Annotated in this window: 53 protein-coding genes (2 of these 53 running past the window's edge); 35 read left to right on the top strand and 18 right to left on the bottom strand. The window is 63.2% G+C overall.

Going from position 1 to position 56,874, the window contains the following annotated elements:
• The 4 genes in view from NKI69_RS19625 to NKI69_RS19610 are tightly spaced (at most 54 nt apart) and all read left to right on the top strand, a layout consistent with a single transcriptional unit that may run on beyond the window.
• A protein-coding gene (locus tag NKI69_RS19625; protein ID WP_352722392.1) for a type II secretion system F family protein crosses the window boundary here: on the top strand, positions 1–658 show its 3' portion. It extends 275 nt beyond the left edge of the window; only the last 658 of its 933 coding nucleotides appear in the window; the start codon falls outside the window, past its left edge; the stop codon is at positions 656–658.
• A gap of 19 nt (positions 659–677) precedes the next feature.
• Entirely contained in the window at positions 678–1,628 is a 951-nt protein-coding gene (locus tag NKI69_RS19620) for a type II secretion system F family protein (RefSeq protein WP_352722391.1), read from the top strand.
• 54 nt (positions 1,629–1,682) lie between these two features.
• Positions 1,683–2,225: a tetratricopeptide repeat protein gene (locus tag NKI69_RS19615; protein ID WP_352722390.1), complete on the top strand. Its 543-nt coding sequence runs from the start codon at positions 1,683–1,685 to the stop codon at positions 2,223–2,225.
• Position 2,226: 1 nt separating this feature from the next.
• Positions 2,227–2,766: a prepilin peptidase gene (locus NKI69_RS19610; RefSeq protein ID WP_352722389.1), complete on the top strand. Its 540-nt coding sequence runs from the start codon at positions 2,227–2,229 to the stop codon at positions 2,764–2,766.
• 178 nt (positions 2,767–2,944) lie between these two features.
• Here NKI69_RS19610 and NKI69_RS19605 read toward each other — a convergent pair whose 3' ends face one another.
• The 6 genes from NKI69_RS19605 to NKI69_RS19580 all read right to left on the bottom strand — a co-directional run bounded on the left by NKI69_RS19605 (position 2,945) and on the right by NKI69_RS19580 (position 9,595).
• Complete coding sequence (locus tag NKI69_RS19605) at positions 2,945–3,892, bottom strand: nucleoside hydrolase (RefSeq protein WP_352584258.1); 948 nt, start codon at positions 3,890–3,892, stop codon at positions 2,945–2,947.
• Positions 3,889–4,902 carry a nucleoside hydrolase gene (locus tag NKI69_RS19600; protein WP_352609974.1) on the bottom strand — a complete coding sequence of 338 codons (1,014 nt, stop codon included), beginning with the start codon at positions 4,900–4,902 and terminating at the stop codon, positions 3,889–3,891. Before NKI69_RS19600 ends, NKI69_RS19605 begins: the two co-directional genes overlap by 4 nt.
• An 11-nt stretch (positions 4,903–4,913) precedes the next feature.
• Positions 4,914–5,900, bottom strand: coding sequence for an ABC transporter permease (locus NKI69_RS19595; RefSeq protein ID WP_352722388.1), 987 nt, complete (start codon positions 5,898–5,900; stop codon positions 4,914–4,916).
• Positions 5,888–6,928, bottom strand: coding sequence for an ABC transporter permease (locus NKI69_RS19590; protein WP_352722387.1), 1,041 nt, complete (start codon positions 6,926–6,928; stop codon positions 5,888–5,890). The genes NKI69_RS19595 and NKI69_RS19590 overlap by 13 nt, the downstream gene beginning before the upstream one ends.
• Positions 6,925–8,454 (bottom strand): ABC transporter ATP-binding protein, encoded by a 1,530-nt coding sequence (locus tag NKI69_RS19585; RefSeq protein ID WP_502900185.1) that lies wholly within the window; start codon positions 8,452–8,454, stop codon positions 6,925–6,927. Before NKI69_RS19585 ends, NKI69_RS19590 begins: the two co-directional genes overlap by 4 nt.
• A gap of 136 nt (positions 8,455–8,590) precedes the next feature.
• Positions 8,591–9,595, bottom strand: coding sequence for a BMP family lipoprotein (locus NKI69_RS19580; RefSeq protein ID WP_013530296.1), 1,005 nt, complete (start codon positions 9,593–9,595; stop codon positions 8,591–8,593).
• Between the two features lie 254 nt (positions 9,596–9,849).
• On the opposite strand from NKI69_RS19580, the gene NKI69_RS19575 reads away from it, so the two are divergent.
• Both NKI69_RS19575 and NKI69_RS19570 read left to right on the top strand, forming a co-directional pair.
• Complete coding sequence (locus tag NKI69_RS19575) at positions 9,850–10,434, top strand: amino acid synthesis family protein (protein WP_352722385.1); 585 nt, start codon at positions 9,850–9,852, stop codon at positions 10,432–10,434.
• Positions 10,431–11,015: an amino acid synthesis family protein gene (locus tag NKI69_RS19570; RefSeq protein ID WP_023809102.1), complete on the top strand. Its 585-nt coding sequence runs from the start codon at positions 10,431–10,433 to the stop codon at positions 11,013–11,015. Before NKI69_RS19575 ends, NKI69_RS19570 begins: the two co-directional genes overlap by 4 nt.
• A 3-nt stretch (positions 11,016–11,018) precedes the next feature.
• Here NKI69_RS19570 and NKI69_RS19565 read toward each other — a convergent pair whose 3' ends face one another.
• From NKI69_RS19565 to NKI69_RS19555, 3 genes are read right to left on the bottom strand one after another with little or no spacing between them, the layout of a single operon-like run.
• Positions 11,019–12,212: an amidohydrolase family protein gene (locus NKI69_RS19565; protein WP_023809101.1), complete on the bottom strand. Its 1,194-nt coding sequence runs from the start codon at positions 12,210–12,212 to the stop codon at positions 11,019–11,021.
• Between the two features lie 44 nt (positions 12,213–12,256).
• The gene (locus tag NKI69_RS19560) at positions 12,257–12,808 is read right to left on the bottom strand and encodes a MarR family winged helix-turn-helix transcriptional regulator (protein ID WP_023809100.1); all 552 of its coding nucleotides are present in this window, start codon (positions 12,806–12,808) and stop codon (positions 12,257–12,259) included.
• 49 nt (positions 12,809–12,857) lie between these two features.
• Complete coding sequence (locus NKI69_RS19555; protein ID WP_128302615.1) at positions 12,858–13,502, bottom strand: cysteine hydrolase family protein; 645 nt, start codon at positions 13,500–13,502, stop codon at positions 12,858–12,860.
• 232 nt (positions 13,503–13,734) lie between these two features.
• Between NKI69_RS19555 and NKI69_RS19550 the strand changes: the two genes are divergently transcribed.
• Positions 13,735–14,589: an NAD-dependent epimerase/dehydratase family protein gene (locus NKI69_RS19550; protein WP_352722384.1), complete on the top strand. Its 855-nt coding sequence runs from the start codon at positions 13,735–13,737 to the stop codon at positions 14,587–14,589.
• Positions 14,586–15,392, top strand: coding sequence for an SDR family NAD(P)-dependent oxidoreductase (locus NKI69_RS19545; protein WP_023809097.1), 807 nt, complete (start codon positions 14,586–14,588; stop codon positions 15,390–15,392). Before NKI69_RS19550 ends, NKI69_RS19545 begins: the two co-directional genes overlap by 4 nt.
• On the opposite strand, the gene NKI69_RS19540 is transcribed toward NKI69_RS19545, so the two are convergent.
• The 6 genes from NKI69_RS19540 to NKI69_RS19515 form a co-directional block, all read right to left on the bottom strand.
• The gene (locus tag NKI69_RS19540) at positions 15,389–16,459 is read right to left on the bottom strand and encodes a Gfo/Idh/MocA family oxidoreductase (RefSeq protein WP_352722383.1); all 1,071 of its coding nucleotides are present in this window, start codon (positions 16,457–16,459) and stop codon (positions 15,389–15,391) included. The genes NKI69_RS19545 and NKI69_RS19540 overlap by 4 nt on opposite strands.
• A 1-nt stretch (position 16,460) precedes the next feature.
• On the bottom strand, positions 16,461–17,369 hold the full coding sequence (locus NKI69_RS19535) for a carbohydrate ABC transporter permease (RefSeq protein ID WP_352440741.1): 909 nt from the start codon (positions 17,367–17,369) through the stop codon (positions 16,461–16,463).
• Positions 17,369–18,304 (bottom strand): carbohydrate ABC transporter permease, encoded by a 936-nt coding sequence (locus NKI69_RS19530; protein WP_352440740.1) that lies wholly within the window; start codon positions 18,302–18,304, stop codon positions 17,369–17,371. Before NKI69_RS19530 ends, NKI69_RS19535 begins: the two co-directional genes overlap by 1 nt.
• Positions 18,301–19,239 (bottom strand): sugar phosphate isomerase/epimerase family protein, encoded by a 939-nt coding sequence (locus NKI69_RS19525; RefSeq protein WP_352440739.1) that lies wholly within the window; start codon positions 19,237–19,239, stop codon positions 18,301–18,303. Before NKI69_RS19525 ends, NKI69_RS19530 begins: the two co-directional genes overlap by 4 nt.
• Before the next feature lie 110 nt (positions 19,240–19,349).
• On the bottom strand, positions 19,350–20,702 hold the full coding sequence (locus NKI69_RS19520; RefSeq protein WP_352440738.1) for an ABC transporter substrate-binding protein: 1,353 nt from the start codon (positions 20,700–20,702) through the stop codon (positions 19,350–19,352).
• A gap of 260 nt (positions 20,703–20,962) precedes the next feature.
• Entirely contained in the window at positions 20,963–21,748 is a 786-nt protein-coding gene (locus tag NKI69_RS19515; RefSeq protein WP_128302613.1) for an SDR family NAD(P)-dependent oxidoreductase, read from the bottom strand.
• Between the two features lie 98 nt (positions 21,749–21,846).
• On the opposite strand from NKI69_RS19515, the gene uxuA reads away from it, so the two are divergent.
• From uxuA to NKI69_RS19405, 22 genes are all read left to right on the top strand, one after another.
• On the top strand, positions 21,847–23,031 hold the full coding sequence (gene uxuA, locus NKI69_RS19510; protein ID WP_352722382.1) for a mannonate dehydratase: 1,185 nt from the start codon (positions 21,847–21,849) through the stop codon (positions 23,029–23,031).
• Between the two features lie 341 nt (positions 23,032–23,372).
• On the top strand, positions 23,373–24,782 hold the full coding sequence (locus NKI69_RS19505; protein WP_128302611.1) for an LLM class flavin-dependent oxidoreductase: 1,410 nt from the start codon (positions 23,373–23,375) through the stop codon (positions 24,780–24,782).
• Positions 24,779–26,017 (top strand): acyl-CoA dehydrogenase family protein, encoded by a 1,239-nt coding sequence (locus tag NKI69_RS19500; RefSeq protein WP_352440736.1) that lies wholly within the window; start codon positions 24,779–24,781, stop codon positions 26,015–26,017. The genes NKI69_RS19505 and NKI69_RS19500 overlap by 4 nt, the downstream gene beginning before the upstream one ends.
• 8 nt (positions 26,018–26,025) lie before the next feature.
• Positions 26,026–27,450, top strand: coding sequence for an LLM class flavin-dependent oxidoreductase (locus tag NKI69_RS19495; RefSeq protein ID WP_352722381.1), 1,425 nt, complete (start codon positions 26,026–26,028; stop codon positions 27,448–27,450).
• Positions 27,447–28,592 (top strand): LLM class flavin-dependent oxidoreductase, encoded by a 1,146-nt coding sequence (locus NKI69_RS19490; RefSeq protein WP_352722380.1) that lies wholly within the window; start codon positions 27,447–27,449, stop codon positions 28,590–28,592. Before NKI69_RS19495 ends, NKI69_RS19490 begins: the two co-directional genes overlap by 4 nt.
• Before the next feature lie 50 nt (positions 28,593–28,642).
• The gene (locus NKI69_RS19485) at positions 28,643–29,905 is read left to right on the top strand and encodes an acyl-CoA dehydrogenase family protein (RefSeq protein WP_352722379.1); all 1,263 of its coding nucleotides are present in this window, start codon (positions 28,643–28,645) and stop codon (positions 29,903–29,905) included.
• The gene (locus NKI69_RS19480) at positions 29,902–31,119 is read left to right on the top strand and encodes a GNAT family N-acetyltransferase (protein ID WP_128302608.1); all 1,218 of its coding nucleotides are present in this window, start codon (positions 29,902–29,904) and stop codon (positions 31,117–31,119) included. Before NKI69_RS19485 ends, NKI69_RS19480 begins: the two co-directional genes overlap by 4 nt.
• Before the next feature lie 123 nt (positions 31,120–31,242).
• Positions 31,243–33,000: an ABC transporter substrate-binding protein gene (locus tag NKI69_RS19475; protein WP_352675918.1), complete on the top strand. Its 1,758-nt coding sequence runs from the start codon at positions 31,243–31,245 to the stop codon at positions 32,998–33,000.
• Between the two features lie 29 nt (positions 33,001–33,029).
• Positions 33,030–34,676 carry a dipeptide ABC transporter ATP-binding protein gene (locus NKI69_RS19470; RefSeq protein WP_352675920.1) on the top strand — a complete coding sequence of 549 codons (1,647 nt, stop codon included), beginning with the start codon at positions 33,030–33,032 and terminating at the stop codon, positions 34,674–34,676.
• The gene (locus NKI69_RS19465) at positions 34,669–35,634 is read left to right on the top strand and encodes an ABC transporter permease (RefSeq protein ID WP_352440730.1); all 966 of its coding nucleotides are present in this window, start codon (positions 34,669–34,671) and stop codon (positions 35,632–35,634) included. The genes NKI69_RS19470 and NKI69_RS19465 overlap by 8 nt, the downstream gene beginning before the upstream one ends.
• Before the next feature lie 4 nt (positions 35,635–35,638).
• The gene (locus tag NKI69_RS19460) at positions 35,639–36,631 is read left to right on the top strand and encodes an ABC transporter permease (RefSeq protein ID WP_023809084.1); all 993 of its coding nucleotides are present in this window, start codon (positions 35,639–35,641) and stop codon (positions 36,629–36,631) included.
• 237 nt (positions 36,632–36,868) lie between these two features.
• On the top strand, positions 36,869–38,446 hold the full coding sequence (locus NKI69_RS19455; protein ID WP_023809083.1) for an ABC transporter substrate-binding protein: 1,578 nt from the start codon (positions 36,869–36,871) through the stop codon (positions 38,444–38,446).
• Between the two features lie 18 nt (positions 38,447–38,464).
• Positions 38,465–39,442, top strand: a complete 978-nt coding sequence (locus NKI69_RS19450; protein ID WP_023809082.1) for an ABC transporter permease — start codon at positions 38,465–38,467, stop codon at positions 39,440–39,442.
• Between the two features lie 4 nt (positions 39,443–39,446).
• Positions 39,447–40,289 (top strand): ABC transporter permease, encoded by an 843-nt coding sequence (locus NKI69_RS19445; RefSeq protein ID WP_023809081.1) that lies wholly within the window; start codon positions 39,447–39,449, stop codon positions 40,287–40,289.
• Positions 40,286–41,923 (top strand): dipeptide ABC transporter ATP-binding protein, encoded by a 1,638-nt coding sequence (locus NKI69_RS19440; protein ID WP_023809080.1) that lies wholly within the window; start codon positions 40,286–40,288, stop codon positions 41,921–41,923. The genes NKI69_RS19445 and NKI69_RS19440 overlap by 4 nt, the downstream gene beginning before the upstream one ends.
• 175 nt (positions 41,924–42,098) lie before the next feature.
• Positions 42,099–43,151, top strand: a complete 1,053-nt coding sequence (locus NKI69_RS19435) for an isopenicillin N synthase family dioxygenase (protein WP_023809079.1) — start codon at positions 42,099–42,101, stop codon at positions 43,149–43,151.
• Between the two features lie 29 nt (positions 43,152–43,180).
• Entirely contained in the window at positions 43,181–44,506 is a 1,326-nt protein-coding gene (locus NKI69_RS19430) for an O-acetylhomoserine aminocarboxypropyltransferase/cysteine synthase family protein (protein ID WP_023809078.1), read from the top strand.
• 60 nt (positions 44,507–44,566) lie between these two features.
• The gene (locus NKI69_RS19425; RefSeq protein WP_023809077.1) at positions 44,567–45,601 is read left to right on the top strand and encodes an ABC transporter substrate-binding protein; all 1,035 of its coding nucleotides are present in this window, start codon (positions 44,567–44,569) and stop codon (positions 45,599–45,601) included.
• Between the two features lie 11 nt (positions 45,602–45,612).
• Complete coding sequence (locus NKI69_RS19420; protein ID WP_128302599.1) at positions 45,613–46,614, top strand: ABC transporter permease; 1,002 nt, start codon at positions 45,613–45,615, stop codon at positions 46,612–46,614.
• On the top strand, positions 46,608–47,399 hold the full coding sequence (locus NKI69_RS19415; RefSeq protein ID WP_352722378.1) for an ABC transporter ATP-binding protein: 792 nt from the start codon (positions 46,608–46,610) through the stop codon (positions 47,397–47,399). The genes NKI69_RS19420 and NKI69_RS19415 overlap by 7 nt, the downstream gene beginning before the upstream one ends.
• Entirely contained in the window at positions 47,396–47,734 is a 339-nt protein-coding gene (locus NKI69_RS19410) for a hypothetical protein (RefSeq protein ID WP_352722377.1), read from the top strand. Before NKI69_RS19415 ends, NKI69_RS19410 begins: the two co-directional genes overlap by 4 nt.
• Before the next feature lie 2 nt (positions 47,735–47,736).
• Positions 47,737–48,756: an isopenicillin N synthase family dioxygenase gene (locus NKI69_RS19405; protein ID WP_352722376.1), complete on the top strand. Its 1,020-nt coding sequence runs from the start codon at positions 47,737–47,739 to the stop codon at positions 48,754–48,756.
• Positions 48,757–48,758: 2 nt separating this feature from the next.
• Here the strand turns inward: NKI69_RS19405 and NKI69_RS19400 are convergent, their stop codons facing one another.
• Complete coding sequence (locus NKI69_RS19400; protein WP_352722375.1) at positions 48,759–49,031, bottom strand: hypothetical protein; 273 nt, start codon at positions 49,029–49,031, stop codon at positions 48,759–48,761.
• A gap of 157 nt (positions 49,032–49,188) precedes the next feature.
• On the opposite strand from NKI69_RS19400, the gene NKI69_RS19395 reads away from it, so the two are divergent.
• The 5 genes from NKI69_RS19395 to curA all read left to right on the top strand — a co-directional run bounded on the left by NKI69_RS19395 (position 49,189) and on the right by curA (position 55,042).
• Positions 49,189–50,223, top strand: a complete 1,035-nt coding sequence (locus NKI69_RS19395) for an amino acid ABC transporter substrate-binding protein (RefSeq protein ID WP_352722374.1) — start codon at positions 49,189–49,191, stop codon at positions 50,221–50,223.
• A gap of 58 nt (positions 50,224–50,281) precedes the next feature.
• On the top strand, positions 50,282–51,430 hold the full coding sequence (locus NKI69_RS19390) for an amino acid ABC transporter permease (RefSeq protein WP_352722373.1): 1,149 nt from the start codon (positions 50,282–50,284) through the stop codon (positions 51,428–51,430).
• Entirely contained in the window at positions 51,427–52,509 is a 1,083-nt protein-coding gene (locus tag NKI69_RS19385; protein WP_352675945.1) for an amino acid ABC transporter permease, read from the top strand. Before NKI69_RS19390 ends, NKI69_RS19385 begins: the two co-directional genes overlap by 4 nt.
• A 166-nt stretch (positions 52,510–52,675) precedes the next feature.
• Positions 52,676–53,998 (top strand): LLM class flavin-dependent oxidoreductase, encoded by a 1,323-nt coding sequence (locus NKI69_RS19380; protein ID WP_352722372.1) that lies wholly within the window; start codon positions 52,676–52,678, stop codon positions 53,996–53,998.
• A 24-nt stretch (positions 53,999–54,022) separates the two neighbouring features.
• Positions 54,023–55,042: an NADPH-dependent curcumin/dihydrocurcumin reductase gene (curA, locus tag NKI69_RS19375; RefSeq protein ID WP_352722371.1), complete on the top strand. Its 1,020-nt coding sequence runs from the start codon at positions 54,023–54,025 to the stop codon at positions 55,040–55,042.
• A 168-nt stretch (positions 55,043–55,210) separates the two neighbouring features.
• Here curA and NKI69_RS19370 read toward each other — a convergent pair whose 3' ends face one another.
• Positions 55,211–56,527, bottom strand: a complete 1,317-nt coding sequence (locus NKI69_RS19370; protein ID WP_352553648.1) for an aspartate aminotransferase family protein — start codon at positions 56,525–56,527, stop codon at positions 55,211–55,213.
• Positions 56,524–56,874, bottom strand: the final stretch of a protein-coding gene (locus NKI69_RS19365; RefSeq protein ID WP_352722370.1) for an N-formylglutamate amidohydrolase. It continues 417 nt past the right edge of the window; only the last 351 of its 768 coding nucleotides appear in the window; its start codon lies off the right edge, out of view — the gene reads right to left on this strand; the stop codon is at positions 56,524–56,526. The genes NKI69_RS19370 and NKI69_RS19365 overlap by 4 nt, the downstream gene beginning before the upstream one ends.

The following is a 56,874-nucleotide window of genomic DNA, read 5'->3' as shown; positions in this document are numbered from 1 at the left end:
GGCGATGGCGTTGCTGCTGGTATTCTTCAATTTTTCCGCCTTGGCGTCGCTGCTTATCTTTCTAGTCGTAGGGCTCGTCTTGCCGCTTCTCGTCCTCCGGCGCGCCCGCAACAAACGAATCCGGAAATTTGCCAAACAGCTGCCGGATGCGCTCGACATGATCGTTCGTTCGCTGCGCGCCGGACACCCGGCTTCGGTCGCCATCGGTCTGGTCGCGCGCGAAATGCCCGATCCGCTCGGCACCGAGTTCGGCATCGTCTCCGATGAGATCACCTTTGGCCTCAGCATCGAGCAGGCTGTGCGAAAGCTCTCGCAGCGTGTCGGCTTCGAGGGCCTTCAGCTGCTGTCGGTATCGCTGGCGATACAGGCCAAGACGGGCGGCAATTTGACCGAAATTCTGGCCAATCTTTCCTCGGTTCTGCGTGAACGCCAGAAATTGCGAATGAAGATCAGGGCGCTTTCGGCCGAAGGTCGTGTCTCCGCGTGGATCATCTCCCTGTTTCCTATTGTGATGTTCTTCACACTTCAAATTCTTGCCCCAGCCTATTACGGCGCCATCTGGGGCAACCCGCTCGTCTTCCCGGCATTCCTGCTTTTTGGGTTGTGGGCGCTGCTTGGCGACTTCATCATGTACCGGATGGTTACTTTCGATTTTTGACTGGGAGCAACGAAAGAAATTGTTTTCGAACATTCAGGACCTGGGCTTCTTAATGTCTATTGCCGTCTTTGTGGCGGCGGTGTCCTTCTTCCTGTTCGGTGCGCTTGTCTTCTTGCCGGCTCTGCAGACACGAAAGCTCGTCGCGCAGAGCCTGATGGGGAAAGGAATTACAGACCGCCGATCAATGCTCGGACAAGACCAGCTTGCCAAGCTTGCGGCGCAACGGCCGGTCGATGCCTACTTCAAGTCGATCGAGAAGGAGCGGGAAGAACCAAACGCCCTGGAGGCGAAGCTGTTTCGCGCCGGCTTTTATCAATCAAGCGCACCGCTGATTTATACGCTAAGTCGTCTGATCGCGGTCTGCGTCGGCTTTCTGGCAATGTATGCACTCTTGTCGCGCGCTCTGCCGCCGCACCTGCCAGGTTTTCTCACCCTTGCCGGTTCTGCCCTGTTCGGTCTCGCCTGCATGGTAATTCCTTCCATTCTGCTCGACCGTTTCGAGAGCAGCCAGAAACAGATCTATCGCCGGGCTTTCCCCGACTTCATGGACATGATGATCACCTGCGCCGATGCCGGCATGAGCCTGGAGGGGGCAGTCGAACGCGTCAGCCATGAAATGGCCGCCACCCACAAATGGCTGGGAATACAGCTGTCGATCATGAATTTGCAGTTGCGTGCCGGCAAGCCGTTGCGGGAAGCGCTACGCGAACTTTCAGAACGCATCGGACTTGACGAGGCGCGGGCATTGGCTGTCCTGTTCCGTCAATCGGAAGAACTCGGCACCAGCCTCACCGATGCCCTGCGTGTTTATAGCGCCGAGATGCGTGGGCAGAGAATTCTGAGCGCCGAGGAGCGCGCCAATTCTCTGCCGGTGAAGATGATGATTCCGTTGGGGCTTTGTATCTTCCCTGTGGTTATGATGGTTATCATGCTACCGGTGATCATCCGTATGAGGGGCATTATCTTCTGATTGCGTGTATGATGTGATTCTAATATGAGGTCCGAGACCCCTGGGGGAATCTGTATGAAGAGGGCTATCGCGGCGGCGTGCTGCCTGTTGACGGTTATGCTTGCCGGTTGCCAGACGGCGGACGTAACCGACGGTGTCGTTCGCACGAACGAGCCGTCGAAGGGCGATGTGACGTCTTTTGGCGATGCTTTCGATGGGCTGAAGACGGTCAGCGATGTCGAATACTATGCCTCGGACCAGGCTGTCGCCGAAGCCAAGAACCAGTTCCGCGCCGAGAATTATGGCAATGCCGGTGCGCTGTTCTTCAAGGCGACGCAGCTGGCGCCCAATGATGGTAACGCCTGGATGGGACTGGCCGCCTGCACCGACCGGATCCACCGCTTCGACCTGTCCGACAAGGCCTATGCCAGGGCGTTCAAGCTGGTCGGCGCGACGCCCGAATATTACAACAATGTCGGCTATTCCTACCTGCTGCGCGGCAAGCTGCAGGATGCGCGCTCGAACTTCCTCAAGGCTTACGAACTGGCGCCCAACGACCCGACCGTCGCCAACAATCTGAAGCTTTTGTCGTCAAGCGTGCAGAACGTCGAGCGCTAGCATGCTGCTGGTCGAGGCGCTGCTGCTGAAGGTGCTCGCCATCCCTCTGCTGGCAAGGATTGGCTGGCTCGATTTCACCACCCAGAAGATTTCCAATCGCGACGTGCTGCTGCTGCTCTGCCTGGGCGCCGGGGGCCTGCTGTTGCTGTCGCTCCAGTCCGGATCGTGGTGGGACATGGGGCTGAGCGCTCTCGCCGGACTTCTGCTGTTCGTCGCGCTCTTCCCCTTCTGGGCCTTGCGCAAGATCGGCGCAGGCGATGTCAAGCTGCTGGCAGTCGTGCCATTCCTGATCGGCGGCAGCGATCTCGCGGTGTTTTCAGTGCTGCTTCTGGTTTTCGCCCTGGCGACCGCGGCGATCGTGAAAAACCCGTTCATGCTGCCCGCGGGCGCTTTTCGGCTTGTCGTGCAGCATCTGGACCGCAAGGGCGTGGTGCCGTTCGGCGTGCCGATCGCGCTAGCCGCGATCTGTACACTGGCGTTCCTGATCTACAGGAGTTTGATGGTCGCGAGCAGCTCTGGAATCCTCAACCAGCTCAACTGACCCTGACATCTCACGCGGCTGAATTGTCAGGGAGATTTGACGGAGCAAACAAAAACCCGCCTGTGCGGCGGGTCATTGGCGTAAATCTGCACCATAGACAAAAATATACCATAGCTGAGGGCAGGGAGTCAAGAAAAAATTCCTATCGTGAAACGCTGCCGGCGCCGCGGCGCTCCGTTCAGTCCCGCAGCAGATCGAACATCAGCTTGAAGAAGCGGTCCGCATCGACCTCGTGGGCGATGCGGGCATTGTCCTTTTCACCGCGCTCGCCCCAGTAATCGGCGATGGTCGCGCCGAAGGCGTAGGTGCCGGACAGATCGACGCCGATATGGGCAGGGCGCGTGCGCACCAATGTCGGGTCGATGGCCAGCGCCAGCGCCAGCGGATCGTGCATGGCGCCGCCGACGCCCATCGAGTTGCGGTGCAGCTTCTCGTAGAACAGCAGCCAGTCGTTGACGAGCCGGCCGAGCGGCGTGTCGATGGTGGCGAGTTCGGCATATTGCGGCGCCTCGATCAGCACCTGCATGGTGACGTCGAGGCCGACCATCAGGATCGGCACGCCGCTGTCCAGGACGATCTTCAGCGCCTCGGGGTCGCAGAACGCGTTGAACTCGGTCGGCGTGATGATCTCGCTCTTGCGGTAGAACACGCCGCCCATCCAGATCAGCTCCTTGATCTTGGGCAGCACGTCGCGATGCTTGAGGATCATCAGGCCGATATTGCTGAGCGGGCCGGTGGCGACGACCAGGATCGGTTCGGGCGCGGCGCGCAGTCTGTCGGCCAGGAAATCGACGGCGTGCTGGTCAACCGGCTTGATCGTCGCCTGCGGCAGGTAGGGCGAGCCCTCGAGCCCGCTTGGTCCATCGGCGGTGCCGAGCACCAGCGGGCGCGCCAGCGGGCGGTGACAGCCCTGTGCGACAGGCACGTCGCCGGCGCCGATATATTCCAGGATGCGCAAGGCATTGGCGGTCGTCTTCTCGACTTCCGCATTGCCGCAGGTCGTGGTGACGCCGAGTAGCTCGATGGCCGGCGAGCGATGCGCCATGACCAGCGCGATGGCGTCGTCGTGGCCGGGGTCGCAGTCGAACAGGATAGGAGTTGGCTTGGTCATCATGTCGTCTTTCACGCCGCCCGCTCGTAGCGCGCTATGGTTTTCTTGAAGCCGTCGAGGAAACGCCGGCCGTCGAGGCCGGTACAGATGCGGGTGGTCTTGGGCCCGCCGCCGGGCAGCAATTGCCGGCCGCGATAGGCGACGGTCTGGCCGCGCGCCAGCCTGCCGTCGAGCACGACATCGGCGAACAGCGGCTCGGTCATCGTCGCCAGGCCGGGATCGAAAGCCAGCGCCACGGTGATCACGTCGTCCATCGGGAAGCCGACGAGGTCGAAGAATTCGCGCCAGATGTCGATGTAGATCGGAAAGCTGTCGGCGATCATCTCCAGGACGGGATTGTCCCTCGCCACGGCCTGCATGTCGGCGATGTCGTCGCGTGTCAGCATCGAATCGGCGACGCGGTTGTCCTCGCAGATGTCGAGCGGCACGAGGATCTTCTCGACATCGGCGTTGAGCACGATGCGCGAAGCCTCCGGATCGGCCCAGATGTTGTACTCCGACAGGGGCGTGATGTTGCCCGGTGTCTGGAAATTGCCGCCGAGCACGATCAGCCGCTTCAGTGCAGCGGTCAATCCCGGCTCCTGCAACAGCGCCATCGCCGCGTTGGTCAACGGGCCGGTCGTCACCAGCGTGATCTCGCCCGGATTGGCCATGACGGTGCCGATGATGAAATCGACCGCGTGTCCTGATGTGGCCTGCCGCACCGGCGTCGATGCCGGCGGGTTGAACTTCTTCAGGCGATCGCCGAAACGGGCAACGAGCCGTTTTTCGAAATGCACCGGCGCCTCCATGTCGGCCTTGGCGTTGCCGACGATCGGCCGCCACGCGCCGGCGTGAACCGGGATATCGTCACGCCCGGCGAGCGTCAGTGTGTTGAGGACGACGTTGGTGACCTGCTCGATCGGGCCGGCCGCACCGGTCACGGTGGTCACCCCCTCGAGCCGGAGCCTCGGATTGACCGCTGCAAACAGCACGGCGAGAATATCGTCGCCGGCCGAATCCACGTCGAGGATTATGCGTTCCATGGAGGCTTCCTTTACTGGGGATTTTTGCCGCCGGGCTCGGCGTTCTTGTCTACCGACAGCAGCTTCCGCATCGATTCCAGCGTCTCCGCGATAATCCTCGGGCGCGCCCGGTAGGACAGCGCGAACAATGCGATCAGCGCAACGACATAGGGGACGGTGAGAACCAGGTAGGACGGATAGCCGAACGTCTGCAGGCGCAACGAAAAAGCATCGGCGAAGCCGAACAGCAGGCAGCCGGCCAGCACCTTCAGCGGATCGCCGTTGGAAAAGATCAGGATCGCCACCGCCATGAAACCACGGCCCGACGACATGTTTTCGGTGAACATGGTGATGTAGCCGAGTGACAGATGAGCGCCGGCGAGGCCCGCCAGCAATCCGCACAGCAGGGACGCGATGTAGCGGACGCGGGTGATCGATATGCCAAGCGCCTCGGCGGCTTCCGGCTTTTCGCCGACGACACGGATATAGAGGCCGAGCCGCGTCCGGTTGTAGCAGACGACCAGCAGCGGCACGGCGATGAAGGCGACATAGACGAGCGGCGTGAAGCCGGAGATCAGCGGCGCCCACGAGCCGAGAAGGTCGCGGGCACCGGGCAGCTGGACTTTCGGCAGGCCGACAATGCCGTGACCGACGATCGAACCGCGCGTGCCGAAGATCGCTTTCATCAGCGAGATCGTCATGCCGCCGGCCAGGATGTTGAGCGCCAGCCCGACGACGACTTCATTGGCCTTGAAGCTCACCACCAGGACAGCAAAAACCAGGGCGAAGACGAGCGCCGCCGCAACGCCGCAGGCGACCCCCGCCAGTGCGGAACCGGTCCAGATCGAACCGAGGACGGCGAAGAAGGCGCCGACCAGCATCTGCCCCTCGAGGCCGATGTTGAAGATGCCGGCCTTGGTGGTGAACGAGCCGCCAAGCGCGACCAGGAGGATGGGCGCGGTGGTGCGAAGCGTCGCCGCGATCAGCGCGACGTTGATGAGCTTGTCTAGAATTTCCATCGCCGCTCCCCTGCCTGGCTGTCGCCACGCTTTCTCACCAGCACCTGGGCCGACACGCTGAGGATGATCAGCGCCTGGATCACGGTTATGATCTCGCGCGACGCGCTGGTATCGACCTCGAGCAGCAGCGATCCGTTGCGCAGGGCGCCGAAGAACAGTGCGGTGAAGACGGTGGCGACAGGCGAGCCATTGGCAAGCAGGGCGGCGATCAGCCCGTCGAAGCCGAAACCGGGGGCAAATCCTTCCATGAAGCGGTGATGGACGCCGAGCGTCTCGACGCCGCCGGCCAGCCCGCCGACGGCCCCCGAAAGCAGCAGGACCAGGAAACCCTGCCGTTTCACGTTGACGCCGCCATATTCGGCGAATTTCGGCGCCGAACCGACCATCGTGACGCCGTAACCCCATTTGGTGTAGCGGAAGACAAGGGCTGCGCCGACCGCCAGCACCAGGCCAATGACCAGGCCCCAGTTCAACCGCGAAAAGGTGAAGATCTCCGGCAGATAGGAAGTCGCCAGGATCGGCGGCGTCTCCGACCAGCCACCCGGCCGCTTGAACAGGAAGATGGTGAAGTAGGACGTGAGCAGCACCGCCACGTAGTTCGACAGGATCGTCGAGACGACCTCGTTGGTGTTGTAGCGGGCGCGGAAGTAGGCGGGGATGGCGACCCAGGCCGCGCCTGCCACGACCGCGAGCGCCAGCGCGGCCAGCGTGTGAATGCCCGCGGGCAGGGGCATGGCAAAGCCGACCCAGGCGGCGGCGAAGCCGCCGAGGAACAGCTGGCCCTCGATGCCGACGTTGAACATGCCGCCGCGCAGGCCGATGCAGGCGGCGACACCGCAGATCAGGATCGGCGTCGTCTGCAGCAGGGTCCCGGCGATCTTCTCCTGATCGCCGAAGGCGCCGCGCAACAGCGTCATGAACACACGCACCGGGCTTTCGCCGACCATGAGGATGATGATCGCGCCCATCAGCAGCGCCACGCCGATGGCGATCACCTGGCCGGAAACGGCACGCAAATGGTCTGTCATGATGCGGTCTCCGCGGCAAATTCCGGCGCGGCCACGCCTGCCATCATCATGCCGATGCGCTCCTCGTCGGCCTCGTCGCCGGCGACCTCGCCCATGATCCGCCCGTTGAACATCACCAGGATGCGGTCGGCAAGGGCGGCCAGTTCGTCGAGCTGCACGGAAATCAGCAGGATCGCGCGGCCGGCGGCCCGCTGGCGCATGATCTCGTCATGAATGGCCTCCTGGGCGCCGATATCGACGCCACGCGTCGGCTGATCGATCAGCAGGAAGTCGGCGCCGTTGGTGAATTCACGTGCCAGAACGACCTTCTGGATATTTCCGCCGGAAAGCCGCTTGACCGCATCGCCCGGTCCGCGCGCGCGAATATCGAAGCTCTTGATCAGTGTTTCGGCGTTTTGATTTATGGCATTCCAGTTGAGCATGCCGCCGCGGCTCCATGGTGCGCGATGCTGGCGGCCCATCAGGGTGTTGGCCGCTATCGAAGCGTTGCGATCGACCCCGCGCACCATGCGGTCGCCTGGAACATGGGCGAGGCCTGCCTGGCGGATCGCGGCGGGGGAGAGAGCGGTGAGATTCCGGCCCTTCAGCCACGCCCCGCCATGGCTTGCCGGTCGCAGGCCCGAAAGCACTTCCGCCAGCTCCGTCTGACCATTGCCGGCCACACCCGCGATCCCCACCACCTCGCCGGAGCGGACGGTGAAACTGGCGTTGCGAAGGGCCGGCAGCAGGCGATCGTCGCGCGCCCACAGATCCTTCACTTCGAGCACTACATCGCCGTGCAGCGACGCACGCGCCCGGCGGTCGAAGCTGACCTCGCGGCCGACCATCATGTGCACCAACTCGTCCTTGCTGAGCTCGGCCGTCGGCCGGGTCGCCACCTTCCTGCCATTGCGCAGCACCGTCACCGTGTCGGACACTTCCACCACCTCCTCCAGGTGGTGCGAAATGAAGATCACCGTCATGCCCTCGGCCACGAAGCTGCGCAGCGTCTGGAACAGCTCACGGCTCTCCTGCGGCGTCAGCACGGCGGTCGGTTCGTCGAGGATGATGGTGCGCGCGCCGCGCACCAGGACCTTCAGGATTTCGATGCGTTGCTCTATGCCGACCGAGAGCAGCCCGACGCGCTCGGTCGGATCGACCTGCAAGCCGAAGCGCTTCGACAGGTCGCGCGTGCGCGCAATTTGTGCGGCGTGGTCGATCAGCCCATGGCGACGGATTTCCATACCGAGAAAGACGTTGTCGGCAACCGAGAGCGAGGGAACCAGCTTGAAATGCTGGTGAACCATGCCGAGGCCGGCCTTTATCGCCACGGACGGGTCGGCGATCACGATCTCTTCACCGTTCAGCCGGATCGAGCCTTCGTCCGGCTGCAAGAGGCCGAACAGGATGTTCATCAGCGTCGTCTTGCCGGCACCGTTCTCGCCGATGATGGCGTGGATCTCGCCGCAGCGGACCGCAAGGTCGATGCCGTCATTGGCGACGAATGCGCCAAAACGCTTGGTGATGCCAGTCAACTCGACGGCCATCGCGGCATTGCTGTGGAGGGTCGGCGACCCCGGCGTGTTCGACAACGTGGCTCTCGCAGATTGGACACTGATCCGCCGCGGCAAGCCGCGGCGGATCAGTGTAGCGCTTTCTTGGGAGGGAGGCGCTGTTGTTGGCTTATTTTGCCTTGGCGATCACGATCTTGCCGTCAACGATGCCCTTTTTGATCTCATCGAGCTTGGCGGTCATCTCTGCCGGGATCTTGGCGGCGATGTCATCGCAGACCTTGACCTCGACACCGCCCGAGGCGAGGTCGAAAGTGCGGGTGCCGGCGGTGATCTTGCGGCCCTCGACCTCGTCCTTGATCAGCGTGTAGACGGCGATGTCGCCGCGCTTCAGCATGCTGGCGAGCACATTTCCGGGAGCCGAGCCACACATGTCGATGTCGACGCCGATCGAATATTTGTCGACCGCGGCACTTGCCTGCATCACGCCTTCACCCGTCGGGCCGGCGACGTTGTAGACAATGTCGGAGCCTTGGCCGTAAAGCGCCTGGGCAAGTTCGCTTCCCTTGGCCGGGTCGTCGAAGGTTCCGGCGAAGACGGAGTTTACCTTGACGTCGGGCGCGGCATATTTGGCGCCTTGCTCGTAGCCGCCCAGGAAGTTGCGGATCACCGGGATATCTCGGCCGCCGACAAAGCCGATCGCCTTGCCGTCGCCGATCTTGTCGAAGGCGGTGCCCTTGGCTTCGATCATGCCGGCAAGCGCGCCGGCGACGAAGGATCCCTGCTCCTCGGCGAAATTGGCGTAGATCATCTTGGGGTTGTCGAGGACACCATCGATGAACACGAAGCGCTGGTCAGGATATTCGGCGCTGACCTTTTGCAGCGAGTCCACCAGCTCCCAGCCCATCACGAAGATGAGGTCGTACTGCTTGCCCTTGGCAAGATTCTCGAACTGCTGCTGGTAGTCGAGCGCGCGATTGCCGGTGTCGACCAGCTTGAGGTCGATGCCGAAATCCGTCTTGGCCTTGTTGAGGCCGTTGACGATCGAAACGCCAAAACCCTGTGCGAAGTATCCCGAGATCGCGGCCACGGAAACCTTGGCCTGTGCGGCGGCCGGTCCGAACGAAATGGCAAGCATCGTGCCGGCCAGAAATAAACTCTTGAGCGCCCTTTTCATGTCATTCCCCTTCAGCTTTTTTCAGCTTTTGAAGCCACGCTTTGACCATCCCCCACATATCGCCGGGACAACAGCGAGTTCGTTGATGGTCATATGAGTTTAGGAGCGGCTTAACAGGCTGTCAATCGTCATCCGATGCAGTTTTCTAGGCCCTTCGCCCACTTGCTCGACGTCTGCGCTTGACAAATGTCCATGGGCATAATTGTTGATACTCTAACGAGTTTTTATGAACGACGGGATGAAGGAAGCGAACAATGCCGGCTGTGGTGGTCAGGAAATTTCTTGTTCAGATCGAAGAGATATTCCATGAGGGCGGACCCCATGCGGCACGCCCGCTCAAGCGAGGCGCGGTCGTCGCGGTCATCGCCAACCCTTTTGCCGGACGCTATGTCGAAGAGATCACCGGCTTCATGGAAGACCTGAAGCCGCTCGGTCTCGATATGGCTCGGCGCCTGATCGACGCCATTGGTGAAGGCGGCCAGGCTATCGAAGGCTATGGCAAGGGTGCCATAGTCGGTGCCGCCGGCGAGCTTGAACATGGCGCGCTCTGGCACAATCCGGGCGGCTATGCGATGCGCGAACTGCTCGGCAATGCCAAGGCGATCGTGCCTTCGACCAAGAAGGTCGGCGGCCCCGGAACGCGCATCGACATCCCGATCACGCACATAAACGCCTCCTATGTGCGCAGCCATTTCGATGCGATCGAGATCGGCATTGCCGATGCGCCGCGCGGCGACGAAATGGCGGTCATCCTGGCGATGACCACCGGCGCACGCGTTCATGCACGGGTCGGCGGCCTTCCCGCCGCCGACATCAAGGGCGAGGACGGCTTGCGATGAACCCGGAAATCCGCCGTATCATCACCATCGTCGAGGAAACCCGGATCGAAGGCGGGCGACCCGTCGATCCGCCGACGCGGCGTGCCGCAGCCATCGCGGTGATCCGCAACCCCTATGCGGGTACCTACGTCGAGGACCTGTCGGCACTGAGCGCCATAGGCGAAGCCTTGGGCGATATCTTGCCCAAGCGCGCCGTCGCTGCTCTGGGCATCGCCGGCGACCGGGTCGAGAGCTTCGGCAAGGCCGCCGCCGTCGGCGCCGATGGCGAGCTCGAACATGCCGCCGCCATCCTTCATCCAAAGCTCGGTGCCCCGTTCCGCGACGTGCTCGGCAAGGGCGCCGCGCTCATTCCTTCATCGAAGAAGCGCGGCGGCCTCGGCGTGCCGCTCGATATTCCGCTCGGTCACAAGGATGCGGCGCGGGTGCGCAGCCATTTCGACGGCATGGAGGTTCGTGTTCCCGACGCACCGCGGGCCGACGAGATCGTCGTCGCTATCGCCGTCACCGATTCCGGCAGGCCGCACCCGCGCGTCGGCGGGCTGACCAAGGACAAGATTGTCGGGATTGACGGCGTCGGCTGACCGTCAGGCCGCCAGGACTTCCGGCACCCGCATCGCCGGAGGCGTATTTCTGCTCCGGCCGGTCCGCACCACGCCGTCGATGACGACCATTCCAATGCCTGGAAGATTGCCCAGCGCCACGCTGTCGAGCAGCCCGTCGCCGGCACCGCCGATCGCTTGATCCATGAAGATCAGGTCGGCGGCGCGACCGGCCTCGATGATGCCGCGATCATCCAGTCCGCGCACACGCGCCGTGTTGCCGCTGGCAAGACAGAACGCCACTTCCGGCGCGATACCACCCAGCGAAGCCAGCATGGTCAGGGTTCGCAGGATGCCGAGCGGCTGCACGCCGGATCCGGCCGGGCTGTCGGTGCCGAGGATGACGCGCGAAAGTTCGCCGCGCTGCCTTGCCAGGTCGAGCACGAACAGTCCGGTGCGCAAATTGCCGTTATGGACGATTTCAAGCGCCCTCGAGCCCTTCTCGCAGATCTGCCGTATTTCCGCGTCGGGCAGGGCGGTTGGCCCGCCATTGACGTGCGCGACGATGTCGGCGTCGACCTCCAGCACGACATCCGCGCCGATGCGGCCGGAGCCGGGCAGGGATGGACCGCCCGTGTGGGTCATCGAGGTCATGCCGTATTTGCGCGCCCAGGCGATCATCTGCCGGCCGGTCGGCCCGTCCTTGACGCCGCCAAGTCCGACCTCGCCGACAAGCGTCACGCCGGCCTCGGCGAGACTGCGGAAGTCTTCCTCGGTAAGGCCGGGTTCCAGGATCGGTGCCCCGGCCAGGATCTTCATGCCGTTCGGACGGAAGTTGGAGAAGGTGCGTTGGGCAGCGATCGCCAGCGCCTTCAGCCCGACAAGGTCGCGCGGTCGGCCCGGCGTGTGGACTTCACCCGCCGAGATCATGGTGGTGACGCCGCCATGCACAGTCGAATCCATCCAGCCGATCTGGTTCTGCCGAGGCGTCCAGTCGCCGGCCACCGGATGGGCGTGGTTATCGATAAGACCCGGCGAGACCGCACAGCCCATCGCATCGATGATCGTCGCCGCGCTGCCGCCATCAATGTCGCCTGCCTTGCCAATGCTGGTGATGCGTCCATCGCTCACGACGATGGTGTCGGCGTCGATGATCGGTTGTGCGAGATCGCCACTCAGCATGAGACCGATATTGCGGACGACGAGCGTGTTGGCAGACGACTGGGAGTCGGACGACATCGGTTCTCACTTTTGCTGTTATGGAAAAAAGGACTGGACGCGGCTTATTTGCCGCCGTCGCCATTCGATGGGTCGTCGTCGTTGATGCGCTGGAGCAGGCGAAGCAGCGTCGCCTGCTCAGCCGGTGAGAGCGGCGACAGGAACCGCCGCCCGACCTCGACGCTGCGTTCGAGCCGCTCCAGCGTATAGTCGGTCCCTTTGCCGGTCAGCGCGATCATCGTCAGGCGTTGGTCGGTTTCGGAGGCGCTGCGCGTGATCAGCCCGTGTTTGAGCAGTTTGCGCATGACGATGCTGATGGTCGACGGGTCCATCGCCGTCAGCCGGCCGAGATGGTTCTGCGAGACTTCGCCATGCTTGAGGATCGTGGCGAGCGCCGCGAATTGCGTTGGCGAAAGGTCTTCGCCGGCCATCACCTGCTGGAAGCGCAACGTCGCGCGCTGATGCGCCCGGCGGATGACGTGCGCCGGGTGGCGGTCCAATTCATAGCCGGTCTCGGCGTATTGTTGCAGCACTTGCTCGCGGCTCGGGGGTGCATCGCCGCTCGGCGTTTTCGGCGTCGCGCCTTTTTCGGATTGCGGTTTCTTTTCAGTCGTCACACCGGACTCCTATCGCCGCTGTCTTGGATGTCGCCGGTTTGAAAAAAGCTCAAGCCGCGACCTCCGCTGGTTGAAGCGACCTCCCGTCGCGGAGGGCTGCGACGACATCAGCCGAATCGCTGACCACGCCGAAATGGGTCGCTATGTCATAGAGCGAGCTTTCCTGCTCGCGTGGTCCCGTCGCCGCGCAGCAATCGCTTGGCACCACCACCTCATAGCCCTCGAAAAAGGCATCATGGACGGTCGAGCGCACACAGATGTTGGTGACCACGCCGAAGATGATCAACTGATCGGTCTGCATGTCTTTCAGCGTCAGGTCGAGGTCGGTTTGAAAGAAGGCCGAGTAGCGCCGCTTGATCACATGGATCTCGTCATCGCGGGCGCCGAGATCCTCGATGATCTCCGGCCCCCAGCTTCCATCCAGGCAATGCGGTGTGCGCTTCAGCCATTCGCGCTCGCGTCGCATGCCCGGCCGGTGGCTGTCATGGACCCAGATCACCGGCACGCCGGCGGCGCGCGCGGCCTCGATCACGGCCAGTTGCGGCGCGACCAGCGTCTCGTACCCAGGCAGGACCATGGCCCCGCCGGGCTTGCAGAACTCATTGACCATATCGATGACGATAACGGCTGCACGGCGTGGATCGAGGCGCACCGCGTCATCGTGCCGATGTGAGGAAAAACTGTCCACGGACATGGCGAGCTCCTTTGACCGATCGTTGATGCTCATACAAAAAACCCTAGCGGATGCCAAGTCAATCCCGTTCGACGCAAAGCGTGCTGGTCGGCCTTGCGCACCGCGCTCCGACAAGCGTATGCGCTATTTGTCCATCGCGAAATGGCCTTGACAACGCTTGTCAGGCATGTGCTCGATTTGTATGACCATCAACAATATTCAAGCCGCTTAATTGCGGAGCCGAGGCCGAGATATGAAAACCATCGTCACCGGAGCCAGCGGCCTGCTTGGCCGCCATGTGGCCGAGGCTCTGGTTGCGGCCGGCCACGATGTGCTTGGTGTCGATGCCGTGGTGCCGGGTGAGGTCGTATGGCGCCACGCAACCGCCGATTTGACCGATCTGGGATCGACACTGCAGCTGGTGCGCGATTGCGATGCCGTTGTGCATGTCGCGGCCATTCCGCGGCCGACCGGCCGGGCCGGCGGCGAGGTGTTCAAGACCAACATCACGACCGCCTACAATGTGGTCGAGGCAGCTGCCATGGCCGGCGCCAGGCGCTTCGTCTATGCCTCGTCCTTCAGCGTTTTCGGCTATCCCTTTTTCGAGAAACCTGTGCGGCCGCCCTATCTGCCGGTCGACTTGAACCATCCGGTCGGCGCGCAGGACCCGTACGGCCTGTCGAAATGGCTGGGCGAGGAAATCGTCGACGCGGCGGTGCGCCGGGGGGCCTTCTCGGCGGTCAGTATCCGCATGCCGTGGATCCAGACGCCGGGTTCTTTTTTCGAGGGCGTCGGGCCGCGCCGCGCCACCGCCGACAGTGCCCGCGACCTGTGGGCCTATCTCGATGCGCGCGACGCCGGGCAGGGCTTCCTGCGGGCGCTTGAATGGCAAGGCGATGGCCATCTGCGCGTCCTCCTGAGCGCCGCCGACACATTCATGGAAGAGGAGACCGAAGCGCTCGTGCGCCGGGTCTATCCTGATGTCGCTCTGTCGCGGCCGATCGCCGGCTTCGGCGCCGTGCTCGACACGGTCCATGCGCGCGAAACGATCGGTTTCGAACCAAAGTATTCATGGCGTTCCTATCCAAAGCCGGAGACCGAAGGATGAAACGGTTCGACCAGAAAAAGGTCCTCGTCACCGGCGGCGCCGGCGCGATCGGCAGCGCAGCGGTGCGGCGTTTCCTTGACGAAGGCGCGCGGGTCGCCATTGTCGACCGCAATGGCGCGGCGGCGCGGCAATTGGCCAGCTCCCTCGGCGACGACGCCCTGGCGATCGAGGCTGACGTCACCGATGAAGCGGATGTGCGGCGCGCCGTCGCAACGATCGTCGAGGCGTTCGGCGGCCTCGACGTGGTGTTCAACAATGCCGGAATTTCCGGCGTCGTCGCTCCCGTTCACGACCTGCCGGTCGAAGACTGGGATACGACCATCCGCATCAATCTGCGCGGCATCTTCCTCGTGCTGCAGGCGTCGCTTCGGGCGATGATCGAGGCCGGGACCGAAGGCTCGATCGTCAACATGGGCTCGTCCATGGCCGGTTGGGACATCCTTTCGGGTGGTGCCGGCTATGTCGCTTCCAAACACGGGGTGGTCGGCCTGACGCGGGTCGCAGCGCTCGATGCCGCGCCTTACGGCATACGCGTCAACGCCATCTGCCCCGGCGTGATCGAGACGACGCTTGGCGTACCGGTTTCCGGCGACGGCGAATTCAAGAGCAGCGTCCAGCATTTCGCCGACCGCATTCCGTTGCGCCGCATCGGCCAGCCGGACGATGTCGCGGCCGCCGTGGCTTTCCTGGCCTCCGACGAGGCGAGGCACGTCACAGGCGTGGATTGGCTGATCGACGGCGGCCAGACCTTGCAGAGCTGGGCCAACGCGCCGGCTGGCGGCGCGTTTCCGAAATTTCGCTAAAGTCTTTTCGGCGGCATTGCCTGGATGATCCGAACGGCAAGATCGAGATCGGCGAGCCCGCCCGAAAGCGGCGTGCGCGGCTTCGCGCCGCCATGGACGCAATCGGCGAAATGCAGCCATTCGCGGCGGAACGACGTATCCGGAACGCCAGGCAGAGCGCGTTCGGATGCAGCTTCGCCTGTGGTTTCGCGCAGCCGGACGGTCGCCGAGGCATTGCGGAAATAGGGGTTCTGGAATTCGATCCGCACCTCGTCGCGCTCACCATGCACGTGGATCCACTCGTCCCACCATTCATACTGGGCAAGTGCCATGTCGAAGAGGCAAGGGACGCCGCCATAATCGAGCACGGCCAGCAGCTGGTTGGGACCGGTCTGCTGTGCATGCACGACGCGGTCCGGCGTGCCGAAAGCGCCGCGCATGACGGCAAGGTCGTGGCTGGCGAGGCTGAGCAGTACAAGATAGAGATCGCGATAGCCGGCATGGTCCACACCGAGCGCCGCCTCGATGCGCCGAGCGACCGTTTCGCGTCCCGCCGCTAACACATCGGCCGGCACGTCGGTGACCCTGGTCTGCGTGTAGAGTTGGCCATAACGGTCGAAGCGGCCCGCGAAATCGTGGACATGGATCGACTTCGGCCGGCCGATGGCGGCGATGCGCTCCAGCCCGATCTCATAGCCGGGATCATAGAATTTCATGTAGCCGACAAGGGCGACGAGGCCGCTCCGCTCGGCCTGCTCGACCAGCGGGCGCGCCTCCTGCGGCGTGAAGGCAAGCGGCTTCTCGACGATCAGGTGCTTGCCGGCTCGGATTGCATCGGCGACCATCTCGCCATGATCGTAGGTGCAGATCACGACCGCATCGACATTCGGGTCGGCAAGCAGCGCGCGATGGTCGGTATATCTGGCAGTGACGCCATAATGTTCCGCCACCTTGTCGACCGTGCCGGAAGAGATGTCGCACAAGGCGGCGATGCGAAACGCCGGCAATTCCATGAGATAAGGCAAGTGCATCAACTGGGCGATCTCGCCGCAGCCGATGACGCCAACGCCAATGACGCGATCCTGCATGTCAACCCTTCACGGCGCCGGCTGTCAGGCCGGCGATGAACTGCCGTTGCATGGCGACAAAGACGACGATCACCGGCAGTGTCGTGATCGTCAACGCGGCGAAATAGAGCGTCCAGAGCGAGTCGTATTGCTGGAAGAAGCTGACCAGTCCAAGCGGAATGGTCTGCACTAAAGGGTCGCGCAACAGCAGGAAGGCCAGGAAGAAATCGTTCCAGATCTCGATGAAGCCGAAGATGAGGATCAGCGCCACGCCCGGCCGCACCAGGGGCAGCATGATGTGGATCAGGATCTCGAGCCGGCTGGCGCCATCGATGCGAGCGGCATCTTCGAGGTCGGCCGGCAATGTGATGAAGAAGCTGCGCAGGATGAAGACCGAAAGCGGCAGCGACGTCGCGGCATAGATGAAGGCAATGCCGAGCCGGCTGTTTATCAGGCCGAGATCGCGCGCCACCAGGAACAGCGGAATGGCCATCACCTGCGGCGGCACCAGCATGGCCGCAACTGCGACTGCGACCACAAGACCGCGTCCGGGGAAACGAAGACGCGCCACCGCATAGGCGCACGGCGTCGCGACGGCCACCAGGATGATCAATGCCGAGCCGGTGACGAAGATGCTGTTGACGATGCGCGATCCCATGCCGGCGATCCGCCAGGCATCGGCATAGTTCTGCAGCACCAGGCTCGATGGCGGACCCCAGACATTGCTGAGCATTTCCTGTTTGGTCTTGAGCGAACCGAACAGCACCCAAAGCAGCGGATAAAGGGTCTCGAAGAGCACGAGAATGAGCGCGGCATAGATGCCGCCAAGTTCGAGGATGCCGCGCATGCCGAGGCGCTGCATGAGCCCGCGACGGCGAGAGCCGGCGGCGCCATCATCCAGGGGAAGCGGAGGGTTGGCGGCTGCTCTCATCAGACGTCGAGCCTTTGCCGCCGCATCAGGGCCAGCAGGCCGACGCTGGCCAGCCCGACGATCATGAACAGCACATAGCCGATCGCCGCGGCGTAGCTCATGGCGCCGTCCTGGAAGGCCTTGCTCATCATGTAGGTGAGCACCACTTCGGTGGCGTGGTTCGGACCACCCTTGGTCAGGACATAGACGATGTCGAAGTTGCGCACGAAGGCGCCGGAAAGGCCGAGGATGGTGTTGATGAAGATGATCGGCATCATCATCGGAACGGTGACGTGCCGGAAGCGCTGCAAGGGGCCGGCGCCGTCCATCTTCGCCGATTCATAAAGCTCCGAGGGGATCGTCTGCAGCCCGGCCAGATAGATGACGGCATGGAAGCCGAGCCATTTCCAGACATCGACGACGATGATCGAGTAGAGCGCGATGTCGGCGTCGCCGAGCCATGATCGTTTCAGCCCGGCGAGGCCAATGAGATCGAGCCCGCTGTTGAGCAGGCCGAAGACGGGATTGTAGATCCAGGACCAGAGCAGGCCGACGGCGACGAAGGACATCGTCACCGGGATGAAGGCGGCGGCGCGAAAGAAGGCGCGGCCGAGCAGCGCCCGGTTCAGAAGCAGCGCCAGCCCGAGGCCGAGCACGTTCTTCAGGACGACGACGGCAACGACGAAAATCAGATTATTGCGCAGCGCACCGAGGAAGATGCGATCATGCGCCAGGCGCATGTAGTTGGAGAAGCCTGCCCAGGTCGGGTCGGAAAACCCGTCCCAATTGTGCAGGCTGAGCCAGAAGCCGTTGACGAACGGCCAGAGGTAGAAAAGACCGAAGAGGATCGCGGCGGGCAGGATCATGACGAAGGCCGTAGCCCCGTCCCCGGCATCGAAACGCCAGGTGCCGGATCGGCTCGAAACAGGAGCCGCCTTTTGCGGTCGCGTGCTCACGCGGCCTTCGCGCCTTGCGGGGTCAGCACCAGCCCGAGCGTGTCCCTGACATAGGCGATGCTCTCGAGCGTGCTTTGCTCTGCCGTTTTCCTGGACGCATCCAGCTCGATGATGGCGAGCCCATCGTAGTTTGCATCCAGCAGGACGTCGACGATGCCGGCGAGATCGACGACCCCGGCGCCGAGCTCGCAAAAGGCGCCATAGCGGTCATAGCCCTTCAGCGCCGGATCGACCCTGGTGTCCTTGAAATGCATGTAGCGCACGGCCGAAATGTAGGTCTTTACCGCGTCGACCGGATCGGAATTGGTATGCGCAAGATGCGCCGGATCGATGCACAGGCCGGCCAGATCGGTATCCAGTTCATCCATCATGCGATCGAGCTGGTCGCGGCGCTCGATGAAGGTGTCGAGGTGCGGGTGATAGACCGTCTCGATGCCAAGGTCCTTTGTCCGCCTGCCGATATCCTCGAGCGCCCGGCAAAAGGCGCGGTAGTCGTCGGCCGTGTGCGCCCCGGCAGCGGCTTCCGATGGACCGCCGCCGAGAACCAGCACCGGTGAGCCGAACCCCTTCAACATCCTGGTCAGCGCGACGAGCACATCCCGTTCATAGGGCCAGGCGACGGGGTTGGTGAAGATCGCATTGACGTAGAAGGAGGAGAGCTTGATGCCATACTCGCTCTGGCCTTCCGACAGCAGCGCATAGCGCCGCAAGATGTCGGTGTCGGTGGTCACCCCCATCGGCGCCTGGTTGCCGAGCTGCATGTATTTGCGGGCGTATTGGTCCGACAGGCTGGTGAAGGCGAGGATCTCGAACCAGCCGAAGCCCTGGTCTGCCAGGAACTTGATGGCTGGCCGTAGCGGAAGGCCGGTCAGGTCCCAGCTGTTCAGATGATAACCGATCGAGAAGCGCTGCCGTTCGGCGCGATGTGTCGTCATGTGTTCTCTCCGATGGGCGAGGCTGCCCGAAGCAGGCAGCCTCTGTTTTTCTTGCCTGGCGCATCAGCCCGACCGGATGTGCGCTCGCTTGCAGGCGCTACTTCAGGGCCTCATTTGGGCGGCCAACTGCCCTGGGCCTTGAGGTCGTCGAAAATGGCCTGGATCGATGCGGCGGCATCTTCGGGCGTGGTCGTGCCACCGACGATGCCGGCGATTGCCGAAGACGTGGCGCTCGCGACCTCCGAGGGCCAGATCCAGTCGAGGAACTTGATCGTGTTCGGGAAGGCTTGCTTGCGCAGTTCGACGGCATAGGCATCGTCGACCTGCGGCACGCCCTTGATCGAGGCCGCGATCGGCTGTTCCGGCGCGAGGTAGAGCGTCGCGACCTCGGGCCTTGTCAAATATTCGATGAACTTGACCGCGGCATCGAGCTTCTCGGGCGGGATCGAGGAGGCGACGCACATGCCGTTGTCGGCACCGCCGCCATGGCCAGGCGCGCCCGGCGTTCCGTCCATTTTCGGAAAGGCGAAGACGCCCCATTTGAAGTCCTTGACGCTCGACTGCAGCGACGGGATTTCCCAGGTGCCGCCATAATACATGGCGCTCTTGCCGGCGGCGAAGGCCGCACGCATGCCGTCCTGGTCGACGGAAAGCGAATCCTTGGAAAGGATGCCATCATCGACCCATTGCTTGATCAGCTTGAACCCCTCGACATCGGGCGCGTCGGTGAATTTCGCCGTGCCCTCGAGGTTCTTCTGCGTCTTGCCGACCGGGTCGCCCGAGGCCTGCGAAAAGGTCTCGAAGTACCACATCGGCCACATCACGGTGTTAGAGCCCTGATGCAGCAGAGGGATCACGCCCGCGGTCTTGAACTTCGGCACGGCTGCCTTCAGGTCGTCATAGGTTGGCGGGACAGGAATGGCGAGCTTCTGAAAGAGATCGACATTGTAGAAGATCGTCGATGTCGACAGCGTCGAGATCGGCACGCCGTAGACTTGGCCGTTGACCGTGAAGGCGCCAAGTGCGGCGGCGTCGATCCTGTCCTGGAACGGCTTGATCTTGTCGGTAATCGGCATCACCAGTTTTCGCCTGACATAGGCGCCATTGGTGTAGAAGGCCGGGCAGGCGATCAGATCCATTTCCTGGTTTGCAAGTTTTGCGGTCATCACGCGCTGGATGGAATCGGTTTGCGGCCCCTGGGCATCCCACTCGACCGCGGCGACGTCGGGGTTGGCCTTGAGGAAGCCGTCGATAACCTGCTGCTGGATTTTCTTCTGCTCGTCCGGCGGTTGGCGCGGCGCGAGTTCGTCGAGCGCCGAGCCGCCGAAGATCTTGAGCGTGATCCCTTCGGCGTGGCCGATGCCGGGCACTGTGATCAGGCCGAGGCCTAGCAGTGCGGTGGCAAGGATGGGAGCGGCGGAACGTTGTTTCGGACGATGGGTCACTCTCTGCTGAAGGGGCATCTGGCTCTCCTTTACGCCAATGCCGAGGGGCGACCTCGGGACCAATATCGTTGATGGTCATATGATCTTGGTCGCCTGTTGATGTTTTTGTCAATCGGCAAGAATGCCTATTATTTCATCGATCGCACCGCCCCCCTTTCGTGTTCGGCGTGGCCCGTGCGGTGTTCGATTTGCCTGGGCAGTGATCTGCAAGAAGATCGGCAAACCAATTGTCGGATGCCGGCTGGTCCCGGTAACGGACAAGCCCCAATCTTCGCGATCTACTTCACGCCGATGCCGGCGGTCAGGCCGCCATCGATCTTGTAGTCCGCGCCAGTGCAGAAGCCGGCCTTCGACGAACACAGGAAAGCGATGAGTTCAGCCACTTCCTCCGGCTCGCCGATGCGCCCGATGGGGTGCGCTTCGCCGAAGCGCTTGTAGGCGGCCTCGACATCGGCATCCGTGCCGTTCTCGCCGCGGGCGGCCTTCTCCAGGATCGGGGTGCGGATCGAGCCCGGGCTGACGGAATTGACGCGGATGCCGGAGCGCGCATGGTCGAGGGCCAGGGCACGCGTCAGCGTGTGGATGGCGCCCTTGGTGGTGGCATAGGCGGCGACGTTTTGCTGGCAGGCAAAGCCCTGCACCGAAGCGACGTTGATGATGGCGCCGCCGCCCCTGCGGACCATTTCCGGGATGCCGAAATGCGCTGTCAGATAGATCGACCCGACATTGACCGACATCGCCCTGTTCCAGGTCTCGAAATCGGTGCTGGTCGCGGTTCCGTACGGATGCACCGCCGCCGAATTGACGATGATATCGAGGCCGCCGAACCGCTCGACGCCAGTCGCGACCGCGTCGCGAACCTGATCGGGCACGGAGACGTCGGCGCCTATGACCAGCGCCCCGGCTGCGGAGCTTTCCAGTTCCCATTTCAGCGCAGCGTTGGCCGCGCGGTCGATGCCGCAGGCGACGATCGCAGCACCCCCTGCAGCGAGGCGTCTGGCGGTTGCGAGGCCAATCCCGGTCGTGCCCGTCACCAAAGCCACCTTGCCGTCGAAATCCTTCATTGGGAAAACTCCTTCATTCGCTGTCCGAAACCGTTCCTAGTTTGACACCCATTGTGGTCCAACAATAGGTTGCCGTTCTCTCGCAGAAGGAAGCGGCAATGGAACAGTGCTGGCGCTGGTATGGACCGAACGATCCGGTAACGCTCGATCATGTCAGGCAGGCCGGTGCGACCGGCGTGGTGAGCGCCTTGCACGATATCTACGACGGTCGCGCCTGGCCGCTCGAGAGCATTCTGGAGCGCAAGCGTGTCATCGAGGCCGCCGGCCTGACATGGTCGGTGGTCGAGAGCATTCCGGTCCACAACTCCTTCAAGATCGGCACGCCGGAACGCGAGCGCTACGCCGGCTACTATCGCGACTCAATCCGCGCGCTCGCCAAGGCCGGCATTGCGACGGTCTGCTACAATTTCATGCCGGTGGTCGACTGGACGCGCACGGATCTCGCCTATCGGCTGCCAACGACAGGTTATGCGCTGCGTTTCGACGCGATCGATTTCGCGGCCTACGATTTGTTCGTGCTGAAGCGCGTCAATGCCGAGGCCGGCTATACCCCCGCCCGCATCGCCGAGGCGGAAGCGCGGCTGAAGGAATTGAGCAGCGAAGCTATCGACAGGATCGAGCGCAATCTGATCGCCGGCCTGCCGGCAACCGAGCGCAGTTATAACAGGGACAGTTTTCGCGAGGCCCTGGCGGAATACGACGCGATCGGACCAAAGGAGCTGCGCGACAACCTTGCCTGGTTCCTGCGCGAGATCATTCCTGTGGCCGAAGAGGAGGGGGTGCGCATGTGTATCCATCCCGACGACCCGCCCTTCTCGCTCTATGGCCTGCCACGCATCGTTTCGACCGCCGAGGATGCGCGTTTCATCCTCAACGCCGTCGACAGCCCCGCCAACGGCCTGACGTTCTGCACCGGCTCTTATGGCACGCGCGCCGACAACGACATCGTCGCCATGGTCAAGGAATTCGCCGACCGCATCCATTTCGCCCATCTGCGCAACATCACCATCGAGGATGACGGCTCGTTCCACGAGGCCGAGCATCTCGAGGGCGGCACGGACATGGCGAATGTGATTCTCGCTCTGATGCAGGAAGAGGCACGCCGCCGCCGAGAGGGCCGTGCCGACTGGCGTATTCCGATGCGGCCCGACCATGGCCATCTGCTCGCCGACGACATCGGCAAGACCAGGATCAATCCCGGCTATTCGCTGATCGGCCGGCTGAAAGGCCTCGCCGAGCTGCGTGGCATCATGCGCGCCATCGAGCGGTTCGAGCTGGCTTGAGCGGGCCCCTCAGTTCGGCTGGCAGGATCTGAAACTATCGCGCCGGTTTTGCACTTCCGCGGTGCTTATATGCCACATTGCTGAGAAACGCCCTGGGTCGCATCGCGCCAGGGCAGCCATGCGCTGCCGCAGTTCGGCGAAGCTGGGCATGGATTGTCCGCATGGCTTGACGACAACCTTGGTGATGCGGCTCGACACTGGCCGCTTCGACACCATCCAGTAATGGATTGTCACAAACACCGCGATCTTTAGGAAAAATCTCCACGCGCGATGCTTTGAATTACACTAAATCCATAGACAAAGATCGATCCCGTGCTGAGCGCGTTTGTCTGGGTTGTCATATGGCAAAATCTCCTATTATTCTCAATGGCTTCACCATGAATGCCGTCTCCCATGTCGCCTACGGCCTTTGGCGTCATCCGGCCGACCAGGCCTATCGACATGCCGAGCTCGACTACTGGATCGAACTTGCCAAAGCACTGGAGGAGGGCGGCTTCGATTGCTTGTTCATCGCCGACGCGCTGGGCCTTCTCGACGTCTATGGCGGTGGATACGACGCCTCGCTGGCAAAGGGCGTGCAGTCCCCCGTCAACGATCCGCTGTTGCTGGTCTCAGCGCTTGCCGGCGCGACAAGCCGGCTGGGTTTCGGCGTCACCGTTTCGACGACCTACGAAAAGCCATATCTGCTGGCGCGCAAATTCACCACGCTCGATCATCTCACCAAGGGGCGGATCGCCTGGAACGTCGTCACCTCGCAGCTCGACAGCGCGGCGCGCAATCTCGGTCTCGACAGGCAGGTGGCGCATGACGAGCGCTACGAGATCGCCGACGAGTTCATGGATGTCGCCTACAAGCTCTGGCAGGGTTCCTGGGAAGACGGTGCCCTGGTGCGTGATCGCGGCAGCGCCGCCAACCCGGACGGTCTCTATACCGATCCGGAAAAGGTCCATCCGATCGGTCATTCCGGTCGCTACTTCAATGTTCCGGGTCCGCATCTCTCGGAGCCCAGTCCGCAGAGGGTGCCGGTGCTGTTCCAGGCGGGCGGTTCGCCGCGCGGCCAGCGCTTTGCCGCTCGTCACGCGGAGGTGGTCTTTGTCGCCGGTGCCGATGTCGATGGCATCCGCCGCAATGTCGCTGAGGTGAAGCGGCTTGCCCGCGATGAAGGCAGGGCTCCAGGCAGCATCAAGTTCATATCCGCGGTCTCGGTGATCACGGATGAAACCGACGCCGCCGCGGCCGCCAAGCTCGCTGACTACAGGTCGCACTACGATGTCGAAGGCGCGCTGGTGCATTATTCGGCAACGACCGGCATCGATTTTTCCAGGCACGATCTCGACCAGCCTATCCGCTACACCGAAACCGATTCCAACCGCTCCCTGCTGCGCATGTTCGACGACCCGTCGTCGGGCCGCCAGTGGACCTTGCGCCAGGCGTTTTCCCCGGAGGGCGGTTTTGGGCGCGGCAAGTCGTTTGTCGGCGGTCCGAAGACCGTTGCGGACGAGCTCGAGCAATGGCTGGAAGCCACCGATACCGACGGCATCAATTTGACGCATGTGGTCAGCCCCGGCAGCTTCATCGATTTCTCCGCCCATGTCGTTCCCGAGTTGCGGCGGCGCGGGCGCATTCGCGAGGATCTCGGTCCCTCGCTGCGCTCCAGGCTCTTCGGGCGTGACAGCCGCCCGCCCGCCGATCATCCGGCGGCGCAACACGCTTTCTCGCAGGGCCGTCAGCCGGAGGCTTTGGTATCATGACCATCCACGCCACCGTTCAGCATGAACAGCGCAGCGATTTCCAAGGCTGGGCCGAGAAGGCCGAGGAGGTCGTGCGCGAACTCAAGCGAACAGCTGCAGCGCGCGATCTGGCCGGGGCCGCCCCGCATGCCGAGATAGACCTTTTGCGTCTGGCCGGCCTGCTGACGATCTATATTCCCAAGCGATTTGGCGGCGGTGGCGCGACGCCGACCGAAGTGCTCAGGATCGTCCGCATCCTGGCCAGGGGCGATACATCGATAGCCCAGATCGTCATCTACCATCTCTTCGGCACGGCAATCGGATTGGACGGCGACAACAAGTCCCTGATCGAAAGACGGCTTCAAGGCTTTCTCTCCAAGGGCTGGTTTCATGCCGGCATCGCGCAGGCCGCCTATGAGCCGCTTGTCGAGGCGAGGCAGGTGGACGGCGGTTTCGTGCTCAACGGCGCCAAGCCTTTCACCAGTGGTGCGCAGGTGGCCGACACGCTGCAGGTCTGGGTGCGCTTTGCCGGGAGCACGCGGATCGCCGGCACCGATGCCAGCGGTCATATCGGCCAGTTCATCGTCGCCAACCCCACGTCAGGCCTCAGCTTCGGCAATGACTGGGACAATATCGGCCAGAGGCTAACGGTGAGCGGCAGTGCGGCGCTCGAAAATGTCGCCGCATCCGCCGACGATCTGGTCGGGCATTGGCCTGATGATACGGTTCATCCGCCGCATGCCACGCTGCATGTGCCGATCGTTCATGCAGCCTTCGGCGAACTTTATCTCGGCACCGCCCTTGCCGCCCTGGAAGACGCCAGGGATTACGTCACCCAACGCGGCAGGCCATGGCTGTCCTCGCCGGCAAAGAAAGCCTCCGAGGACACGCTGGTTGTCGAGCGCTTCGGCCGGCTTTCGATCGCGCTGGCGTCCGCGCAGGCGCTCGCGGACGCCGCCGGCGAGGCCGTGCAGCGCGCCTTCGAGCGAGGCAGGGATCTCACCGCGGAAGAGCGTGGCCATGCCGCGGCAATCGCCTACCAGTCGAAGGTGCATTCGACCGAGGTCGCCCTGGAGGTGACGTCGCGCATATTCGAACTGACCGGCGCCCGCTCCACGGCGCGCTCGTTCGGCTTCGACCGCTACTGGCGCAACGTCCGCACCCACAGCCTGCATGATCCCGTCCACTACAAGGTGCTGGAAGTCGGTGACTTCGCGCTTAACGGCCGTGTGCCGCCGCCAACCTACTATTCGTGAGCCGAAGCATGGTAAGTTCCACCCATAAGGCGGTCAAGCCTCTCATCCTCAACGGCTTCGGTATGACCGTGGTCGGTCACGTGTCGGCGGGCCTCTGGCGTCATCCGAGCGACCGCGCCCACACCTACACCAGCCTCGAATACTGGACCTCGCTGGCCAAGCTGCTCGACGACGGCGGCTTCGACGCGCTGTTCCTCGCTGACGCGCTTGGCCACCTCGATGTCTTCCGGGGGACATCGGATGCGTCGCTGCGCACCGCAGCCCAGTCGCCGGTCAACGACCCGCTGCTGCTGGTCTCGGCAATGGCCGCCGCCACCAGGCATCTCGGCTTCGGCATCACCGTGTCGACCACTTACGAGCAGCCCTATCTCCTGGCCCGCAAGTTCACCACGTTGGATCATCTGACCAAGGGCCGCATCGCCTGGAACGTCGTCACCTCGGTTCTGGAATCGGCGGCGAAGAATCTCGGTCTGGAACGCCAGATCGACCATGACGAGCGTTACGATCTGGCGCAGGAATTCCTGGATGTCACCTACAAGCTCTGGGAGGGATCCTGGGAGGACGGGGCGGTCGTGCACGATCGCGAGAAGGGGCTCTACACCGACCCTTCCAAAGTCCATCCGATCGGCCATCTCGGCAAATATTTCTCCGTGCCCGGCGCGCATCTCGCGCAGCCCAGTCCGCAGCGCACGCCGCTTCTGTTCCAGGCGGGAACCTCGCCGCGCGGGCGCGAATTCGCTGCTCGCAACGGCGAGGTGGTGTTCCTCGGCGGCACCAGCACGGCCTCCATCCGCCGCTCGGTCGAGGCGATCCGTGCCCGCGCCGTCGAACTCGGACGGGCGCCGGATGCGATAAAGTTTATCACCGCGGTCACCGTCATCACCGGAGCCACGGACGAAGAGGCTGAGGCCAAGCACAAGGACTATCTATCCTACACCAGTGTCGAAGCGGCCCTGGCGCTGTTTTCGGCATGGACCGGCGTCGACTGGTCGCAATACCCACTCGACCACCCGCTCGAATATATCGAGACAAATGCCGGCCGTTCAGCCCTTGCCAATCTGACGCGGATCGATGCCGACCGGCGCTGGACCGTGGCCGGGATCGCCGAGTATATCGGGCTCGGCGGCATCCATCCCAAGCTGGTCGGCTCACCGCAGAGGATCGCCGACGAGCTCGAACGCATCGCCGATGAATCCGGCGTCGACGGCTTCAACCTGGCCTATGTCGTCAGTCCGGGCACGTTCGAGGACTTCATCGAATTCGTCGTCCCGGAGCTGCGGCGGCGGGGTCGCATCCGGGAACGTGGCGCGCCCGGCACCACGATCCGCGAGCGCTTCCAGGGAGCGGGCCAGCGGCTGCTGCGCGACGACCACCCGGGAACAGCCGCACGCGACCGCTCGAACTGGGGTACCATCGTCGAGGCGGCCGAGTGAGCGGCATCCATCTCCACTGGTATCTGCCGACCAACGGCGACAGCCGGGAAATCGTCGGCTCTGGCGATGATTCCCATCTCGGCAACGGCCCGTCACGATCGCGGTTTCGGGAAGCGAGCCTCGATTATCTCTCGCTGGTCGCCAAGACCGCGGAGACGTTAGGCTTCGAAGCCGTGCTGACGCCGACCGGAACCTGGTGCGAGGATGCCTGGATAGTCACGGCAGCACTGGCGCAGGTCACGACGCGGTTGAAGTTCCTCGTCGCCTTCCGTCCCGGCCTGATCTCGCCGACGCTGGTCGCCCACCAGGCGGCGACCCTTCAGCGCATATCGGGTGGGCGGCTGCTGCTCAACGTCGTCACCGGAGGCGATCCGCGGGAGCAGAAACGCTTCGGCGAGCATCTCGGCCACGACCAGCGCTATGAACGCACGGGAGAGTTCCTCGAGATCCTGCGCGGCGTGGTCCTGCCAGCCGGTTCGGGCCGGCGCTTCGATTTCAGGGGAAAGCACTATGACATCGAAGGCGCCCAGATCGATTTCGGCAAATGGCCGCTTCCCGATATCTTCTTCGGTGGCGCAAGTGGTGCTGCGCAAGCGGTCGCCGCGCGCCATGTCGACACCTATCTGGTCTGGGGCGAGAGCCCGGCAACCGAGGCTGCCCGGATAGGCCATGTGCGGGAACTCGCCGCCGCGCAGGGCCGCAAACTAAGCTTCGGCATACGCCTGCATGTCATCAGTCGCGATACCGAGGCGCAGGCCTGGGAGGAGGCCGAGAGGCTGCTGGAGAGACTGACGCCGGAGCGGATCGCGCAGGCGCAGGCAATCCTGGCGCGCACGGAATCGGCCGGCCAGCGCCGGATGAACGCGTTGCATAGCGACAGCGGCACCGCGGCGCTCACCGCGCGCAGCGTGCGCGATCTCGAAATATCGCCGCATCTGTGGGCCGGCTACGGCTTGGTTCGCGGCGGCGCCGGCACGGCGATCGTCGGCAGCCACGAGCAGGTCGCGTCCCTCATCGAGGAGTACCACGCCGTCGGCTTCGACCACTTCATCCTGTCGGGCCAGCCGCATGTCGAGGAAGCCTATCATTTCGCCGAAGGCGCGCTGGCGGTCTTGAAATCGAAGGGGCTGCTCGCAGCCTGAAACATGTGCGGCCTCAGGTGGACGCGACAATGGAGCATGACGAGAAGACAATGTCGGACATTCAGATCTATCCGGGCCTCAGCGACGCCGAATTCGAGACCTGGGCCGAGAAGGCCCGCGACGTGGCGCAGCAACTCGCGGCAACGGCGCTCGAACGCGACCGGGCGAACAAGGACCCGGTGGAAGAACTGGCGCTGCTGCGCGACAGCGGCCTGCTCGGCCTGGCTGCGCCACGCGAATTCGGCGGCGCCGGCGCAAACCTCGTCCAGGCGCTCAAGATCAGCCGCATCATCGCCGCCGCCGACGGCTCGATCGGGCAGTTGATCGCGTATCACTATTCCAACGGTGTCTGGACCTACATTCTCGGCACGGCCGAGCAGTGGGAAAAGACGGCGCGCGGCGTCGGCGCGCAAGGCTGGTTTCAGGGCGGCGTCAGCAATCCGCGCGACCAGTGGAACGAGATCGAGCATGTCGGCGACCGCCGATTCCTGAACGGCAGGCGCACCTTCGCAACCGGCGCCTCGGTGGCCCAGGTCATCACCGTCAGCCTCTGGGACAACGGCAAACGCGCTCACTACCAGATCCCGCCGACGCGCCAGGGCATCAGCTTCGGCGGCGACTGGGACAATCTCGGCCAGAGACTGACGGCGAGCGGCAGTGTCACTTTCGACCGTGTCGAAGTCTTCGAGGATGAGCTGCTCAGCGCCCTCGACGATTATGAGGGCGATGTCGAATTGCGCGACGGCCTGCGCGTCCTGTTCAGCCAGCTCATCTTCATCAATTTCTATCTCGGCATCGCCGAGGGCGCTCTTGCCGCCGCCGCCGATCATGTCCGCCGCTTCGGCCGGCCCTGGCCGGAGTCCGGGCTGGAACGGGCGATCGACGATCCCTACCATCTGGTGCTGTTCGGCCGGCTATCCGCCGGCATTGCGGCGGGCATAGCAATCGCCGACAAGGCCGCGGCGCTTTACGAGGCGGCACTGCATGCCGGAGCGTCGGTGACGGCGCAGCAATGGGGCGAACTCGCAACGATCATCGACCAGGGCAAGATCGTCGCCAACGACGTCGTGCTCGACGTGACGGCGCGCATCTTCGAAGCGACGGGCGCGCGCTCGACGGCCAACAAATATGGCCTCGACATCTATTGGCGCAACGCGCGCACCCATACCGTCCACGATCCGGTCTCCTACCGGGCGCGCGAGGTCGGCACATATCTGCTGGCCGAAACGCTGCCGAGACCGCGAACCTATGCGCAGCCGCCGCAGCCGGAAGCGCACAAGCCTGAAGCCGTGCCCACGCGGAAGGCATCATGATATCGGATGTGCGCCTGCTGACCGGGAAGGCCGAACTCGCGCAGGCCGCACGCACCTTCCGCACGGCCATGGTCGGCCTGCCGCCGCTCGGCCCGATCGACGACGCGCTGATCGACAGACTGTTCGAGCCGGATCGCACCTGGGGCGCCTTCGACGGCGAGACGCTCGTTGGCACAACCGACTCCTATTCGGGACGGATCGCGGTTCCCGGCGGCGCCTGGTTGCCGCAGGCCGCGGTCACCCATGTCGGCGTGCTGCCCACCCATACGCGGCGTGGCGCCGCCACGGCGCTGTTCAAGGCGCAGCTGCGCGCCGCGCGCGAACAGGGCGAGGCGGCGGCCACCTTGCGGGCCTCCGACGCGCGCATCTACGGCAACTTTGGCTATGCGATCGCCAATACTTCTGTCAGCCTGGAAGTCGACACCCAGCGCGCGCGCCTGCGGGCAGGGCTGACGTACTCCGACAAGATTCGGCTGATCGACAGCGACGATGCCTGGGCGATACAGGCGCGCATCTACGCGGGTCAGCCTGTTTCGCGCGCGGGCGTCATCACACGCTCGGCCTATTGGTGGGATTTTCAGGCGTTGCGCCAGACGCACAGCGGCACGCCTAACTACGTCGCCGTTCACGGCGACAAGGGTTCGGAAACCGGGTTCGTGCGCTATCACCCTGTCGGCCTCGACAGCTGGTTCACCAGCTCGGAACGCACCATCGTGGTCGATGATATCGTGGCCTACAGTCCGGCCGCCTATGTCGCGCTGGTCGCACATCTGCTGGCGGTCGACCTGCCGCATCGCATCGTCTTCTGGAGCCGTCCCGCGGACGATCTGCTGCCGTGGCTGTTCGAGGATTTTCGAAGCGTTCGCGTTTCGGCGGCGCGCGACGAAACATGGCTGCGGCTCCTGGACGCTGAAAAGGCTCTAACAGCCCGGTCCTATGCCGGGCAGGGCAGCGTCGTGCTGGAAGTCTCCGATGCCATCCTGCCCGAGAACGCGACCAGGCTGCGCCTCTCGCCAGAAGGAGCCGAGCGCACCAATCTGTCCGCCGCCGTGGTGACGGACGTGGCCGCGGTTTCGGCGGCCTATCTCGGCGGCGTGAAGTGGTGGCAGCTCGCGCAGACGGGGCGCCTCGGCGACTTCGACCGGGCTGCGGTCGAAACGCTCGACACGCTGTTCACGGCGCCGGCCTTGCCTCATTCCGGAACAATGTTTTGACAGGCGGAGCTAATATAAAATGTATTTTGAAAGTGTGTTTGAAAAATGGGTAATTTTATCTCAAAATTATTCTCGCTAAATGCAATGGTATTTTGAAGAATTATTTATAATCGGAGAGAAGTAATGACAACACATGTTGCGCGTAATTTACTATTGGGAATTGCAGGTGGCATTCTGTCGATTTATGTTCTTGGTTCATCCGCGCAAGCGGAAGATCTGAAACATGGCGGGGTCCTGCGGATTGCTTCGATCCAGTCCGATCTCGATGCGTTCGATCCGCTCACCGGCTACAGCATCGATTCCTGGGAAATCCTGCGCGCAACAACGCGCCAGTTGGTGACCTATCCCGGCTCGCCAGCCGGCCTCAAGGAGGACACCACGCTCGTGCCGGATCTCGCCAAGTCCTGGGACATCAGCGACGACGGCAAGGTCTACACCTTCCATTTGAAGGACGACGTGTTCTTCTCCGGCAGCATCGAGCGCAAGATCGTCGCCAGTGATTTCGTCTATGGCGTCAAGCGCTTCTGCGATCCCAACAAGCAGGTCGCCGCCATCAACTATTTCAACCTCGTGATCTCCGGCTTCGTCGACTATTGCAAGGAATTCGCGAAAGTGCCGACAGGTGATCTCGCTGCGACCAAGGCTTTCACCGACACGCACGAGATTGCCGGCGTCTCGGCTCCCGACGAGCACACGCTGGTCATCAAGTCGGACACCAAGAACTACGACTTCCTCAACATCCTTTCGATGAATTTCGTGTCCCCGGTGGCGCCCGAGATCGCGTCCAAATATTTCCCGGACTCGCTGGAGTCGCGCAAGAACCTGCCGTCCAGCGGCCCTTACTATGTCGACACCTATGAGCAGGGTCAGAAGCTGGTTCTGAAGAAGGCAAAGAATTTCAAGGCGGAGTCCGACCAGGCGCGCAGGGCCTATGCCGATGAGATCGATATCGATTTCACCGCCAACAGCGAGGACAGCGTCGTCCAGAAGATCATCGCCGGTGAGGCTGATCTGTCGCTCTATCTCGACATCCCGCCCATTCCGACGATCCAGCGCTTCCTGTCGCAGAAGAGCCCCGACATCCATGTGACGAACAGTGGATCGGCGAACTTCATCACCTTCAACCAGCGGCCGGAGGTCAAGAGCGACGGGGCCGAGGCGTTGCGCAAGCTGAAGGTCCGGCAGGCGCTGACCTATGCGGTGAACCGCGAACATCTGGCGCAGACGCAGGCCGGTTCGATCGGCGCGGTGCCGCTCACCCAGATCATCACCTCGACCATTCTCGGCTACGAGAAGTTCGACCCGTATCCGACCGAAAGCTACAGGGATGATCCGGCCAAGGCAAAGGAACTGCTCGCCGAAGCGGGATATCCGAATGGCATTGCGTTCGACGCGATCTACAGGGGCAACGCGCAGTTCGAAGCGATTGCCGTGACGCTGAAGGAGGATCTGGAAGCAGCGGGTATCACGCTCAACCTGATCCCGATCCCGCCGACGCAGTGGTACGCCTTCATCCAGGATCCGAAGAGCCGCTGGGACGTGTCCCTCGGCGGCACATTCTCCCCGGACTGGCAGGGACCGAGCACGCGCATGCTGCTTGGCGGCTGGCTGAATTCGGACGCGGCACCTTGCGGCACCGGCAACGTCCACGCCATTTGCTACAGCAATCCGGAACTCAACAAGCTAGCGGCGCAGGCCTATCCGTCCGACGATCCGGGACCGATCTGGACCAAGGCCGACAAGCTCGTCTCCGCCGACCTGCCATGGATTCCGTTGTTCGAGAAGCGCAAGGTCGTGGTCACTTCCGATCGCCTCGCCAACTGGGTGTGGTCGTCGCTGGCGGTCAATGCCGACATCACCAACATCGCTCTCAAGCAGTAGCAAGGCCGGACCGGCAAAAGGAGGCGCGCGTGCCCATCTTCTCTGTCGCCGATCTGCGCGTCGCGTTCGGCGGCGTGGACGTGGTGCATGGCGTCTCGTTTTCCGTCGAGCCGGGCAGGACGCTTGCCATCGTCGGTGAATCGGGCTCGGGCAAGAGCGTGTCGCTGCTCGGCGCCACCGGCCTTCTGCCACCGGCGGCGAGTGTTCGCGGCAGCGTGCTGCACAAGGGCGATGAGATACTGGGCCTCTCCGCCGGCGACCTGCGCCGGCGGAGAGGCGCCGATATCGGCTTCATCTTCCAGGACCCGCTCAGCAACCTTCATCCGCTAAAGACCATCGGCCAGCAGATCGCCGAAGCGATCACCGCCCACCGCAAGGTGGGACGCGGGGAGCTGCGTCAGCGCGTTCTCGATCTTCTGGCCGATGTCGGCATCCCCGATCCTGCGGCCCGCGTGAACGACTATCCCAGGCAGTTCTCCGGCGGCATGCGCCAGCGCGTGATGATCGCAGCGGCGATCGCGCTCAATCCCGGTCTGATCATCGCCGACGAACCGACGACCGCGCTCGACGTGACCGTGCAGGCGTCGATCCTCGATCTGCTGAAACGAATCCAGCAGGACCACGGCACGGCAATGATCTTCGTCAGCCACGATCTGGCCGTCGTTTCGGACATTGCCGACGATGTCCTGGTGATGCGCGCGGGGCACGTCGTGGAGCAGGCGCCGGCCGAGCTGATCTACAGGGCACCGCGCCAAGCCTACACCAGGGAGCTGCTCGGTGCGGCGCGGCTTGGCGGCCTGGTGGCCCGCGCGGCGCGATCATCGCTACTCCCGGCGCTGCCGTCGATGCCCGATTTGCTCTCCGTCTCGGCAATCGCGCGTTCGTTCGCAGGCCGCTCCGCCGCAGGCGGTCTGATCAGGCCGGTGCTCACGAATATCTCGTTCACCGTCCGCGAAAACGAGATCGTCGGCCTCGTCGGCGAATCCGGTTCCGGCAAGTCGACAATCGGCCGGCTGATCGCCGGGCTCGACCGGCCGGACGAGGGCAGCATCTCCCTGCGGGAGCGTATCTATTCGCGTTCGGGTGTCGGCGGCATCGCCATCGACCGGCAATTGCGGTCGGACATACAGGTTATCTTTCAAGACCCCTATGCAAGCCTCAACCCGCGGCGGCGCATCCGGTCCATTCTGGCGGAACCCTTCATCATCGGCACCAGACTGGACGCCGCGGCGATACGCCGGCGCGTGCAGGATCTGGTGCGCGACGTGGAACTTCCCGACGACGTGCTGGATCGTTTCCCGGCCCAGCTTTCAGGTGGCCAGCGGCAGCGTGTCGCCATTGCGCGCGCCATCGCGCTCGAACCCTCGCTGATCGTCGCCGACGAGCCGGTATCGGCACTCGACATCACGACGCAGGCGAAGATCATCAGGCTGCTGCAGACCATTCGCCGGCAGCGAGGCCTGTCGTTGCTCTTCATCTCGCATGATCTCGGCGTCGTGTCGGAACTGTGCGACCGCGTCATCGTGCTGGAGAAGGGCGTCATCGTGGAAGCCGGCGAGACAGGCCGTGTCTTCGGCGCTCCCCGGCATCCCTACACGGTCAGGCTGATAGACGCGATCCCCGGCAAGGTCCTGCGGCGCAACCCGGTTCCCGAGCGGATCGCCGCGCATGCCTGAGATCCGTGCCCTGGCGTCCGTCCAGGACCACGTCCTGCTGGGGCATGGCGAGGTGGTGAATTCCTACAGGTCGCTGCTTGTGCGAGCGCTGCTGCGCGAACGGTCCTTTCGCATCGGCGCGCTGATCATAGGCTTCGTCACCGCCGGTGCGCTGCTGGCGCCAGTGGTCGCGTGGCTGCTGGGGCACGGGGTGACGGAGCAGTTCCGCGATACGGCGTTGACCGAGATGGGACTGCCGACTGGCCCCACGTTCGAATTTCCACTTGGCGCCGACGGCAACGGCCGCGACGTGCTGGTCAGAACGCTCTACGGCGCGCGCGTATCGCTGGCCATCGCCATCCCGGCGACCACGCTTGCCATGATCATCGGCACCGCCATCGGCCTCGTCAGCGGATTTCTTGCCGGTCGCGTCGACCGCGTCATTTCGCAGGCGGTGGACGTCGCTTTGTCGTTCCCGTTCATCGTCACCGCGCTCAGCCTCCTGTCGCTGAACCGGGGCGTCGATGGCAAGCCGTTTGTTGCGCCCTCCCTGGTGGTGGTGCTGATCATAACCCTGTTTTCCTGGACCTACTTTGCCCGGCTGACGCGTGGCCTGGTGTTTGTCCTGCGCCGCAGCCCGCTGGTGGAAGCCGCGCAGACGATCGGCGCCTCGAAGGCCAGGATCATCATGCGCGAGATCCTGCCCAACATCGCGCCGGTCATCCTGGTCTACTGGGCGGTACAACTGCCGACCAACATCATCGCCGAAGCGACGCTCTCCTTCCTCGGCGTCGGCGTGCAGGCGCCGCAGCCGAGCTGGGGCAATATGATCGCCGAGGCGCAGCGCTCATCCCTCTACCAGTTGCAGCCATGGTTCCTGCTCGGACCCGGCATCGCGCTGTTTCTGACTGTGGCCGGCTTCAACACGCTGAGCGCTGGCCTGCGCAACGTCCTCGACCCCCATCGCCGCAGCGGGTGACGCCATGATCCGGCACACAGGCGGGCTGATCTTCCGGGCGCTCTCGACGCTGCTGATCGTGCTGGTGATCGCGTTCTTCATCACCCGCATAGCCTATCGCAATCCGGCCGCGATGCTGGCGCCGCGCAACGCCAGCCAGCAGGCGATCGATGCCATAGCACACGCGCTGCGGCTCAACGAGCCATGGTATCTGCAGTTGTGGTACTATCTCTACCGCGGCCCCGACATCCAGGGCGCGCCGATGGGGATCGCTCACTGGCCGCCGGCGCTGGGCTACTCCTTCCGCAAGCAGACACCGGTGACAGACCTCATCCTGTCCAAGGTGCCGGTGACGCTTTCGCTCGCCCTTGGTGCCGTCGTCATTTGGATGACGCTGTCGATCCTGCTTGGCGTGATTGCCGCGCGCCGGCAGGGCTCCTGGCTGGACAGGCTGATATCGGGCTTCGCCTATGCGAGCCTGTCGGTGCCGACGTTCCTCTCCGGCATCCTGATCTCCTATTTCCTGTTCTTCCAGCTCTCCAACCATGGGGTCTTCTGGTTTCCAAGCAGCGGTTATGTGCCGCTGACGAAAGATCCGTTCGAATGGGCCCGGCATCTGGCCCTGCCGTGGCTGACGCTGGCACTTGCCGAGATCGGCATTTTCCAGCAGCTGATCCGCGCAAGCATGCTTGAGGTTCTGGGCGAGGACTACATAAGGACGGCGCGCGCCAAGGGTGTTCCGGAATGGCGGGTCTATTACGATCATGCGTTGAAGGCCGCGCTCAATCCGGTGATCACGCTGGGTGGCCTGGAGCTTGCCGTCATCATGGGTGGGGCGATCGTCACGGAGACGATCTTCGGATTGGACGGCGTCGGCCGGCTGGCGATCAACTCGGCGCTTGAAGGCGATTTTCCGGTCGTCATCGGGACGACGATCTTCGCCGCGGCATCGTTCGTGTTCTGCACCTTCGCCGTCGACATCACAACCAGATGGCGCGACCCGGCGAGCCTGTCGTGACCGCCCGCCATCAGGCAATTCGCTCTCATTTCAGCACGGATATTGGGAAAAATATTCGCTCTGGCTGACATCGATGAAGCATGTTCCCTTATCATAATCCCTTTGTCTATAATCTTACTACACAAATTCGCACCGCAATTCGCAAGCAGATCGGCCGCGTCATTCGGTGGAGCCACACTCTCCTGCGGAGCGACATCTCAGGCTCCGCGATCAATTACTCGACAAGGTGAATTCACGATGATCTCCCGCCTGTTGCGAACCATCATGCTGTCTCTGGCAGCCACGCTTCTGACGCTGACCGGACTTGCGGCACAGGAGGCGGGCGGGACGCTCAACCTGATCGTCCAGCCTGAGCCGCCGACGGTCAATATCGGCGTCAATCGCCTCGGGCCGACGACCTATGTCGGCAACAAGATCTACGAGAGCCTGTTGACCTATTCGGCCGATCTGAAGCCGCTGCCGCGCCTGGCGCAAAGCTGGTCGATTTCGGATGACGGCCTCGTCTACACCTTCAACCTGCGCCGCGATGTAAAATGGCATGACGGCCAGCCGTTCACGGCCAAGGACGTGGTGTTCAGCTTCCAGAAGTTTCTGCCGGCACTTCAGGCCCGCTCGCGACTCAACCTGGCGGAGGTGAAGGGCATCGCCACGCCGGACGACCACACCGTGGTGTTCACGCTCAAGGCGCCGTACCCAGCCTTTATCTACGTCCACAACACCGCCGTGCTGCCGGCCCATCTCTATGAAGGGGTGAGCGACTTTCGCACCGCCGAGGCAAACAGCAAGTTCATCGGCACCGGGCCGTTCAAATTCGCCGAGTGGAAGAAGGGGTCCTTCATCCACCTTGTCCGCAACCCTGACTATTGGGATGCCGGCAAGCCCCATCTGAACGACATCTTCTTCCACGTCATCCCTGACGCCAACAGCCGCGCCATCGCTTTCGAAACCGGTCAGGTGGATGTGCTGCGCGCAGGCGACGTCGAGAACTTCGACATTACGCGGTTGGCCGGGCTCGATGGCGTGCAACTGACCGAGGCAGGCTGGGAATTTCTTCAACCGGTCGGCTACATCCACCTCAACAACCGCCACAAGCCGCTCGACGATGCGCGGGTGCGCCGGGCGATCGCGCATGCGATCGACCGCCAGTTCATCATCGACACGATCTTTGGTGGATTCGGCCACGAGACCAACGGCCCGCTGTCGCGTCTGTCGCGGTTCAAGGACACATCGGTCGAAACGAAATATGAATTCGACCTGGCCAAGGCGAACGCCATCCTCGACGAGGCCGGCCTGAAGCCCGACGCCAACGGCGTGCGCTTCGAACTGCAGTTCGTTCCGCTGCCTTATGGCGAGCTGTGGCAGCGCGAGGCGGAATATGTCCGGGAGGCGCTGGCGTCTGTCGGCATCAAGGTCAACATCGTGGCGACCGACGTGCCGGGCTGGTTCAAGCGGCTGACCACCTTCGACTATGATCTTGCCGAAAACTTTGTCTACACCACCCCCGACCCGGCAATCGGCATCAGCTATGCCTACACCACGCTCGAAGGCGACAATGCGGGCACGACCGGCGGCAATGTCCATGGCTATTCCAACCCCGAGGTCGACAGACTGCTGGCCGACGCCGCCCATGAGAACGACTTCGACAAGCGCAAGGCGCTCTATTCGCAAGCCCAGAAGATCATCTCCGCCGACGTGCCGCTCATCTGGACGCACGACATCGTCTTTCCGACGCTCTACCGAACCAAGGTTCACAATCTGATCGCGACCGGTCTCGGCACAGATGAAAACTTCGCCGATGTCTGGCTGGCGAAATAGCTGGCGGGGCTGGGTAGGATGGATCGTCTTGGCTTCCTGACGGGACGGGCCGCCCGCGCGGTTCTCATCCTGTTTGGGGTTATCGTGCTCAACTTCGTGCTGCTGCGCCTCGCACCGGGAGATGCGGCATCCGTCCTGGCCGGAGACCAGGGTGCGGCCGACCCGGCCTTTGTCGCGGAACTGCGCCACGATCTCGGGCTTGATCGCTCCGTGCCCGAGCAATTGTGGATCTACACCAAGTCGCTGGCGCGTCTCGACTTCGGCCAATCCTACCGCGACCAGCGTCCTGTTGTCGATATCATCGCGGAAAGGCTGCCGGCCACACTGCTTCTGACATTGACCGCCTTTTGCTTTGCGTTGGGGACCGGCATTGCGCTCGGGTCTATCGCCGCTCGGCACGCCGGCAGTCTGCTCGACACCGTGCTGACCGGCATTTCGGTGATGTTCTTTGCCATGCCGCTGTTCTGGACCGGCCTGATGGCGATCCTGCTGTTTTCGGTCTGGCTGAACTGGCTGCCGTCCTACGGCATGCAGACGGTGGGCGAGGGCGGGTCGGATCTCTCGCTTGTCGGGGATGTCGCCGTTCATCTCATTCTTCCGGCTCTGACGCTCGGCCTGTTCTACATGGCCATCTACATGCGCGTGACGCGCGCCTCGGTGCTCGACGTGCTCGATCGCGATTTTGTCCGTACCGCCAGGGCCAAGGGCCTGAAACCGGGATTGATCTGGCGCCAGCATGTGCTGAGGAACGCGCTGCTGCCGATCATCACCTTCGCCTCCTTGCAGGCCGGACAACTGATTGGCGGGTCGATCCTGATCGAGACGGTGTTCGCCTGGCCGGGCGTCGGGCGTCTCGCCTTCGATGCCCTCATGCAGCGGGACTACAACCTCTTGCTGGCGATCTTCTTCATCACCTCGACAATCGTCGTCGTCATCAACCTGGCCGCGGATTTTCTCTACGTTGCCGCCGATCCGCGCATCGAAATGGGAGCTTGAGGCGATGGCCTTGCCGCGAACCCCGTTCCTTAGGCATCCGGGCGCCGTCGCCGGCGCGCTGATCCTGATCGCGATCCTCCTGATGGCGATCTTCGCCGGTATCCTCTTTCCGGGCGATCCCTGGCGCATGGTTGCGCGCCCGAACCTGCCGCCCTTCAGCCCGGGTCATCTGTTCGGCACCGACATGCTCGGCCGTGATCTTGCGGCCGGCATCGCCCACGGGGCGCAGGTCACGCTGCTGATCGCTCTGGCGGTGACGCTGCTCGCCGTCGCCTTCGGCACGGCGATAGGTGCTGTCGCCGGCTATTTCGGCGGCTGGGTCGACGACGTCGCCATGCGGTTCACCGAGTTCTTCCAGACCATCCCGAGCTTCCTGCTGACGGTCGTCATCGTTGCGATCGTCGCGCCTTCGCTGGCTTCGATCATCCTGGCCATCGCAATCGTCAGCTGGCCGCAGATCGCCCGGCTGGTCCGGGCCGAGGTGCTGAGCCTCGTCAACCAGGACTTCGTGCGGGCGGCACGGGTTGGCGGGCTGTCGACTGCCCGGATCATCTGGGGGCACATCCTTCCCAACGTGCTGTCGCCCGTGATCGTTGCCGCTTCGTTGATGACGGCGACCGTCATCCTGATCGAATCGGGCATCAGCTTCCTTGGTCTGGGCAATCGCGAGTTCGTCTCCTGGGGCTATCTGCTCGGCACCGGCAGGACCGCCTTTCGCGTCAACTGGTGGCTGTCGACCATTCCGGGCCTGGCGATCTTCCTCACCGTTCTTTCCCTGAACCTCGTCGGCGACGGCCTGAACCATTGGCTCAACCCTCGCAACAGCAATCGCGGTGGGCGCGCATGACGGCTCTGGTCGAGATCGCGGGTCTCTCCATCGCCTTGCCGGAGCACGCCGATCGAGCATTGGCCGTCGAAGACGTGTCGTTGCGTATCGATCGTGGCGAAGTGCTCTGCCTGGTCGGCGAATCCGGGTCCGGCAAATCGGTATTGGCCGCGGCCATTGCCGGCCTGTTGCCTGCCAAGCAGCTCCGGATCGCCGCCGGTGCGATCCGTTTCGATGGCCGCGACATTGCCGGGATCAGCGAGGCTTCGTTCCGCCTGCTGCGCGGCAAGCGCATTGGCTTCATCTTCCAGGAACCGATGAGCGCGCTCAATCCGGTGCTGACCATCGGCCGCCAGATCGAGGAAGCGCTCGCCGCGCATGATGACGGCGACCGCAAGGCGCGCACCGCTCGCGTGCTGGAACTGGCGCGGGCAACCAGGCTTCCGGATCCCGAGACGATCATTCACCGCTACCCGCACCAACTCTCGGGCGGACAGCGGCAACGGGTGATGATCGCCATGGCGATCGCCAATGATCCGGACCTGCTGATCGCCGATGAACCCACCACCGCGCTCGACGTCACGACGCAAGCGGAAATCCTGCGGCTGATCCTTGAAATCCGCGAAAGGCTCGGCCTCGCCGTTCTGTTCATCACCCATGATATCGGCGTGGTCGCCGATATCGCCGATCGCGTCGTGGTGATGAAGGAGGGCCGGGTGATTGAGAGCGGCAGAGCAGACGACGTCCTCGAAGCGCCATCGCAGCCCTACACACGCCGCCTGATCGAAGCCGTTCCGGTTCTTCATACCAGTGCAATTCAAAGACGGGACGCAGGGGATCCGTTTCTCGTTGTCCGCGGGCTGAGCAAGGCCTATCGTGATCGCCGCGCGCCTTGGCGGCGACAGGCCTCCGCCACCAAGGCGCTGGACGGTGTCAATTTGACGATTGGGCGCGGCGAGACGGTGGCCCTCGTCGGTGAATCCGGTTCGGGCAAGACGACGCTCGGCAAATGCGTCGTCGGACTGGCCGACTGGGATGAAGGCAGCCTGAGCTTCGAAGGTGGCGATCTCGCCGGCACGACACGGGAGCGCACTTTACGTCCGCGTATCCAGATGGTGTTTCAGGATCCGTTCGCCTCCCTCAATCCGCGCCATCGCGTCCGCCGCATCCTTACCGAAGCCGCCATAGTCAACGGCCTTTCACGCGAGAGGGCGGAGGAGAGCATGTCCCGCCTCCTTGTCCGCGTCGGACTTGACCCCGGTGCGGCCGATCGTTTCCCGCATGCCTTTTCAGGCGGCCAAAGGCAGCGTATTGGCCTGGCGCGAGCACTCATGCTTGAGCCCGACCTGCTCGTCGCCGACGAGCCGGTCTCGGCCTTGGATGTCTCGATACAGGCGCAGATTCTCGACCTTCTGGCGGAAATCAAACGCGATCTTGGCCTGTCGATGCTGTTCATCACGCACGATCTTCGTGTCGCCTCGGCGATCGCCGACCGCATCGTCGTCATGCAGAGCGGCAAGATCGTCGAGGACGGTCCCGCCGAACAGGTTTTGACACGTCCCGGATCCGACTATGCGCGTGCGCTGCTGGCGGCGGTCCCAGGCCTGTCCTGGGAGCGGAGCCGCAGCCAGATCGACCGGGCCGCCGCGGAATAGAGGCGTGATACCGGTCGCAGGGCAAATCTACCAATCTTGTAGAATTAACAAAAACGCGCTGTCCGTCTTGCCCGAGCGATACTGGAATTTCCCCACCTGCCACCGAAAGGGATGGCGTTTTCTTTGTTTCCATCGCCTGCGGTGCGACGCTTCGATCACCAAACAAGAGGTCGAAATGAGCAGTTCTGCTGGTAAACAAACGATTCCGGTGCTGGATTTTTCCCGCTATGAAGCCGATCCGGCATCTCGCAAAGAATTCATCGAGGGACTGCGGCGCGCTGCACGGGATGTTGGCTTTTTTTACCTGACCGGACATGGCATCGCACAATCGCTGATTGACGATGTGCTTGGCACGTCACGACGTTTCTTTGCCTTGCCGGACAAGGACAAGCTCCAGATAGAGATGGTCAACTCGCCGCATTTCCGCGGCTACAACCGGATTGGACAGGAACTGACGAAAGGCCAGAGGGACTGGCGCGAGCAGGTCGACATCGGCTCGGAGGCACCGGCGCTGCCGCGCAATGCCTCGTTGCCGGCCTGGACGCGCCTGCAGGGACCAAACCAATGGCCGACCGCCTTGCCCGAGCTGAAGCCGCTTCTGCTGGAGTGGCAGGATCGCCTCACCGATCTTTCGACGCGCCTGCTGAAAGCCTTTGCCATTGTCCTGGAGCAGGATGAGGGTGCTTTCGAAGCCATCTATGCCGGCACGCCGAACCACCTCATCAAGATCATCCGCTATCCCGGCCGTGACGCGACCGAAAGCGAGCAAGGCGTCGGTGCGCACAAGGACAGCGGCTTCCTGACGCTCCTGCTGCAGGAAAGGCAGAAGGGGCTGCAGGTCGAAAGCGCCGATGGCGATTGGATTGACGCCGAGCCGCGCGCCGGCACCTTTGTCGTCAACATCGGCGAACTGCTGGAAATGGCGACCGATGGCTACCTGAAGGCCACCGTGCACCGGGTCGTAACGCCGCCAGCCGGCACCGACCGGCTGTCGGTCGCCTTCTTCCTCGGCGCTCCGTTCGATGCCGAGATTCCGCTCCTGGATTTGGCGCCGCACCTGAAGGCGCAGGCGAACGGGGTCACCCGCGATCCGCAGAATCCGCTCTACCGCAATTCCGGGCAAAACGCGCTGAAGAGCCGGTTGCGTTCGCATCCCGACGTCGCGCGGCGCCATCACGCCGATCTGCTGGCCGTCCAGGCACGCGCCGAAGCTGTCCCGGTCGCTTGACCGCCACAACCATCAGGAAGGAACGATAAATGACCCTGGAAAATCTTTCTCCCGAGACCCTTGCCCTTCACGGCGGCTCCTGGCGCGCCGATCCCGCCACCGGCGCCGTTGCCGTACCTATTTACCAGACCACGTCTTACCAGTTCCAGGACACCGGCCATGCCGACCGGCTGTTCGCCCTCGATGAGATCGGCCATATCTACACGCGCGTCTCGAACCCGACGCAGGATGCGCTGGAGACCCGCATCGCGGCGCTGGAAGGGGGTGCTGCTGCCCTTCTTGTGTCCTCCGGCCAGGCGGCTTCAGCCTATTCGGTGCTGAACCTTGCCGGCGCCGGCGACAACATCGTCTCCGCCACCGATCTCTATGGCGGCACCTGGGCCCTTTTTGCCGCGACCCTGAAGCACCTGGGGGTGGAAGTACGGTTCGTCGATCCGTCCGACCCTGAGAATTTCCGCCGTGCCACCGATGCGCGGACACGCGCCTACTATGCGGAATCGCTGCCCAATCCGAAGCTGCAAGTCTTCCCGATCAAGGAAGTCGCTGACATCGGCCGGTCGCTCGGCGTGCCGTTGATCGTCGACAACACCGCGGCACCGCTGAGCATCAGGCCGTTCGACCATGGCGCGGCTGTCGTGGTCTATTCGGCGACGAAATACATTGGCGGCCACGGAACCTCGATCGGCGGCATCGTCATCGATGGCGGCAACTTCCCATGGGAAGACCATGCCGAACGCTTCCCGACGCTGAACCAGCCCGATCCAAGCTATCACGGCAAGGTTTGGGTCGAGGCGGCCAAAGCGCTTGGACCGGTGGCGTATGTACTGCGCATCCGCACCGTGCTTCTGCGCGACGTCGGTGCCGCGATCAGCCCGTTCAATGCCTTCCAGCTGCTGCAGGGCCTGGAGACGCTGCCCTTGCGCCTCCGTCAACACAATGAGAACGCCATCAAGGTGGCGGAGTTTCTGCGCGGTCATCCAAAGGTAAGCAACGTCATCTTCCCACGCTACCAAAGCGGCGAGAGCAAGCGCCGGGCCGACGCCTATTTCCGTCAGGGCAGCTACGGCGCGCTGGTCGGGTTCGAACTCAAGGATGGCCGCGAGGCTGGACGTTCCTTCATCAACGGGTTGAAGCTGCTCTATCACGTCGCCAACATCGGCGATGCGCGCTCGCTGGCTATCCATCCATCGACCACGACCCACTCGCAGCTTTCGCCGGAAGAGCAGCTCGCGACCGGCGTGACGCCCGGTTATGTCAGGCTTTCCGTCGGCATCGAGCATCCTGACGACATCATTCGCGATCTTGAACAGGCGCTCGATCAGGCCGTCGGCGATCGCGAATTGAAGGCCGCCTGAGGCATTTCTGCTGGCGAACAAATCGTCGGCTCCACATCGATCCGGTCACAGGAGGGTACAATGACTTCCAGCAGGAAAATCGGGGCAACATCGAAGATCTCGCGGCGCGGCGTGTTGCGCGCCGCCGGCACACTCGGTGTTGGCGCCGCGGCTGTGGCCCTGCTCGCCAGGCCGACCAGCTACGCCATAGCCGGCAATGCGACCAAGGTGCGGTTGTCATGGACCGAGTTCGCGGCCTGCCATTCGCCGATCGCCTTCGCCCTTTCGAAGGGCATCTATGCCAGGCATGATCTCGACATCGAACTCTACTATCAAGGTGCCAGCGGCCAGACGCTGATCCAGTCGATCGCCACCAACAAGACGGATGCCGGCGCCGGCTTGCTCTATGACTGGGTCAAGCCGCTGGAGCAGGGGCTGGACGTCAAGCTGTTCGTCGGCTCACATGGCGGCTGTACAAGGCTGCTGGCGTCCGAGGCCTCCGGCGTCACCACGCTCGAAGGTCTGAAGGGCAAGACCATCGTCTCCTATGACGTCGCCAGCCCGCCAAAGCACTCCTTCCAGGTTGCGCTGGCCAAGGCAGGCCTCGATCCCGAAAATGATGTGAACTGGCTCAACGTGCCGTTCGATCTGGTCGGCGAAACGGTTGGCAAGGGTCAGGCCGATGCGCTGGCGCATCTCGATCCGTGGGCCTATTCCCACAAGAAGAAGTTCGACCTTGTGGAAGTCGCCAACACGCAAACCGGCTCGTTCGAAGGTGCAGTCTGCTGTGTGCTTGGCGTCAATTCGGCTTTCCTGGATGCCAACAAGGATGCCATCCGGCGGTTGGCCGAGGCCGACATCGAGATCCACGAATATGCCGCGGCGCATCCAGATGAGGTGGCAAAGTGGTTCGTCGACAATCTCAACCCGGGTTTCCCCTTTGAAGATATCCGCGACGAGATTGCGTCATGGGTGTTGCACAACCATCCGGTCGGCAAGGATCTGCAGGATCAGGTGAAGCATGCGGCCGCTGATCTGTCGCTGATCAAGGTGCTCGATCCCACCACCGACCCGGCGGAACTCGCGCAGCGGGTGACGGTCGACATTCTGGCCTGACGGTTGCGGTGATGAGCGCAGCGATCGACGAGGACGCAGGCGAAAAGAGTGTTTCTTCCGCTTCTGCCGGGCCGGTGTGGAAGCACGGGCTCTATGCCGCCTCGGCTTGGCTGCTCGCTGCCATTGTCACGATTGCCTTCCCCGATGTCGTTCCGTGGGGTAGCCGCGATGTCTTCGTCGCCCTGCTGGTCGCCGGAGCGATGATCCTGGCCGGTCTTGCATTCAGCGTCGAAAAGCTTGGCGGATTTGGCCGCGGGCTGATGCACTACGGTCCATGGCTGATTGTGCTGGGCCTTTGGTTCGCGGTCTGGGAGTTGATCACCGCCAAGCTCGGCTGGATGCCGAAACCATTCTTCACGCCGCCGCACGGCCTCCTGCATGTCTATATCGTCGACTGGCAACGCATCCTCATCTGCATCGCTTACACCGCGCGGCTGTGGACCATCGGCTTCTTCAGCGGCATCATTGTCGGCTTCATCGGCGGCGTGGCGCTAGGCTGGTCCAAAAACTTCGCCTATTGGGGCATGCCGGTGCTGAAGCTGATCGGCCCCGTGCCGGCGAGCGCCTGGATCCCGGCAACCTTCTTCCTGTTCCCGACGACGTTCCAGGCGAGCCTGTTCCTGGTCGCGCTTGCATCCGGCATACCGGTCGCGATCCTGACCGCGTCGGGCGTCAACTCGGTCAACCGCTCCTTCTACGACGTGGCGCGTACGCTTGGCGCCAGCAGCCGCTATCTGGTTCTTCGCGTGGCGATACCGGCCGCTCTGCCGCATGTCTTCGTCGGCCTGTTCATGGGGCTGTATTATTCCTTTGCCGTGCTGGTGGTCGCCGAAATGCTCGGCGCGAAATACGGTCTGGGCTGGTATCTGCAGTTCCAGACGGCCTATTCGGCCTACGCCAACGTCTACGCGATGCTGATCGTCATGGCATTGCTCTGCTCGGGTCTGGTCAAGCTGCTGTTCGTCGCGCGCGACCGGCTGCTCGGTTGGCAGAAGGGTGTCGTACAATGGTAGCCTTCGGCACCACTCGCGTCGCGGTCGATAACTCTGCCGGTCTTTCCGTCGACTTTCACGGCGTCTCGCATCAGTACGATCTGGATGGGCAACCCTTGCCGGTGCTGCGCCAGATCGACCTGGCCGTGGCGCCAGGCGAGTTCGTGGCGCTGCTCGGTCCGTCCGGCTGCGGCAAGTCGACCCTGCTGCGGCTGGCGGCAGGGCTGGAACGGCCAAGCAGCGGTGAGGTGCTGGCAAACGGGACAATCGTCGCCAGACCGGATCCGTCGCGCGTCCTGGTGTTTCAGGACCCGACGCTGTTTCCGTGGCGGACCGTTCGCGACAATGTCGCCATCGGGCCGGAAGCGCGCGGCGTCCTGCCTGGCAGTCAGAAGCGGATCGATGGTGCGCTTCGCCTGGTCAAGCTCGAGGCTTTCGCCTCCGCCTTTCCGCACCAGCTGTCCGGCGGCATGGCGCAACGCGCCGCGCTGGCGCGTGCCCTGATCAATGACCCGCGCCTGCTGTTGCTCGATGAGCCGCTGGGCCGGCTGGACTCACTCACCCGGCTGACCATGCAGGAGGAGCTTTTGGCGCTCTGGCGGCAGGCCGAATACACGGTCATTCTGGTCACCCACGATGTCGAAGAGGCGCTGCTGTTGTCCGGGCGCGTCATCGTGCTGACCGAGCGCCCGGCACGCATCAAGGCCGAGGTCGCGGTCGATCTGCCCTACCCCCGGCGGCGTGACGATCCGCGCATCGTAACCCAACGCCAGCACATCCTCGAGATTCTCGGGTTCTCGGCATGACCGAAAATACGTCGGCATCGGTCAGAAAACTGTTTTCGCCGCGCTGGCTGGAAGCGGCGGGAATTGTCCTGACGCTCATTGCTCTCGTCTGGTGGGCGATCGTCTACGCACAGGTCATGTCGAACACCGGATTTCCAATCGAGCGCACCCTGCCATGTCTGCTGCAGACGTCTGACCGCTGCTCGCTTGCCATGTCGTTGTGCAAGACTTGGCATTTCCTCGGCATCCGGCGCTATTCGCCCGAACTGTTGTGGGCCGGAGCGATCATTTCCAGCTTCGCGCTTCTGTGGGGGAACTCCATGCAAAATCCAAAGCAGAAAAAAGAAGGAACCTGACCATGCCCAGAATTGTGCCGGTGCTCGATCTGAGCCGTCTCGAACAAGGTGCCTCCGAATATCGTACCTTTCTCCTGGACCTGCGCACGGCGGCGCGAGACGTTGGCTTCTTCTATCTCAGCGGCCACGGAATTTCCGCCTCGGAGATCGACGACGTGCTCGATGCCTCGCGCCGGTTCTTCGCGCTGCCGGAGGCCGACAAGCTGGCGATCGAAATGGTCAAATCCCAGCAGTTCCGGGGCTACACCCGCGCCGGTGGCGAACTGACCAGGGGCGCGGCCGATTGGCGTGAGCAACTCGATTTAGGCGTCGAGCGCCAGCCCATAGCGCAGGGACCTGGAATTGCACCATGGACAAGGTTGCAGGGACCGAACCAGTGGCCGTCTGCATTGCCGGAGCTCAAGCCGGCACTGCTTGCATGGCAGGCCAAGGCGACCGCGGTGGCGATTCGGCTGTTGAAAGCTTTCGCACTATCGCTCGATCAGCCCGAGGACGCCTTCGACGCGATCTACCGGGACTCGCCCAATCATCGGATGAAGATCGTGCGTTATCCCGGCCGTGACGCGACCGAAGGCGACCAGGGCGTTGGCGCGCACAAGGATGGCGGCTTCCTGACCCTGCTGCTGCAGGACGACAACAAGGGGCTGCAGGTCGAATATGACGGAAGCTGGGTGAATGTGGATCCGCTGGCGGGAACGCTGGTCGTCAACATCGGCGAACTGCTCGAACTGGCATCGAATGGCTATCTGCGGGCCACCGTGCACCGCGTCGTGACGCCGCCTGCCGGCGTCGAGCGAATTTCCGTCCCGTTCTTCTTCAGCGCGCGGCTCGATGCGACCATCCCGCTTCTTGGCCTTTCCGAGGAACTGGCGGCGCAGGCGCGCGGACCGGCAAGCGATCCCGACAACCCGTTGTTCCGCGATGTCGGCACCAATGTGCTCAAAAGCCGGCTGCGTTCCCATCCGGACGTGGCACGCCGCCACTATGCCGATATTCTCGAGACCGGAATGGCGGGTTCGTGAGCTCAGCGGCGCACGAATTTTTGCCGTTTCACTTGTTTTTTGGAATGCCATTCGTCGCCAAGGCTTCGAAATAAGCCCAAAAAGGTAAAATCGTTCGGCGGTTTCCTCCCATTCCGCTGGACGGTGTTCCCCTCTGAAGGTTTTGACCTTCTATTGGCCGGGCCGTATTCGAGCCCGGCCATTTTTTGCCGCGCGATCTCCATCTTCAGCGGCGCGAACATATCCTTCGCATAAGCAATCCATTCGGGAACGGCGCGGTTCGCATTCGCCGCCAATGTGCATTTTCGAAGCAATCTGCTTTCCGGACAGGCAAAAAAATGGATTGCCGTTCCTTAGTATACAAAAATTATAGAGTTAACTTCGGGGCAGTCGAACAGAGCGGGGGACGTTCCGCGATCGGCTGACAACAATGAACCTCAGGAGTTGACTGACATGACGATTGCAACGCGGCTTGGCGCCGGTTGGAGGACGGCACTGGCGACGACGCTGGTGGTGGCGGCGGGATTGTTTTCGACCGCGACCTATGCGGGCCCGACGCTCGACAAGATCAAGGAGCGTGGCTCCATCAAGGTCGGTGTCGGCACGACACCCGGTTTCTTCTCGCCGGACAGCAACGGTCGCTGGCAAGGCTTCTTCGCCGACTATGGACGCGCCCTGGCGATCACTGTCTTTGGCGACCCGGACAACGTAGAGTTCACCAACTCTTCGCCGCAGCAGCGCCTGCCGGCGCTCCAGGCCGGTGAGTTCGACATTCTGCTGTCGGGCGTGACGGTAACGATCACGCGTGCCTTCCAGCTCGGCTTCCATTTCGGTCCGACGGTTTTCTACGACGGCCAGGGCATCCTTGTGCGCAAGGACCTCGGCGTCACCAAGGCTGCCGACCTGGACGGTGCCACGATCGGCGTTCAGAGCGGTACGACCGGCGAGTTGAACATCGCCGATTTCTTCCGCAAGACCGGCAAGAAGTTCACACCGGTGACGATCGAGGACACCGGCGAATTCATCAACGCGCTGGAGACAGGGCGCGTCGACGCCATCACGCAGGACTCGTCCGATCTCGTTGGCAAGCGGACCCAGCTGAAGAAGCCCGATGACTACATTATCCTGCCCGAGCGGCTGTCGAAGGAGCCGCTCGCACCGGCAATCGCCGGTGGCGACGACCGCTGGCTCGAAATCGTCAACTGGACGGTCAACGCAACCATCCAGGCCGAGGAATGGGGCATCACCAGCAAGAATGTCGACGAGTTCCTGAAATCGCCGGATCCGGCCATCCAGCGCTTTCTCGGCGTCGACCCGTCGCTCGCCCAGGCGATCGGCCTCGATCCGAAATGGGCCTATAATATCGTCAAGACTGTCGGCAATTACGGCGAAATCTATGACCGGAACCTGAAACCGCTCGGTTGGGAGCGCGGCTACAACAGCCTGTGGACCAACGGTGGTCTGCTGTACTCACCGCCGTTCCGCTGAGACCCTTCAGCCAATGTCATTGACGGACGAAACCGTGCCGGGTCCAGACGGACCCGGCATGTTACGCAAGTTGTCCAGGTGGTGGGGCGACTGGCCGCTGACCCAGATCGCGGTGATCGCGGCTGTCATCGCCCTGTTCTGGCTGCTCGGCCACAACACCGCCGCGACCATGGCGCGCATCGGCATCACGCCGGGGTTCGACTTCCTCGGCAGGCCGGCGAATTTCGAGATCGGCGAGGCGCCGATCGCCTTCAGGGCGGGCGACCCCTATGCGCGCGCGATCCTGGCCGGTCTTCTGAACACGCTGACGGTGGCAGCGCTTGGATGTCTGCTCGCCACGATCCTCGGCGTTGCTCTCGGTGTTGCCGGCCTCTCAGGCAATCTGTTGCTGGCCGCGCTCGTGCGCTGGTATGTCGAGATCGTCCGCAACACGCCGCTTCTGCTTCAGCTGTTCTTCTGGATTTCGCTGGCAAAATCGTTTCCCTCGCCACGCCAGGCGCTCTCGGTCTTCGGCAGTTTCTTCCTCACCAACCGGGGCGTGTTCGTTCCCGGGCTCGCCTTTCATGGTGTGTCGGCGCCGACGCTCTGGCTGCTTGTCGGCCTCGCCTTGGCCTATATGGCTTTCCTTTGGAGGGCGCGGCGCGAGGGCAGCTTGCCTGCCAGGCGGCTGGGCATCGCAACCGCGGGGCTGCTGGCTGGCGTTGTGCTGACCTTTCCTCTAACCGGAGCCGGTGCGAGCTGGGAGATACCGGCGCTGGCTGGCTTCAACATTCGCGGCGGCTACAATCTGACGCCGGAATTCACGGCACTGTTGACGGGCCTGGTGGTCAAGTCTTCGGCGGCAATCGCCGAGATCGTGCGAGCCGGCATCCAGTCGGTCGACCGTGGCCAATGGGAAGCGTCCCGGGCGCTTGGCCTGCACAGCGGCCAGATCATGCGGCTCGTCGTGCTGCCGCAGGCCTTGCGCGTCATCACGCCGCTGACAACGTCCAGCTACCTGGACCTGACCAAGGATTCCAGCCTTGCGGTTGCCATCGGCTACCCTGATCTCGTCAGCATCATCAACACCACCGCCAACACGACCGGGCAGTCGCTGGAAGCGCTGACACTGCTGATAGGCATCTATCTGGCGATCAACCTGTCCGTATCGGCCGCCATGAACCACTACAACCGGCGTGTCGCTCTCAGAGGAATTGCGAGGACATGAGCATCTCCGACGCTGTTTACCTACGACCGTGGCGATCGTCGGCAACGCTGCGGACGTTGAAGATCGGGCTTTTCGGCACCCCGCTCAATTCAGTCATCACCCTGGTTACGGTGGCGTTGCTGGGCTGGATCGTACCGCCACTGCTGCGCTGGGGCGTATTCGACGCGACATGGACCGGAACCTCAGCCGACTGTGCACTCGCCAACGGCGCATGCTGGGCGTTCGTGGGGGCGAAATTCCGCTTCATCCTGTTCGCCTTCTATCCGCCGGCGCTGCAATGGCGCCCGCTCGTCGTCATGGTGCTGCTGCTGGGGCTCCTCGTCATCACCGCTCAGCCGCGATTTTGGCGCAAGGGATTGCTCGTCGCCTGGCCTGTCGTCATCGTCGCCAGCTGGATCTTGATGTCCGGCACGCTGGTGCCTCCCGCCGTCCCATCGAACCAGTGGGGCGGGCTGGCCGTGACGCTGTTCGTATGGTCGGTCTGCTTCGGACTGGCGACGCCGCTGGCGATCCTGCTCGCCCTGGCGCGGCGTTCCGGCATGGGCGGCCTGCGCACGCTTGCGATCGCCTTTATCGAACTGATGCGTGGCACGCCGATGGTGGCCATCCTCTATGTGGCGATGCTCATCCTGCCAATGGCCATTCCGAATGGCCAGCTGATCGACAAGAATGTCCGGGCGATGATCATGATCACGCTGTTCTGGTCGGCCTATGTCGCCGAGGTCGTTCGTGCCGGCCTCCAGGCGATACCGGCGGGCCAGCACGAGGCCGCGACTGCGCTTGGCCTCGGCTATTGGCGTACGATGCAGCTCGTTGTCCTGCCGCAGGCGCTGCGTCTGGTCATTCCCGGCATGGTCAATCTGGCGATCGGCTTCCTGCTGGCGACATCGCTGCTTGCCGTCATCGGCATTTTCGACCTGCTCAATGCGGCCCGATCCTCGGCGGCCGATCCGCAGTGGCTCGGCTACTACGACGAGGCCTATCTGTTCGCTGCGCTGATCTATTTCGTGCTGTGCTTCGGCGGCTCACGCTACAGCCTCTGGCTGGAGACATATCTGCGCCGGTCGCAGCGACACTGAGCCCATAAAGCTCGCCGGCGGAGCGCTGTGCCATTTTGCGCTGGCGGCGGGGAAGCGAATGCTGCGGAAGCGCGTGGCGGGGGAACGCAATACCTTCCCCGTGCCTTGATGGAGGTCGATCCTCGTCGAGATTTGTTTAATCTCCAACGTCCGAGATATCCGCCACATGACACGAAAACAATTGCGCCTCGGCGCCTTCATGCGCCCCGTCAGTCTGCACACCGGCGCCTGGCGTTACCCGGGCGCCTATCCCGATGCCAATTTCAATTTCGCGCATCTGAAACGCTTCGCCCAGACGCTGGAGGCGGCGAAATTCGACGCGTTCTTCATGGCCGACCATCTGGCCGTTCTCAACATGCCGATCGAGGCGCTGCGGCGCAGCCACACTGTCACGTCGTTCGAGCCATTCACGCTGCTGTCGGCGCTCGCCGCCGTCACCGACCATATCGGGCTGGTCGCTACCGCATCGACGACGTTCGACGCGCCCTATCATGTTGCCCGCCGCTTCGCCTCGCTGGACCATATCAGCGGCGGACGCGCCGGCTGGAACATCGTCACCACGTCCAACCCTGACGCGGCGCTGAACTTCGGCCTCGACGAGCATGTCGAGCATGATGAGCGTTATCGGCGGGCACGGGAATTCTACGATGTCGTCACCGGCCTGTGGGACAGCTTCGCCGACGATGCATTCATCCGCGACGCCGAAAGCGGGCTCTATTTCGACCCCGCAAAGCTGCATGTGCTTGACCATAAGGGCGAGCATCTTTCGGTGCGCGGTCCGCTCAACATCTCGCGGCCTATCCAAGGCTGGCCGGTCATCGTCCAGGCCGGCGCCTCGGAGGCGGGGCGACAGCTGGCTGCCGAAACGGCGGAAGTCATTTTCGCCGCCCATGCCGATCTCGCCTCGGGGCAGCGTTTCTTCGCCGACGTCAAAGGCCGTGCGGAGAAACTTGGCCGCTCGCGCGACGACATCAAAATCCTGCCCGGTGCCTTTGTCGTGGTCGGCGACAGCGTCGAGGACGCGCAGGCCAAACGGGCTAAGCTCGACAGCCTCGTCTATTACGAGAGCGGCATCGCCTCGCTGTCGATCGCGATCGGACATGATGCGTCCGGTTTTGATCCCGACGCGCCCTTGCCCGAAATCCCCGAGACCAATGCCTCGAAGAGTGGCCGCGAGCGCGTCATCGAACTGGCGCGCGAGGAGAACCTGACCGTTAGGCAGCTTGCGCAAAGGCTGGGCGGCTATTCCGGGCTTGCTTTTGTCGGCACGCCTGAAACAATCGCCGACGAGATGGAGGAATGGCTGGTTGCCGAGGGCTCCGACGGGTTCAACATCATGTTTCCCTACCTGCCGGCAGGGCTCGATGATTTTGCCGAGAAAGTGGTGCCGGAATTGCAACGGCGAGGCATCTTCAGGCGGCAATATGAGGGGTCGACACTGCGCGAGAATCTCGGCCTGAAGCGGCCGCCCAACCGGTTTTTCGAGTAGAACATCCTTCGCGGAGAGGTCTCCATGTCAATCCAGTCCAACACCCGCATCGTGCTCGCGGCGCGACCGCAAGGCCGGCCGAAGCCGGATCATTTCCGCATCGAGACGGTTGACCTTGACCAGCCGGGAGAGGGCGAACTGCTGTTGCAGATCCTTTATCTGTCGCTCGATCCCTATATGCGCGGTCGTATGAACGCCACCAAATCCTATGCCAGGCCGGTCGATGTCGACGGTGTGATGGAGGGCGGCACCGTCGCGCGTGTGATGATCTCTCGCCATCCGGAATTTGCTGAAGGCGACATCGTCCTGTCCCACTCCGGATGGCAGAGTTTTGCATTGTCCGACGGTGTTGGGCTGCGCAAGCTCGATCCCGCGGCGGCGCCCATCACGACCGCACTGGGTGTGCTCGGAATGCCGGGCTTCACCGCCTATGCCGGTCTGCTCACCATCGGACAGCCGAAGCTTGGCGAAACGGTCGTCGTGGCGGCCGCCAGCGGTGCGGTCGGGTCGGCCGTCGGCCAGATCGCGCGCATCAAGGGAGCGCGTGCCGTCGGCATTGCCGGCGGTGCCGAAAAGTGCGCCTTCGTGCGAGACGAGCTGGGCTTTGACGCGGTCGTCGATCACCGGGCCGACGATTTTGCAGAGCAGTTGAAGGCAGCTTGCCCCGGCGGCATCGACATCTATTTCGAGAATGTCGGCGGTCCTGTCTGGGACGCGGTGTTTCCGCTGTTGAACGAGTTTGCGCGTGTGCCGGTCTGCGGGCTGATCGCGCAGTACAACGTCATCGCGGATGCCGGCACCGACCGGTTGCCGACATTGATGCAGCAAGTGCTGCACCGCAGCCTGACGATCAGGGGTTTCATCCAGCGCGAATTTGTCGACCAGCGCCCGGCCTTCTACCGCGAGATGGCCGACTGGATAGCATCCGGCCGGGTTCGATACAGGGAAGATATCGTGGATGGCATCGAAAATGCGCCACAGGCCTTTCTTGGCCTTCTCGAAGGCAGGAATTTCGGCAAGCTGATCGTGCGTATCGCGAAATAATTGTTGCGCAACGATCAGTCGGGGCTGCCTCGAGCAATTTCAGGAAAAGTGTGAAACGCTTTTCCGTCCGGAATTGCGTAAACAAGGAGTTAGAGCGGGTCGCCGTTTCCGTGAAACGGTGAACTGCTCTAGGCAATTTCTGCCGCAGCCGTGGCCGCGCCTTTCTGTTCACCACATCATGAAGGAGGCGACGTCCGCGTCCGAGACCTCGCCGGCGTTGACGTCGGCGATCGCCTGGTCGACGATCGCCACGCCCTCCGCCACTTCGTCTTCCGTCAGCGTCAGCGGTGGCATGAACTCCAGCACATTGGCCTTCAACCCGACATAGGTGAAGGCTGCACCCAGCTCATAGCCGCGATAGATGATCTTGGCCGTGGTCGCCGCCGCAACCGGCTCACGTGTCGTGCGGTCCTTGACCAGGTCGACGCCGATGGCAAGGCCGCGCCCGCGCACATCACCGATGATCTCATGCCTGGCGGCAAGGGCTCGCAGCGCGTCGGAAAACAGCATGCCGATCCGCGCCGAGCGCTCGACCAGGCCGTCCGTCTCGATCGTCTTCAGCACCGCGTTGCCGGCCGATGTCGCCACCGGATTGCCGGCGGTTGTCTGCAGCGCGAAGGCCGGCGCATGGTCCATGATCTCCTTAGGGCCGATCACGGCGGACAACGGCAAGCCACCGCCGATGCCTTTGCCGAAGACGACGAGGTCCGGCGTCAGTCCTTCATGCTGGAAGCAGTGCATCATGCCGCTGCGAGCGAGCCCGACCTTGACCTCGTCGACGACAATCTTGATGTCGTGCCTGCGGCAACGCTCCTGCAATGCCTTGAGAAAGCCAGGCGGTGGCACGATCAGCCCGCCATCCGACATCAACGGCTCGATGAACACCGCCGCGACCTGATGCGGCGGGCAGGTGGTCTCGAACTGGTAGTCGAGCAGGGCAAGCACGTCCTCGCTGCTGAAATTCGGGCGGTACGGATCGGGATAGGGCAGCAGAAGCACGCCCGGCCGGGGTAGCGTGTGGGTCATGGCGGTATGGCCGCTGATGCCCATCGAGCCGGAGAGATTTCCGTGATAGGAGCCGATGAACGAGATGAAGCGCGAACGGCCGGTGGCCGCCTGCAGCACGCGCACCGCGCAGTCGTTGGCATCCGACCCGGAATGGCCGAACCAGACGCGCCGTTCGCCTTCTCCGGGCGTAATCGCCAGCAGCCGCTCCGCCAGCGATACGGCGGGCTCGTTCGGGTAGAGCAGCAGGCTGGCGCCGGCCATGTCGCGGATCGACGTCTCGACCGCTTCGACGATGGCCGGATGGCCGTAGCCGAGCACCGCCGGACCGGCCGATCCCGACAGGTCGAGCAAGGAGCGGCCGTCTTCCTCGATCAGCCGGTTGCCCCGGCCGCCGATGACGCTGAGCGGCGAGAAACGCAGCTTGCCGATCTGGGCGATGGTCGCGGCGTCACGTTCGCGCAAGCTGAGATTGCTCACGACACTTTCTCCGCCTTCTGTGCCGGCAGTGCCGCCGCCAGCCGGTCCGCCCATTCCTCGATGCCGCGCCGTGTCGACAAAAGGTCCTGCCGGATCTCGATGAGGACGGCGGCGATGCCGCGATCGTCGCCATGGATGGGCACGGCGTAGTCGGCGTCGCGGCTGATCACATAGGGCACGTTGGCCGCGACATTGAGCGCCGCGTCGGTGCGCAGGCCCGAAAGGATCGCTTCGGCGAGACCGCTTGCATGGTCATGCAGCACGCCGGCATGCCAGGGCCTGCTGACACCGAGGAAGACCGGCGTGAAGGAATGGATCGTCACGATCCGGGTCTGCCGGCCTGCCTG

The organism is Mesorhizobium sp. M0491 (genome assembly GCF_040321265.1).
In the GTDB taxonomy this organism is placed as follows: domain Bacteria; phylum Pseudomonadota; class Alphaproteobacteria; order Rhizobiales; family Rhizobiaceae; genus Mesorhizobium.
Note: the sequence above shows the minus strand (reverse complement) of the source record. Positions and strands in the feature narration are given on the sequence as shown.

What these genes read in the sequence shown, in the direction of transcription:
- NKI69_RS19405 (WP_352722376.1), top strand. Translation starts at nt 47,737, where the DNA reads ATGCCCAGAATTGTGCCGGTGCTCGATCTGAGCCGTCTCGAACAAGGT.
- NKI69_RS19460 (WP_023809084.1), top strand. Translation starts at nt 35,639, where the DNA reads ATGATCCGGCACACAGGCGGGCTGATCTTCCGGGCGCTCTCGACGCTG.
- NKI69_RS19515 (WP_128302613.1), bottom strand. Translation starts at nt 21,748, where the DNA reads ATGAAGGATTTCGACGGCAAGGTGGCTTTGGTGACGGGCACGACCGGG.
- NKI69_RS19520 (WP_352440738.1), bottom strand. Translation starts at nt 20,702, where the DNA reads ATGCCCCTTCAGCAGAGAGTGACCCATCGTCCGAAACAACGTTCCGCC.
- NKI69_RS19600 (WP_352609974.1), bottom strand. Translation starts at nt 4,902, where the DNA reads ATGGAACGCATAATCCTCGACGTGGATTCGGCCGGCGACGATATTCTC.
- NKI69_RS19425 (WP_023809077.1), top strand. Translation starts at nt 44,567, where the DNA reads ATGACTTCCAGCAGGAAAATCGGGGCAACATCGAAGATCTCGCGGCGC.
- NKI69_RS19500 (WP_352440736.1), top strand. Translation starts at nt 24,779, where the DNA reads ATGACCATCCACGCCACCGTTCAGCATGAACAGCGCAGCGATTTCCAA.
- NKI69_RS19555 (WP_128302615.1), bottom strand. Translation starts at nt 13,502, where the DNA reads ATGTCCGTGGACAGTTTTTCCTCACATCGGCACGATGACGCGGTGCGC.
- NKI69_RS19390 (WP_352722373.1), top strand. Translation starts at nt 50,282, where the DNA reads ATGTTACGCAAGTTGTCCAGGTGGTGGGGCGACTGGCCGCTGACCCAG.
- NKI69_RS19525 (WP_352440739.1), bottom strand. Translation starts at nt 19,239, where the DNA reads ATGACGACACATCGCGCCGAACGGCAGCGCTTCTCGATCGGTTATCAT.
- NKI69_RS19435 (WP_023809079.1), top strand. Translation starts at nt 42,099, where the DNA reads ATGAGCAGTTCTGCTGGTAAACAAACGATTCCGGTGCTGGATTTTTCC.
- NKI69_RS19475 (WP_352675918.1), top strand. Translation starts at nt 31,243, where the DNA reads ATGACAACACATGTTGCGCGTAATTTACTATTGGGAATTGCAGGTGGC.
- NKI69_RS19415 (WP_352722378.1), top strand. Translation starts at nt 46,608, where the DNA reads ATGGTAGCCTTCGGCACCACTCGCGTCGCGGTCGATAACTCTGCCGGT.
- NKI69_RS19495 (WP_352722381.1), top strand. Translation starts at nt 26,026, where the DNA reads ATGGTAAGTTCCACCCATAAGGCGGTCAAGCCTCTCATCCTCAACGGC.
- uxuA (WP_352722382.1), top strand. Translation starts at nt 21,847, where the DNA reads ATGGAACAGTGCTGGCGCTGGTATGGACCGAACGATCCGGTAACGCTC.
- NKI69_RS19585 (WP_502900185.1), bottom strand. Translation starts at nt 8,454, where the DNA reads ATGGCCGTCGAGTTGACTGGCATCACCAAGCGTTTTGGCGCATTCGTC.
- NKI69_RS19550 (WP_352722384.1), top strand. Translation starts at nt 13,735, where the DNA reads ATGAAAACCATCGTCACCGGAGCCAGCGGCCTGCTTGGCCGCCATGTG.
- NKI69_RS19420 (WP_128302599.1), top strand. Translation starts at nt 45,613, where the DNA reads ATGAGCGCAGCGATCGACGAGGACGCAGGCGAAAAGAGTGTTTCTTCC.
- NKI69_RS19575 (WP_352722385.1), top strand. Translation starts at nt 9,850, where the DNA reads ATGCCGGCTGTGGTGGTCAGGAAATTTCTTGTTCAGATCGAAGAGATA.
- NKI69_RS19535 (WP_352440741.1), bottom strand. Translation starts at nt 17,369, where the DNA reads ATGAGAGCAGCCGCCAACCCTCCGCTTCCCCTGGATGATGGCGCCGCC.
- NKI69_RS19580 (WP_013530296.1), bottom strand. Translation starts at nt 9,595, where the DNA reads ATGAAAAGGGCGCTCAAGAGTTTATTTCTGGCCGGCACGATGCTTGCC.
- NKI69_RS19545 (WP_023809097.1), top strand. Translation starts at nt 14,586, where the DNA reads ATGAAACGGTTCGACCAGAAAAAGGTCCTCGTCACCGGCGGCGCCGGC.
- NKI69_RS19455 (WP_023809083.1), top strand. Translation starts at nt 36,869, where the DNA reads ATGATCTCCCGCCTGTTGCGAACCATCATGCTGTCTCTGGCAGCCACG.
- NKI69_RS19505 (WP_128302611.1), top strand. Translation starts at nt 23,373, where the DNA reads ATGGCAAAATCTCCTATTATTCTCAATGGCTTCACCATGAATGCCGTC.
- NKI69_RS19450 (WP_023809082.1), top strand. Translation starts at nt 38,465, where the DNA reads ATGGATCGTCTTGGCTTCCTGACGGGACGGGCCGCCCGCGCGGTTCTC.
- NKI69_RS19465 (WP_352440730.1), top strand. Translation starts at nt 34,669, where the DNA reads ATGCCTGAGATCCGTGCCCTGGCGTCCGTCCAGGACCACGTCCTGCTG.
- NKI69_RS19445 (WP_023809081.1), top strand. Translation starts at nt 39,447, where the DNA reads ATGGCCTTGCCGCGAACCCCGTTCCTTAGGCATCCGGGCGCCGTCGCC.
- NKI69_RS19615 (WP_352722390.1), top strand. Translation starts at nt 1,683, where the DNA reads ATGAAGAGGGCTATCGCGGCGGCGTGCTGCCTGTTGACGGTTATGCTT.
- NKI69_RS19610 (WP_352722389.1), top strand. Translation starts at nt 2,227, where the DNA reads ATGCTGCTGGTCGAGGCGCTGCTGCTGAAGGTGCTCGCCATCCCTCTG.
- NKI69_RS19485 (WP_352722379.1), top strand. Translation starts at nt 28,643, where the DNA reads ATGTCGGACATTCAGATCTATCCGGGCCTCAGCGACGCCGAATTCGAG.
- NKI69_RS19590 (WP_352722387.1), bottom strand. Translation starts at nt 6,928, where the DNA reads ATGACAGACCATTTGCGTGCCGTTTCCGGCCAGGTGATCGCCATCGGC.
- NKI69_RS19410 (WP_352722377.1), top strand. Translation starts at nt 47,396, where the DNA reads ATGACCGAAAATACGTCGGCATCGGTCAGAAAACTGTTTTCGCCGCGC.
- NKI69_RS19395 (WP_352722374.1), top strand. Translation starts at nt 49,189, where the DNA reads ATGACGATTGCAACGCGGCTTGGCGCCGGTTGGAGGACGGCACTGGCG.
- NKI69_RS19595 (WP_352722388.1), bottom strand. Translation starts at nt 5,900, where the DNA reads ATGGAAATTCTAGACAAGCTCATCAACGTCGCGCTGATCGCGGCGACG.
- NKI69_RS19440 (WP_023809080.1), top strand. Translation starts at nt 40,286, where the DNA reads ATGACGGCTCTGGTCGAGATCGCGGGTCTCTCCATCGCCTTGCCGGAG.
- NKI69_RS19385 (WP_352675945.1), top strand. Translation starts at nt 51,427, where the DNA reads ATGAGCATCTCCGACGCTGTTTACCTACGACCGTGGCGATCGTCGGCA.
- NKI69_RS19380 (WP_352722372.1), top strand. Translation starts at nt 52,676, where the DNA reads ATGACACGAAAACAATTGCGCCTCGGCGCCTTCATGCGCCCCGTCAGT.
- curA (WP_352722371.1), top strand. Translation starts at nt 54,023, where the DNA reads ATGTCAATCCAGTCCAACACCCGCATCGTGCTCGCGGCGCGACCGCAA.
- NKI69_RS19570 (WP_023809102.1), top strand. Translation starts at nt 10,431, where the DNA reads ATGAACCCGGAAATCCGCCGTATCATCACCATCGTCGAGGAAACCCGG.
- NKI69_RS19565 (WP_023809101.1), bottom strand. Translation starts at nt 12,212, where the DNA reads ATGTCGTCCGACTCCCAGTCGTCTGCCAACACGCTCGTCGTCCGCAAT.
- NKI69_RS19540 (WP_352722383.1), bottom strand. Translation starts at nt 16,459, where the DNA reads ATGCAGGATCGCGTCATTGGCGTTGGCGTCATCGGCTGCGGCGAGATC.
- NKI69_RS19430 (WP_023809078.1), top strand. Translation starts at nt 43,181, where the DNA reads ATGACCCTGGAAAATCTTTCTCCCGAGACCCTTGCCCTTCACGGCGGC.
- NKI69_RS19480 (WP_128302608.1), top strand. Translation starts at nt 29,902, where the DNA reads ATGATATCGGATGTGCGCCTGCTGACCGGGAAGGCCGAACTCGCGCAG.